The sequence below is a fragment of the Mycobacterium sp. 852013-50091_SCH5140682 genome (genome assembly GCF_001665685.1).
Taxonomy (GTDB): Bacteria; Actinomycetota; Actinomycetes; order Mycobacteriales; family Mycobacteriaceae; genus Mycobacterium.
This window is the reverse complement of the sequence record NZ_LZTB01000122.1, coordinates 112,783-170,235: the sequence shown is the minus strand read 5'-3', so window position 1 is coordinate 170,235 and position 57,453 is coordinate 112,783. Positions and strand designations below refer to the sequence as shown.

Annotated in this window: 51 protein-coding genes and 2 tRNA genes; 22 read left to right on the top strand and 31 right to left on the bottom strand. The window is 66.5% G+C overall.

Translation table 11 applies throughout. From position 1 onward, the window contains the following. Positions 1-96 precede the first annotated feature (96 nt). From A5784_RS32600 to A5784_RS32580, 5 genes are read right to left on the bottom strand one after another with little or no spacing between them, the layout of a single operon-like run. On the bottom strand, positions 97-903 hold the full coding sequence (locus A5784_RS32600) for an HpcH/HpaI aldolase/citrate lyase family protein (RefSeq protein WP_064948989.1): 807 nt from the start codon (positions 901-903) through the stop codon (positions 97-99). Between the two features lie 51 nt (positions 904-954). Then, positions 955-1,443: a MaoC family dehydratase gene (locus A5784_RS32595; RefSeq protein WP_064948988.1), complete on the bottom strand. Its 489-nt coding sequence runs from the start codon at positions 1,441-1,443 to the stop codon at positions 955-957. Continuing rightward, positions 1,440-2,603 carry an acyl-CoA dehydrogenase family protein gene (locus tag A5784_RS32590; protein WP_064948987.1) on the bottom strand — a complete coding sequence of 388 codons (1,164 nt, stop codon included), beginning with the start codon at positions 2,601-2,603 and terminating at the stop codon, positions 1,440-1,442. The genes A5784_RS32595 and A5784_RS32590 overlap by 4 nt, the downstream gene beginning before the upstream one ends. Next, complete coding sequence (locus A5784_RS32585) at positions 2,600-4,591, bottom strand: acetyl-CoA carboxylase biotin carboxylase subunit (RefSeq protein ID WP_064948986.1); 1,992 nt, start codon at positions 4,589-4,591, stop codon at positions 2,600-2,602. The genes A5784_RS32590 and A5784_RS32585 overlap by 4 nt, the downstream gene beginning before the upstream one ends. Positions 4,592-4,598: 7 nt before the next feature. Next, a complete protein-coding gene (locus tag A5784_RS32580; protein WP_197514961.1) occupies positions 4,599-6,161 on the bottom strand; it encodes a carboxyl transferase domain-containing protein in 1,563 nt (520 codons plus the stop codon). A 60-nt stretch (positions 6,162-6,221) separates the two neighbouring features. On the opposite strand from A5784_RS32580, the gene A5784_RS32575 reads away from it, so the two are divergent. Continuing rightward, positions 6,222-6,818 carry an SACE_7040 family transcriptional regulator gene (locus tag A5784_RS32575; protein ID WP_064948984.1) on the top strand — a complete coding sequence of 199 codons (597 nt, stop codon included), beginning with the start codon at positions 6,222-6,224 and terminating at the stop codon, positions 6,816-6,818. Here A5784_RS32575 and A5784_RS32570 read toward each other — a convergent pair. Next, complete coding sequence (locus tag A5784_RS32570; protein ID WP_197514958.1) at positions 6,815-8,671, bottom strand: alpha/beta hydrolase family protein; 1,857 nt, start codon at positions 8,669-8,671, stop codon at positions 6,815-6,817. The genes A5784_RS32575 and A5784_RS32570 overlap by 4 nt on opposite strands. 78 nt (positions 8,672-8,749) lie before the next feature. Here A5784_RS32570 and A5784_RS32565 point away from each other — a divergent pair, with 78 nt between their 5' ends. Beyond that, positions 8,750-9,526 carry an MmpS family transport accessory protein gene (locus A5784_RS32565; protein ID WP_064948983.1) on the top strand — a complete coding sequence of 259 codons (777 nt, stop codon included), beginning with the start codon at positions 8,750-8,752 and terminating at the stop codon, positions 9,524-9,526. A gap of 9 nt (positions 9,527-9,535) precedes the next feature. On the opposite strand, the gene A5784_RS32560 is transcribed toward A5784_RS32565, so the two are convergent. After that, positions 9,536-10,831 (bottom strand): MFS transporter, encoded by a 1,296-nt coding sequence (locus A5784_RS32560; protein WP_064948982.1) that lies wholly within the window; start codon positions 10,829-10,831, stop codon positions 9,536-9,538. 43 nt (positions 10,832-10,874) lie between these two features. On the opposite strand from A5784_RS32560, the gene cmrA reads away from it, so the two are divergent. After that, the gene (cmrA, locus tag A5784_RS32555) at positions 10,875-11,681 is read left to right on the top strand and encodes a mycolate reductase (protein WP_064949009.1); all 807 of its coding nucleotides are present in this window, start codon (positions 10,875-10,877) and stop codon (positions 11,679-11,681) included. 84 nt (positions 11,682-11,765) lie between these two features. Here the strand turns inward: cmrA and A5784_RS32550 are convergent, their stop codons facing one another. Next, positions 11,766-13,343 (bottom strand): helicase HerA-like domain-containing protein, encoded by a 1,578-nt coding sequence (locus A5784_RS32550; protein WP_064948981.1) that lies wholly within the window; start codon positions 13,341-13,343, stop codon positions 11,766-11,768. Between the two features lie 117 nt (positions 13,344-13,460). Here A5784_RS32550 and orn point away from each other — a divergent pair, with 117 nt between their 5' ends. From orn to A5784_RS32520, 6 genes are all read left to right on the top strand, one after another. Next, entirely contained in the window at positions 13,461-14,108 is a 648-nt protein-coding gene (orn, locus tag A5784_RS32545; RefSeq protein WP_064949008.1) for an oligoribonuclease, read from the top strand. A 42-nt stretch (positions 14,109-14,150) separates the two neighbouring features. Next, a tRNA-His gene (locus tag A5784_RS32540) sits at positions 14,151-14,223 on the top strand. Positions 14,224-14,441: 218 nt separating this feature from the next. Next, on the top strand, positions 14,442-14,738 hold the full coding sequence (locus tag A5784_RS32535) for a type VII secretion target (protein WP_064948980.1): 297 nt from the start codon (positions 14,442-14,444) through the stop codon (positions 14,736-14,738). Continuing rightward, positions 14,738-15,709: an amidase domain-containing protein gene (locus A5784_RS32530; protein WP_064948979.1), complete on the top strand. Its 972-nt coding sequence runs from the start codon at positions 14,738-14,740 to the stop codon at positions 15,707-15,709. Before A5784_RS32535 ends, A5784_RS32530 begins: the two co-directional genes overlap by 1 nt. A gap of 2 nt (positions 15,710-15,711) precedes the next feature. Then, the gene (locus A5784_RS32525) at positions 15,712-16,254 is read left to right on the top strand and encodes a hypothetical protein (protein ID WP_064948978.1); all 543 of its coding nucleotides are present in this window, start codon (positions 15,712-15,714) and stop codon (positions 16,252-16,254) included. 172 nt (positions 16,255-16,426) lie between these two features. After that, positions 16,427-17,023 carry a class I SAM-dependent methyltransferase gene (locus tag A5784_RS32520; RefSeq protein ID WP_064948977.1) on the top strand — a complete coding sequence of 199 codons (597 nt, stop codon included), beginning with the start codon at positions 16,427-16,429 and terminating at the stop codon, positions 17,021-17,023. Here the strand turns inward: A5784_RS32520 and A5784_RS32515 are convergent. Beyond that, complete coding sequence (locus A5784_RS32515; protein ID WP_064948976.1) at positions 17,020-17,796, bottom strand: SDR family oxidoreductase; 777 nt, start codon at positions 17,794-17,796, stop codon at positions 17,020-17,022. The two genes, A5784_RS32520 and A5784_RS32515, sit on opposite strands and share 4 nt — an antisense overlap. Before the next feature lie 133 nt (positions 17,797-17,929). Here A5784_RS32515 and A5784_RS32510 point away from each other — a divergent pair, with 133 nt between their 5' ends. Beyond that, the gene (locus tag A5784_RS32510; protein ID WP_064948975.1) at positions 17,930-18,616 is read left to right on the top strand and encodes a DUF899 domain-containing protein; all 687 of its coding nucleotides are present in this window, start codon (positions 17,930-17,932) and stop codon (positions 18,614-18,616) included. Further along, the gene (locus A5784_RS32505; RefSeq protein WP_064948974.1) at positions 18,613-19,080 is read left to right on the top strand and encodes an SRPBCC family protein; all 468 of its coding nucleotides are present in this window, start codon (positions 18,613-18,615) and stop codon (positions 19,078-19,080) included. The genes A5784_RS32510 and A5784_RS32505 overlap by 4 nt, the downstream gene beginning before the upstream one ends. Positions 19,081-19,084: 4 nt before the next feature. Here the strand turns inward: A5784_RS32505 and A5784_RS32500 are convergent, their stop codons facing one another. After that, the gene (locus A5784_RS32500) at positions 19,085-20,305 is read right to left on the bottom strand and encodes a L,D-transpeptidase (protein ID WP_064948973.1); all 1,221 of its coding nucleotides are present in this window, start codon (positions 20,303-20,305) and stop codon (positions 19,085-19,087) included. A gap of 153 nt (positions 20,306-20,458) precedes the next feature. On the opposite strand from A5784_RS32500, the gene A5784_RS32495 reads away from it, so the two are divergent. Then, positions 20,459-20,531, top strand: a tRNA-Lys gene (locus A5784_RS32495). A gap of 46 nt (positions 20,532-20,577) precedes the next feature. Here A5784_RS32495 and A5784_RS38645 read toward each other — a convergent pair. The 3 genes from A5784_RS38645 to A5784_RS32485 all read right to left on the bottom strand — a co-directional run bounded on the left by A5784_RS38645 (position 20,578) and on the right by A5784_RS32485 (position 22,682). Continuing rightward, a complete protein-coding gene (locus A5784_RS38645; RefSeq protein WP_109784518.1) occupies positions 20,578-20,739 on the bottom strand; it encodes a hypothetical protein in 162 nt (53 codons plus the stop codon). Positions 20,740-20,833: 94 nt separating this feature from the next. Continuing rightward, positions 20,834-21,544: an LGFP repeat-containing protein gene (locus A5784_RS32490; RefSeq protein WP_064948972.1), complete on the bottom strand. Its 711-nt coding sequence runs from the start codon at positions 21,542-21,544 to the stop codon at positions 20,834-20,836. Between the two features lie 910 nt (positions 21,545-22,454). Then, positions 22,455-22,682 carry a DUF3618 domain-containing protein gene (locus tag A5784_RS32485; RefSeq protein WP_029371977.1) on the bottom strand — a complete coding sequence of 76 codons (228 nt, stop codon included), beginning with the start codon at positions 22,680-22,682 and terminating at the stop codon, positions 22,455-22,457. A gap of 103 nt (positions 22,683-22,785) precedes the next feature. Between A5784_RS32485 and bcp the strand changes: the two genes are divergently transcribed. After that, the gene (bcp, locus tag A5784_RS32480) at positions 22,786-23,259 is read left to right on the top strand and encodes a thioredoxin-dependent thiol peroxidase (RefSeq protein ID WP_064948971.1); all 474 of its coding nucleotides are present in this window, start codon (positions 22,786-22,788) and stop codon (positions 23,257-23,259) included. Positions 23,260-23,265: 6 nt separating this feature from the next. Here the strand turns inward: bcp and A5784_RS32475 are convergent, their stop codons facing one another. The 5 genes from A5784_RS32475 to A5784_RS32455 form a co-directional block, all read right to left on the bottom strand. Further along, positions 23,266-24,255 carry a calcium/sodium antiporter gene (locus tag A5784_RS32475; protein WP_064948970.1) on the bottom strand — a complete coding sequence of 330 codons (990 nt, stop codon included), beginning with the start codon at positions 24,253-24,255 and terminating at the stop codon, positions 23,266-23,268. Between the two features lie 6 nt (positions 24,256-24,261). Beyond that, positions 24,262-25,590: a dipeptidase gene (locus A5784_RS32470; RefSeq protein ID WP_064949007.1), complete on the bottom strand. Its 1,329-nt coding sequence runs from the start codon at positions 25,588-25,590 to the stop codon at positions 24,262-24,264. Between the two features lie 117 nt (positions 25,591-25,707). Beyond that, positions 25,708-26,106, bottom strand: a complete 399-nt coding sequence (acpS, locus tag A5784_RS32465; RefSeq protein WP_064948969.1) for a holo-ACP synthase AcpS — start codon at positions 26,104-26,106, stop codon at positions 25,708-25,710. Positions 26,107-26,115: 9 nt separating this feature from the next. Next, positions 26,116-35,346 (bottom strand): type I polyketide synthase, encoded by a 9,231-nt coding sequence (locus A5784_RS32460; RefSeq protein ID WP_064948968.1) that lies wholly within the window; start codon positions 35,344-35,346, stop codon positions 26,116-26,118. 513 nt (positions 35,347-35,859) lie between these two features. Next, a complete protein-coding gene (locus tag A5784_RS32455) occupies positions 35,860-36,573 on the bottom strand; it encodes a DUF1906 domain-containing protein (protein ID WP_197514957.1) in 714 nt (237 codons plus the stop codon). A 172-nt stretch (positions 36,574-36,745) separates the two neighbouring features. On the opposite strand from A5784_RS32455, the gene A5784_RS32450 reads away from it, so the two are divergent. The 4 genes from A5784_RS32450 to A5784_RS32435 are packed head-to-tail and all read left to right on the top strand — an operon-like array spanning position 36,746 to position 40,675. Further along, the gene (locus A5784_RS32450; RefSeq protein WP_064948966.1) at positions 36,746-37,834 is read left to right on the top strand and encodes an ABC transporter ATP-binding protein; all 1,089 of its coding nucleotides are present in this window, start codon (positions 36,746-36,748) and stop codon (positions 37,832-37,834) included. A gap of 23 nt (positions 37,835-37,857) precedes the next feature. Then, complete coding sequence (locus tag A5784_RS32445) at positions 37,858-39,057, top strand: ABC transporter substrate-binding protein (protein ID WP_064948965.1); 1,200 nt, start codon at positions 37,858-37,860, stop codon at positions 39,055-39,057. After that, positions 39,036-39,875 carry an ABC transporter permease gene (locus tag A5784_RS32440; RefSeq protein WP_064948964.1) on the top strand — a complete coding sequence of 280 codons (840 nt, stop codon included), beginning with the start codon at positions 39,036-39,038 and terminating at the stop codon, positions 39,873-39,875. The genes A5784_RS32445 and A5784_RS32440 overlap by 22 nt, the downstream gene beginning before the upstream one ends. Next, positions 39,875-40,675, top strand: a complete 801-nt coding sequence (locus tag A5784_RS32435) for an ABC transporter permease (RefSeq protein ID WP_064948963.1) — start codon at positions 39,875-39,877, stop codon at positions 40,673-40,675. Before A5784_RS32440 ends, A5784_RS32435 begins: the two co-directional genes overlap by 1 nt. Before the next feature lie 3 nt (positions 40,676-40,678). Here the strand turns inward: A5784_RS32435 and A5784_RS32430 are convergent, their stop codons facing one another. Then, positions 40,679-41,287: a MerR family transcriptional regulator gene (locus tag A5784_RS32430; protein ID WP_232006336.1), complete on the bottom strand. Its 609-nt coding sequence runs from the start codon at positions 41,285-41,287 to the stop codon at positions 40,679-40,681. 308 nt (positions 41,288-41,595) lie between these two features. On the opposite strand from A5784_RS32430, the gene A5784_RS32425 reads away from it, so the two are divergent. Continuing rightward, positions 41,596-42,864, top strand: coding sequence for an MFS transporter (locus A5784_RS32425; RefSeq protein ID WP_064948961.1), 1,269 nt, complete (start codon positions 41,596-41,598; stop codon positions 42,862-42,864). Here the strand turns inward: A5784_RS32425 and A5784_RS32420 are convergent. The 6 genes from A5784_RS32420 to A5784_RS32395 all read right to left on the bottom strand — a co-directional run bounded on the left by A5784_RS32420 (position 42,849) and on the right by A5784_RS32395 (position 50,027). Then, complete coding sequence (locus tag A5784_RS32420; RefSeq protein WP_064948960.1) at positions 42,849-44,120, bottom strand: low temperature requirement protein A; 1,272 nt, start codon at positions 44,118-44,120, stop codon at positions 42,849-42,851. The two genes, A5784_RS32425 and A5784_RS32420, sit on opposite strands and share 16 nt — an antisense overlap. Positions 44,121-44,197: 77 nt before the next feature. After that, on the bottom strand, positions 44,198-44,800 hold the full coding sequence (locus A5784_RS32415; RefSeq protein WP_064948959.1) for a hypothetical protein: 603 nt from the start codon (positions 44,798-44,800) through the stop codon (positions 44,198-44,200). Then, positions 44,797-45,612: an Rv1363c family protein gene (locus A5784_RS32410; RefSeq protein ID WP_064948958.1), complete on the bottom strand. Its 816-nt coding sequence runs from the start codon at positions 45,610-45,612 to the stop codon at positions 44,797-44,799. Before A5784_RS32410 ends, A5784_RS32415 begins: the two co-directional genes overlap by 4 nt. 148 nt (positions 45,613-45,760) lie before the next feature. Further along, positions 45,761-47,227, bottom strand: a complete 1,467-nt coding sequence (locus tag A5784_RS32405) for a FadD3 family acyl-CoA ligase (RefSeq protein WP_082945223.1) — start codon at positions 47,225-47,227, stop codon at positions 45,761-45,763. Beyond that, positions 47,224-48,414, bottom strand: coding sequence for an amidohydrolase family protein (locus A5784_RS32400; protein ID WP_064948957.1), 1,191 nt, complete (start codon positions 48,412-48,414; stop codon positions 47,224-47,226). Before A5784_RS32400 ends, A5784_RS32405 begins: the two co-directional genes overlap by 4 nt. 35 nt (positions 48,415-48,449) lie before the next feature. Next, positions 48,450-50,027 carry an AMP-binding protein gene (locus tag A5784_RS32395; protein WP_064949005.1) on the bottom strand — a complete coding sequence of 526 codons (1,578 nt, stop codon included), beginning with the start codon at positions 50,025-50,027 and terminating at the stop codon, positions 48,450-48,452. Positions 50,028-50,083: 56 nt separating this feature from the next. On the opposite strand from A5784_RS32395, the gene A5784_RS32390 reads away from it, so the two are divergent. Then, positions 50,084-50,800 (top strand): enoyl-CoA hydratase/isomerase family protein, encoded by a 717-nt coding sequence (locus A5784_RS32390; protein ID WP_064948956.1) that lies wholly within the window; start codon positions 50,084-50,086, stop codon positions 50,798-50,800. Here the strand turns inward: A5784_RS32390 and A5784_RS38640 are convergent. Beyond that, positions 50,793-50,954, bottom strand: a complete 162-nt coding sequence (locus tag A5784_RS38640; protein WP_156750905.1) for a hypothetical protein — start codon at positions 50,952-50,954, stop codon at positions 50,793-50,795. The two genes, A5784_RS32390 and A5784_RS38640, sit on opposite strands and share 8 nt — an antisense overlap. 70 nt (positions 50,955-51,024) lie before the next feature. Between A5784_RS38640 and A5784_RS32385 the strand changes: the two genes are divergently transcribed. Together A5784_RS32385 and A5784_RS32380 are read left to right on the top strand one after the other, a co-directional pair. After that, positions 51,025-51,483 carry a Zn-ribbon domain-containing OB-fold protein gene (locus A5784_RS32385; protein WP_197514956.1) on the top strand — a complete coding sequence of 153 codons (459 nt, stop codon included), beginning with the start codon at positions 51,025-51,027 and terminating at the stop codon, positions 51,481-51,483. 8 nt (positions 51,484-51,491) lie between these two features. Beyond that, the gene (locus tag A5784_RS32380) at positions 51,492-52,634 is read left to right on the top strand and encodes a thiolase family protein (protein WP_064948955.1); all 1,143 of its coding nucleotides are present in this window, start codon (positions 51,492-51,494) and stop codon (positions 52,632-52,634) included. Between the two features lie 95 nt (positions 52,635-52,729). On the opposite strand, the gene A5784_RS32375 is transcribed toward A5784_RS32380, so the two are convergent. From A5784_RS32375 to A5784_RS32355, 5 genes are all read right to left on the bottom strand, one after another. After that, positions 52,730-53,029, bottom strand: coding sequence for a cytochrome C oxidase subunit IV family protein (locus A5784_RS32375; protein WP_064948954.1), 300 nt, complete (start codon positions 53,027-53,029; stop codon positions 52,730-52,732). A gap of 4 nt (positions 53,030-53,033) precedes the next feature. Further along, a complete protein-coding gene (locus tag A5784_RS32370) occupies positions 53,034-53,621 on the bottom strand; it encodes a cytochrome c oxidase subunit 3 (RefSeq protein WP_064948953.1) in 588 nt (195 codons plus the stop codon). Next, positions 53,621-54,376 (bottom strand): hypothetical protein, encoded by a 756-nt coding sequence (locus A5784_RS32365; RefSeq protein ID WP_064948952.1) that lies wholly within the window; start codon positions 54,374-54,376, stop codon positions 53,621-53,623. Before A5784_RS32365 ends, A5784_RS32370 begins: the two co-directional genes overlap by 1 nt. Next, on the bottom strand, positions 54,373-55,083 hold the full coding sequence (locus tag A5784_RS32360; protein ID WP_064948951.1) for a hypothetical protein: 711 nt from the start codon (positions 55,081-55,083) through the stop codon (positions 54,373-54,375). The genes A5784_RS32365 and A5784_RS32360 overlap by 4 nt, the downstream gene beginning before the upstream one ends. A 192-nt stretch (positions 55,084-55,275) precedes the next feature. After that, positions 55,276-55,881 (bottom strand): TetR/AcrR family transcriptional regulator, encoded by a 606-nt coding sequence (locus tag A5784_RS32355; RefSeq protein ID WP_064948950.1) that lies wholly within the window; start codon positions 55,879-55,881, stop codon positions 55,276-55,278. A gap of 185 nt (positions 55,882-56,066) precedes the next feature. Here A5784_RS32355 and A5784_RS32350 point away from each other — a divergent pair, with 185 nt between their 5' ends. Next, positions 56,067-57,359 carry a cytochrome P450 gene (locus A5784_RS32350; RefSeq protein WP_064948949.1) on the top strand — a complete coding sequence of 431 codons (1,293 nt, stop codon included), beginning with the start codon at positions 56,067-56,069 and terminating at the stop codon, positions 57,357-57,359. Positions 57,360-57,453 lie beyond the last annotated feature (94 nt).

The window sequence follows — 57,453 nt, the reverse complement described above, 5'->3', positions numbered from 1 at the left end:
GAACCCCACCCCCCCCCCCCCGCCCCCCACCCCCCTTTTTCCGGCCAAAAACTGGGTTGCGGGCGACTGCTCGCCAGGGGAACTAAGCCACGGGAACTAGGGGGCCAGGGCGACGATGCGTTCTGCGCGCCGCAGCACCGGCATGTCGACCATCAGGCCGTCGTGCTGGAACACACCACGCTCATTTGCCACGCGGTCGAGGACGGCCCGCGCCCACTGGATCTGCTCATCGGTCGGGGTGTAGCCGGCCCGGATCACCGCGACCTGGGACGGATGAATCGCCACCTTGGCGTCGAACCCGACCGCCACCGCGTCGTCGACCTCGGCCCGCAGCCCATCGAGGTCCTTGATATCCAGATACACCGAGTCGAGTGCCAGCTTGCCGAACGCCTTGGCCGCCAGCAGCGTCTGCGACCGGACATGCTGCGCCACGTCGCGATACCTGCCGTCGGGCCACCGGTTGGCGGTGCCGCCGGTGACCGCGAACAGATCCTCGGCGCCCCACATCACCGCCGACGCATTGTCGGCCTGCACGAGGTCGACGACGTTGAGCGCGCCCAGCGGCGTCTCGATGAGGACCACCACATCCAGCGGCGCCAGTGCGCGCACCTGGTCGCGGTGCTCGGATTTGGCCAGCATCACCGTGGTGTAGTCGGTCGCAGCCACGGCCTTGAGGTCGAGTGCATGATCGGCCGTGGCGGCCGGATTGACCCGCACCACGGTGCGGGCCGGGTCCAGTCGCGTGTCGATCAGTGCCTGCCGCGCCGCGGGGCGGTCCTTGGCCGCGACCCCGTCCTCGAGATCGAGGATCACGACGTCGGCTGCCGCCGCGGCCTTTTCGAATCGCTCGGGCCGGTCGGCCGGGCAGAACAGCCAGCCGGGGCCGTTGTTCGACAGTGTCATTTTGTTCCTCGCGTCCGCCCTGCCATCACTGCTCCTCGCGTCCGCCTGCCATTACTGCTCGCCTTCTGGGCGCATCCGCACCATCGTCTTGCGCGACGCGGTCGCGACGATGTCGCCGTGCTGGTTGCGTCCCGTGTGCGCGAACGTCACGATGCCCTCCCCCGGGCGGCTCTTGGACGCGCGTTTCTCGGTGATCTCGGTTTCGGCGTACAACGTGTCACCGTGGAAAAGCGGTTTGGGAAAAGCGATTTCGGAGAACCCGAGGTTCCCGACGATGGTGCCCTGAGTGAGCTGCGCGACCGAGAGACCGACCAGCGTCGACAACGTGAACATCGAGTTGACCAGCCGCGCGTGAAACGGCGGCAGCGCGTCGGAGAACGCCGCGTCGAGATGCAGCGCCTGGGTGTTCATGGTCAGCGTGGTGAACAGGACATTGTCAGCCTCGGTGATGGTGCGGCCCGGCCGGTGCAGGTAACGCACGCCGGTCTCGAACTCCTCGAACCACAGGCCGCGCTGCTCGATGACTTTCAGTTCGCTCACAGACCGGTCTCCCGCGCGATCAGCATCAGCTGCACTTCGGTTGTGCCCTCACCGATTTCGAGGATCTTGCTGTCGCGGTAGTGCCGCGCCACCGGATACTCGTTCATGAATCCGTAGCCGCCGAACACCTGCGTGGCATCGCGGGCGTTGTCCATCGCGGCCTCACTGGCGACCAGCTTGGCCACCGCGGCGGCCTTCTTGAACGGCTTGCCCGCGAGCATCAACGCCGCGGCGTCGTAGTAGGCGGCCCGGGCAGTGTGCGCGCGGGCCTCCATCCGAGCGATCTTGAAGGCGATGGCCTGGTAGGTGCCGATGGCCGCGCCGAACGCCTGACGTTCCTTGGCGTACTTGACGCATTCGTCGACGCATCCCTGTGCGACACCGACCGACAGCGCGGCGATCGCGATGCGGCCCTCGTCGAGGATGCGCAGGAAGTTGGCGTAGCCCCGGCCCCGCTCACCGAGCAGGTTCTCGGCAGGCACGCGGACGTCGTCGAAACTCAGCGGATGCGTGTCCGACGCGTTCCAGCCGACCTTGTTGTACGCCGGCTCGGCCGTGAAGCCCTTGGTCGGGACCGGCACCAGGATCGACGAGATCTCCTTCTTGCCACCAGGCTTCTCGCCGGTGACGGCCGTAACCGTGACGAGCTTGGTGATGTCGGTGCCCGAGTTGGTGATGAACTGCTTGGAGCCGTTGATCACCCAGCTGTCGCCGTCGAGCTTCGCGGTGGTCTTGGTGGCGCCTGCGTCGCTGCCGCCGCCTGCTTCGGTGAGCCCGAACGCGCCCAGCGCCTTGCCGCTGGCCAGCAGCGGCAGCCACTCCTGCTTCTGCGCGTCGTTGCCGAAGCGGTACACCGGCATCGCGCCCAGCGACACCCCGGCCTCAAGGGTGATCGCGACACTCTGATCGACCTTGCCTAGTTCCTCGAGCGCGAGGCACAACGCGAAATAGTCCCCGCCCATGCCGCCGTACTCCTCGGGGAACGGCAGGCCGAACAGGCCCATGTCCGCCATGCCGTCGATCACCTCGTACGGGAACGAGTGCTCCTCGTCGTGCTTGGCGCTCACCGGTGCGACCACGCTCTGGGCGAAGTCGCGCACGGTCTTGGCCAGCTGCTCGTAGTGGTCGGGCAGCGTTCCGGTGGAGAGAAAGTCGCTCATTGGTGGGTCTCCTTGATTGCAGCGGTGATTCGGGCCAGCGGCTGACCCACTTTGACCTGGTCGCCGACGGCGACGAGTAGTTCGACGGTGCCGTCGACCGGGGCGGTCAATGCGTGTTCCATCTTCATGGCCTCGACGGTGACGACCATGGCACCGGCGGCGACCGCATCGCTGTGGTTCACGCCAACGGCGACAACCGAACCCGGCATCGGGCTGATCAGCTCGGCGTCTCCGCTGTGCTCGTCATCGGGGCGTACCGGCGCCTCGCGCACCTCTTCGACCGTCCACACGCGCCCACCCCCGGTCAGCCACAACCGGCCGTCGGTGGCGGCGACGAGGTACTCGGTGCGCAGGCCGTCCAACGTGACGGCCAGCAGCCCGTCGTCGAAAGCTGCGCTGACGGTGTGGTTTCCGCCGTTCTCGACGACCGCCGTGGCCCGGTCCGGGGTTCCGGTGAGATAGACGTGATCGGTGCGGCCGGTGGCCTGCAGCCGAAACGCCGCGGGCGCGCGTCCGCCGACGCGCCAGCCGGACGGCACCTGCCACAGGCTGTCGCCCGCCTCCGACCAATGCCGCAGCCACAGATACGACGCGGCCGCGATCAGCTGTTCGTCTCCGACGGCGGCCGGGGTGAAATCGGGTGCGCGGCGGTCCAGCAGACCGGTGTCGAGCCGGCCTGCGGAGACGTCGGGATCGGCCAACAGGAAGCGGAGGAATTCGGTGTTGGTGGTGACGCCGAGGACCGCGGTGTCGGCCAGCGCCCGGTCCAGCGTGTGCAACGCGGCAGCGCGTTCATCGCCGTATGCGATGACCTTGGCGAGCATCGGGTCGTAGTCGCTGCCGACGACGGTTCCGGCCGCCAGACCCGAGTCGACACGGACGCCGGCTCCGGTGGGTTCGCTCAGTCCGAGCACCGGCCCCCCGGTGGGAAGGAAGCCGTTGGCGGGGTCCTCGGCGTAGACGCGGGCCTCGACGGCATGTCCGGTCATCACGATGTCGTCCTGGCTCAGTGCCAGCTTTTCGCCTGCGGCGATGCGGATCTGCTGCTCCACCAGATCGATACCGGTGACCATCTCGGTGACCGGGTGTTCAACCTGCAACCGCGTGTTCATCTCCATGAAGAAGAACTCGTCGGGTTTGTCTGCGGAGACGATGAATTCCACTGTGCCCGCGCCGGTGTAGTCGACACTGCGCGCGGTATCGCACGCGGCAGTACCGATCCGGGCCCGCGTGGCGGGGTCCAGCAGCGGAGACGGCGCTTCTTCGATGACCTTCTGGTGGCGGCGCTGCAGGCTGCATTCGCGCTCACCGAGGTGGATCACGTTGCCGTGGCCGTCGGCGAGGACCTGGACCTCGATGTGCCGGGGCCGCAACACGAACCGTTCAAGGAACAGCGTGTCGTCGCCGAACGCGGCAGCGGCCTCACGGCGCGCGGACGCCAGCGCACCCGGCAGTTCAGCCGCCTCGTGCACTACTCGCATGCCCTTGCCGCCGCCGCCGGCGGACGGCTTCACCAGCACCGGGAAGCCGACCTCGGGAGCACCGCCGATGAGATCGTCGTCAGTGAGGCCTGGACGCGAGATACCCGGCACGACAGGAACTCCGAAGGCCGACACCGCGGCCTTTGCCGCGATCTTGTCGCCCATGGTGGCGATCGCGGTGGCCGGCGGCCCGATGAACACGATGCCCGCGGCCTGTAGTGCAGCGGCGAATTCGGCGTTCTCGGAAAGGAATCCGTAACCCGGGTGTACAGCTTGGGCTCCGGTGCGGCGAGCGGCGTCGACGACGCCGGCGATATTGAGGTAGCTCTGCCGTGCCGCCGCCGGGCCGATGCACACCGCGACATCGGCTTCGAGGACATGCCGCGCGCCCGCGTCGGCCTCGCTGAACACGGCAACCGATCGGATGCCCATCTCGCGCAGGGTACGGATGACCCGCACCGCGATCTCGCCGCGGTTGGCGACCAGCACTGTGTCGAAAGTCGTCATCTCTGCCTCACATCCGGAAGACGCCGTAGGAGACCGGCTCAAGCGGTGCCTGGCCGACAACCGAAAGAGCAAGTCCGAGAACGGTTCTGGTGTCTGCGGGATCGATCACGCCGTCGTCCCAGAGCCGCGCCGTCGAATAGTAGGGATTGCCCTGGTGCTCGTACTGCGCGCGAATCGGCGCCTTGAACTCTTCGGCCTGCTCATCGGTCATCTCACCGCGCACCGTGGCCAGCACCGACGCGGCTTGCTCGCCGCCCATCACAGAGATACGGGCATTGGGCCACATCCACAGGAAGCGCGGCGAATACGCCCGGCCACACATGGAGTAGTTCCCAGCGCCGTACGAGCCGCCGATCACGACGGTCAGTTTCGGCACCCGCGCGCACGCCACCGCGGTCACCATCTTGGCGCCGTGCTTGGCGATGCCGCCCGCCTCGTAGTCGCGACCGACCATGAAGCCGGAGATGTTCTGCAGGAACAGCAGCGGGGTCTTGCGTTTGTCACACAGTTCGATGAAATGCGCACCCTTGAGCGCGGATTCGCCGAACAGCACACCGTTGTTGGCGATGATGCCGACGGGGTGGCCGTGGATCCTGGCGAAGCCGGTGACCAGCGTGGTGCCGTATTCGGCCTTGAACTCGTTGAACCGGCCGTCGTCGACGATCCGGGTGATCACCTCGTGCACGTCATAGGGCACCCGGGGGTCGACCGGGACGACGTCATAGAGCTCGGTTTGATCGGCGACCGCATCGACCGCGGGCGCCACCGCCCATGGTGGCGCCTGGGCGGGCCCGAGTGTCGAGACGATGTTGCGCACGATGCGCAGCGCGTCGCGATCATCGTGCGCCAGATGGTCTGTGACACCGGAAATCTTGGAATGCAGGTCGCCGCCACCGAGATCCTCGGCGGTCACGACCTCGCCGGTCGCGGCCTTCACCAACGGCGGACCACCCAAGAAGATGGTGCCCTGGTTGCGAACGATCACCGCCTCGTCACTCATGGCAGGCACGTATGCACCACCGGCCGTGCATGATCCGAGCACGGCAGCAATCTGGGCAATGCCCTTGGCGCTCATGGTGGCCTGGTTGTAGAAGATCCGGCCGAAGTGCTCGCGGTCCGGGAACACCTCGTCCTGGCGCGGAAGGAACGCGCCTCCTGAATCGACCAGGTAGATGCACGGCAGGTTGTTCTGCAGCGCGATCTCCTGTGCCCGCAGGTGCTTTTTGACCGTGATCGGGTAGTACGTACCGCCTTTGACCGTTGCGTCGTTGGCGACGATCACGCATTCGCGGCCGGACACCCGGCCGATGCCCGCGATCATTCCGGCGCCCGGGCACTCGTCGTCATACATGCCGTTGGCGGCCAGCGGGGCGATCTCCAGGAACGGGCTGCCCGCGTCGAGCAGGCCGTCGACCCGATCGCGCGGGAGCAGCTTGCCCCGGCTGACGTGTCGTTCCCGGGCCCGCTCCGGTCCACCGAGGGCCGCTGTGGCGAGTTTGGTGCGCAGCTGCGCGACCAACGCCAGATGGTCGTCTGTATGCGATGACAAGGCAGCTCCATTTGAGTTAATCGTGACTAACTCGTGGTATGTTAGTCACGATTAACCGAGTTGTCTACCCCCGGAGGCGCCATGACGAACAGCGCCGTCACCCGACGCAGCCAGGCCAAATCCGATCGCCGCAGCCAGCTGATCGCCGCCGCGGAACGCCTGGTGGCCGAACGCGGCTACCTTGCGGTCCGACTGGAGGACATCGGCGCAGCCGTCGGTGTCAGCGGGCCCGCGATCTACCGGCACTTCCCCAACAAGGAAGCGATGCTGGTGGAACTGCTGGTCGGCATCAGCACCCGACTGCTCGCCGGTGCGCGCGACGTCATCGCCAAAGACGACGACGCCCGCACGGCACTCGACGACCTCGTCGACTTCCACCTGGATTTCGTATTCGGCGAACCCGACCTCATCCGCATCCAGGACCGCGACCTGGCCCATCTCCCCGACACCGCGGCGCGCCAGGTCCGTCGCTCGCAGCGGCAGTACGTCGAGATCTGGGTTTCGGTGCTGACCCGGCTCGACCCGGAGTTGGCAGAAGACGACGCCCGGGTGATGGCGCACGCTGCGTTCGGGCTGCTCAACTCGACCCCGTACAGCGTGAAACCCGCTGCGCCGAAGGCGCGTTCACGTGAGGTGCTGCGCCGGATGACGCTCGCGGCGCTGCACGCCACCCGTTAGTCGGCGAACGCCGCGAGCAGCCACTTCGTCATCGCCTCGCCCAGCACCGCCCGGTTCTCCCGTTTGACGATCTCGTGGCCGTCGTCGTCGAACATCAGCAACTCCACCGTCCGGCCCAGCGCACGCAGCGCGTCGTACATCTGCTCGGACTCCCCGACCGGAACGTTGGTGTCGTGGGCACCGTGGACCAACAGCAGCGGCGCCGTCAGCGCGGATGCCCGCGACAACGGCGAGAGCTGCTCCAACAGTTCGCGATCGGCAACCGGATGCCCATACTTGGGATGCGCCGCGGCGGCGATCCACGGTTCGGTGTTGCGGTAGAAGGTGTTCAGATCGCTCATCCCGCAGATGCTGATGCCCGCGGCGAACAGATCGGGATGAAACGTCAACGCCGCCTGCGTGAGGTACCCGCCGTAGGACCAGCCGCTGCAGGCGATGCGATCGGCCCGGGCATGTCCGCGTTCGACCAGATACTTCACACAGTCGGCCACATCGTCGATGGCAGCGAAGCGCAGTTCCCGGTCGTCGGCGTGCATGAATGCCCTGCCGAATCCTCCGGAGCCCCGCACGTTCGGCGTCAGCACCGCGATACCTGCCTCCAGCAGCCGCGGATAGAACTCGTTGTAGTCAGGCCGGGCCTGTCCTTCCGGACCGCCGTGCAGAAAGATCATCGCGCCGATCGGCTCCCGGTCGGGCCGGTACAGCCAGGCGTTGAGCTCCAGCCCGTCGCGCGCGGTGATCCGCTCCAAAGTCGGTGTGCCGGTGAGCGGCCCGAGGCTGGGCCGGCGGTCGATCCGTTCCCATTCCCTCGTCCGCGGGTCGACCAGTTCCACGGTCGGCGGCAGGGATGGCCCCTGGACCGTCATCGCGACCATGGAACCACCTGCGCTGATACTCAATTCGCTGGCCACCATGCCGGGCAGCGGGATCGGTTCGGACAGGGTCTCGTCGGCGTACTCCAGGATCTGCAGTTCGCTGCAGCCGTCGATGTTCCACAACATCGCCACCGTCGACAGGTCGTCGCTGACCACGAACTCGTCGAGCTCATAGCCGGGCCGTTCGGCGACGACGTGATACGACACGCCTTCGGCGGTCACCGTGACCTCCATCAGCCGCGCGTGAGACGTGCCGTTCTCGCTGCGGATGAGCGCCCGCACATAGCCTTCCGAACTGCCCAGCGGGTAGTGCTTGGCGGGTTCGATCAGCGCGGTCTCCCCCTCCAGACCGCTGCGCATCCGGCGCGGCTGATGGTCGTCGAGAATCACGCCTGCATCGGTGGTGGACCCGGGGTCGAACGGCAGCAGCGCGATCTCCCGCTGACCCCACAGCATGATCAGTTCGCGATACCCGCGGGGTCCGACCCGCACCAGCGACGCACCCGCCCACGAGTCGACGAGACGGCCGGCCGACCGCCGGTCGAGCACGGTGGTCTCACCGGTCGCCGGGTCGATCAGGCACGAACTGCCGACGCCGTCGTCACCGGTGAGGATGGCCGCCACGTGCGTACCGTCCCAGCCGATCAGTTCGGCGGTGCCCTCTGGCGCGTCCGCCGGCCAGATGTCGACGCGGCGGGCGTCGCGGTCGTCAGGATCGGTTGTCACCACCCAGATCTGGGTGCGGGTTCCGCCTTCGGGGGCGACCTCGCAGGCCAGCCAGTGCCCGTCGGCCGAGTGGATGACCCGTGTGACCGGACCCACGACGGGCAGTTCCACGTCACGAGACGAGCTGGCCCGCCAGCCCCGGAGGAACCTCTGTACCGCGCGCGGGTAGCCACCGTCGTCGACCAGGTGGGCGAACGCCGTCGCATCCGGCGACAACGACGCGCCGTAGTTCACCCGAACGTGCCGCTCCACTCCCCGCACTCCTCTCCGTCACTGTCTGTGCAAGCACACTGAGCGCCCGCACAGGTACCCTGCTGCCATGAGGTGGGCATGACCGATTCACCACGCCGCGAGGGTTCTGATCCGACCCAACCGCTCGGCAGCGGATACCCGGTGGACTATCCGGAGCCGGCCTACGCCGACCAGCCTCCGTATCAGCCACCCGGTTATCCGGCCGGGCCGAACTCGACGTCGAATCCGACCCAGCAGCTGCCCCCCTACCCTTCCTATGGGTACGGCCCCAACGCAACCGGGCAGTACGGGACGGGCTACCCGCCGCCGGGTCAGCCTCCTGCCCCGGAGCCCGATGACGACAAGCCGAGGATGTGGCTGTGGATCCTGGCCGCGGTGGCCGTGCTGCTCGTCGTCGGCTTGGTCATCGCCCTGGTCATCATCAACAGCTCGCAGCAGGAAACCGTCGTCGCCCCGCCGGTGAGCCCGCAACCCAGCGCGACCACCACCCGCAACACTCCGACCACGACATCGCGCACCCCGAGCCCCACCGCGGCGCCGCCGGTCACCACACCCACCTCGCCCACGACGTCGTCGGCGCCGGGCGCCACCGACACCGTCACGTACTCGGTCACCGGGGAGGGCCGGGCGATCAACATCACCTACATCGACACCGGCAACATGCTGCAGACGGAGTTCAACGTGATGCTGCCGTGGAGCAAGCAGGTCGAGCTGCCGCAGCCAGCCTCCCAGAGCGCGAGCATCACGATCATCAACTTCGGCCCACAGATCAGCTGCTCGGTGACCGTCAACGGGGTGCAGACCGTGCAGCGCACGGGGACCGGCCTGACCGTGTGTGCCGGTGCGGCGCCCTGACCTGCGCGCTTACACCGGATCGTGCACGCGCTGGGGCACGCGAACGGCCAGCATGGCCGCCAAGCCCAGCGCCAGCACGAGGCACAGCCCACCCATGCCTGCCCGGTCGGCGCCGAACGCGTCGATAAAGGTGAAGAACAGCCACGGCGCCAGGAACGACACGGCCCGCCCTGTCGTGGTGTAGAGGCCGAACGCCACGCCTTCCTTGCCCTCTGCGGAGATCCGCAACATCATCGTGCGCGCCGATGACAGCGTCGGCCCGATGAACAGGCACAGCAGCAAGCCACACACCCAGAAGGCCACCGGCCCCGACAGCGACAACAGCGTCAATCCGACGGCGATCAGACAGGCCAGCGAGGCGACGATGACGGGCTTGGAACCGACCCGGTCGTCGAGCATCCCGCCGACGACCGACCCGAACGCCGCGATCACGCACGCGCTCATGCCGAACAACAACACGTCCGCCTCGGACACGCCGTAGGCGTTGACGCCGAGCACCGCGCCGAACGCGAACACGCCTGCCAGCCCGTCGCGGAACACCGCGCTCGCCAGCAGGTAGTAGACGACGTTGTGATCGCGACGCCATTCGCTGCGGATCTCGTCCCACAGCTTGCGATACGCACCGAAGAGGCCAACCCGTTCGATCGGCGGCCCGTCAGTCACCCTGGGCACGACCACGAACACCGGCAGGGCGAACAGGACGAACCACGCCGCGGTGAGCAGCATCACCGCCCGCACGTTCTGCCCGTCATGCGCCGGGATGTCGAGTAGCCCGCGGGTGTCGCCGGTACCGGCGATGAACCCGACATAGGCCAGCAGCAACAGCACCACGCTGCCGCCGTACCCCAGCGCCAAGCCCAGTCCCGAGATCCGCCCGGAGGTCTCCGGTGTGGACAGCTGCCGCAGCATGGCGTTGTAGGGCACCGTGGCGAGCTCGTTGCAGGCAGCCGTGCACGCCAACAACACCAAGCCCGGCAACAGGTAGCGGTTGTCGTCGCGGATCAGGCTCATCGCCGACGTCAACACCACGGCCGCACCGGTCATCACCGCCAGCACCCGGCGCCTGCGCTGTGGCGCGTCGACCCAGATTCCGGTGGCGGGCGCCAGCAGCGCCACCACCAGACCCGCGACCGTCATGGCCCGGCCCAGCCAGCTCGCCGGCGTCGTGTCGCCGGGAAGGCCCGCTCCGACGCTGCCCGTCAGGTACACCGAGAACACGAAGGTGACGACGATCGCGTTCAGGCCCGTCGCGCCGCAGTCCCACAAGGCCCACGCGACCACCCGCGCCCGCCTGGGGTTGATCATGACCGACACTTTATGGCTCCCGGCTACTTCTAGGATGAGCCCCATGCCAGTTCCCGCACCCAGTCCGGACGCCCGCGCCGTCGTCACCGGCGCCTCGCAGAACATCGGCGAGGCGTTGGCCACCGAGCTCGCTGCCCGCGGACACCACCTGATCATCACCGCACGGCGCGAGGACGTGCTGAACACGTTGGCGCAGCGGCTGACCGAGCGCTACGGCGTGACCGTCGAGGTGCGCGGTGTCGACCTCGCTGACCCGGCGGCCCGGGCGACGCTGTGCGACGAGCTGGCGTCCCGCGAGATCTCGATTTTGTGCGCCAACGCAGGCACCGCCACGTTCGGCCCGGTGGTCAACCTCGACCCCGCCGGTGAGAAAGCGCAGGTTCAACTCAATGTCCTCGGCGTGCACGACCTCGTCCTCGCAGTCCTGCCGGGCATGGTCAAACGCGGAGCCGGCGGAATCCTGATTTCCGGTTCGGTGGCGGGTAATTCACCGATTCCCAACAACGCTACCTACGCTGCCTCCAAGGCCTTCGCGAACACCTTCAGCGAGTCGTTGCGCGGCGAGGTCAAGGGCTCCGGGGTGCACGTCACCGTGCTGGCGCCGGGCCCGGTCCGCACCGACCTGCCCGATCCGTCGGAGCAGTCTCTGGTCGAGCGGCTGATCCCGGATTTCCTGTGGATCTCCACCGAATACACCGCGAAATTGTCGCTGGATGGCCTGGAGCACAACAAGATCCGCGTCGTGCCCGGCGTCACTTCCAAGGCCATGTCGGTGGCCACCGGCTACGCTCCCCGCGCCATCGTCACGCCGATCGTCGGTGCCGTGTACAAGAAGCTGGGCGGCGACTAGCTTTCGCCGTTCGTTGGCGCCGATTTCGACACCAGGGCTGTTGATCGACTCAGATCACGACCCTCATGTCGAAGTCGGCGCACATCAGCGCCTGCGGCCGACGCCGAAGATGCTGCGGGTGATCTCGCGGCCCGCGACGGTGGCCGCCGAACGCAACGCACTCTTGAACGCCGAACTCGCCAGCACCTGAGCAACGATGCCGGGCTCTTCCCGCCGAGCAGGTGCGGGCATCGGTTCCACCTCGCCGGACGCCTCGACGCCGGCGAACCCACCCGGGTCGCTCTCCGACGGCGCCGGTGCCGCGTTCAGCTTGGCGTTGAGGATCTCGTACGCCGACTCGCGGTCGATGGTCTGCCCGTAAGTGGCCTGCAGCGGGCTGGCCTGCGCGGCCGCCTTGATCGCGTCGTCGCCGATGGCACCCATCAACGAGCGCGGCGCCCGCATCCGGGTCCACGCCACCGGCGTCGGCGCCCCCTGCTCGGAGAGCACCGTCACGATCGCCTCACCGATCCCCAGCGAGGTCAACGCCTTCTCCAGGTCGTAGACGTCGGTCTTCGGATAGGTGCGCACCGTCTTGGCCAGTGCCTTCTGGTCGTCGGGGGTGAAGGCCCGCAGCGCATGCTGGACGCGGGCACCCAGCTGGCTCAGCACGTCGTTGGGCACATCGGTGGGCAACTGGGTGCAGAAGAAGACGCCGACGCCCTTCGAGCGGATCAGCTTGACGGTCTGCTCGACCTGCTCCAGGAACGCCTTCGACGCGTCGGCGAACAGCAGATGCGCCTCGTCGAAGAAGAACACCAGCTTGGGTTTGTCGACGTCACCGATCTCCGGCAGCGTCGTGAACAGATCAGCCAGCACCCACATCAAGAAGGTGGAGAACAGTGCCGGCCGCGCGGCCTGCGCGCCCAACTCCAGCAGCGTGATGACGCCGCGGCCCTGAGCGTCTACGCGCATCAGGTCCTTGGGTTCCAGCTCGGGCTCGCCGAAGAAGGTGTCACCGCCTTCGGCCTCCAGGTTCACCAAAGCCCGCAGGATCACCCCGGCGGTGGCGGGCGAGACCGCGCCCAGGGCCTTGAGCTCAGGCTTGCCCTCGTCGCTGGTGAGGTACTGGATGACCGCGCGCAGATCCTTCAGATCCAGCAGCGAGAGCCCCTTCTGATCGGCCCAGTGGAAGATCAGGCCGAGAGTCGACTCCTGGGTTGCGTTGAGGCCCAACACCTTTGACAGCAGGATCGGGCCGAAGCTGGTCATCGTGGCCCGCACCGGCACGCCGAGACCCGATGTGCCCAGCGACAGGAACTCCGTCGGGAAGGCGGTGGCGGTCCAGTCGTCACCGGTGTCCTTGGCGCGCTGCGCGGTCTTGTCGTTGGTCTCCCCCGGCTTCGACAGTCCGGATAGGTCGCCCTTCACGTCGGCCATCACCACCGGCACCCCGGCCGCCGACAGCTGCTCGGCGATCACCTGCAGGGTTTTGGTCTTGCCGGTGCCCGTGGCGCCCGCGATCAACCCGTGCCGGTTGATCGTGGCGAGCGGGATGCGGATCTGGGCGCCCGGGTCGACGGCCCCGTCGACAACCACGGCCCCGAGCTCCAACGCCTGTCCCCCGACGGCGTAGCCGGCGGCGATCTGCTGCGCGGGGGTTGCTGTCGATTCGGTGGTCATGCCGCGGTCCTCCCGTATGCGCGAACGAGCCAATCGGGACCTGACACTACTGGGCAAGACGCCCGCGCGGTGGGTGCGGGCGACCGCTTGTCGGGTTTGGGCATACTGTGGACCTTCGTGCGAGACGAACTTGTGTGGATCGACTGCGAGATGACCGGCCTCGACCTCAAGAATGACCGCCTCATCGAGATCGCGGTGCTGGTCACCGACGCGGACCTGAACATTCTGGGTGACGGCTTGGACGTGGTCATCCATACCGACGACGCCGCGCTGGACTCAATGGTCGACATCGTGACCCAGATGCACACCCGGTCGGGCCTCATAGAAGAGGTGCGCGCCTCCACCGTCGACGTGACGACCGCCGAAGAGATGGTGCTCGACTACATCCGTGGCCACGTCAAGCAGGCCAAGACCGCACCCCTGGCGGGCAACTCCATCGCGACCGACCGCGGTTTCATCGCCCGCGACATGCCCAAACTCGACGATTACCTGCACTACCGGATGATCGACGTCAGTTCCATCAAGGAGTTGTGCCGACGCTGGTACCCGCGGATCTACTTCGGCCAGCCCGAGAAAGGGCTCGCACACCGCGCGCTGGCCGACATCCACGAGTCGATCCGGGAATTGAAGTACTACCGCGCGACGGCCTTCGTCGCCCCGCCCGGGCCGTCTACCAGCGATATTGCGGCCGTGGCCAGCACGCTGGGGCCGGATTCGGACAACGCCGGGGATAACGATTCGGCACTCCAGCGTCCGAGCGGCTAGTATCTACGACGCCGCACCTGCCGAAAGGCGAAAGCGGCGATGGTGGCTGTAGTTCAGTTGGTAGAGCACCAGGTTGTGATCCTGGTTGTCGCGGGTTCGAGTCCCGTCAGCCACCCCGACAGAACGCCGTCTACGCAAGTAGGCGGCGTTTTTGGTGTTTGACGCACGCCCATTCGGCCCCCTCAGTTTCCCGACAGTCAGTTCTGAGTGGACAGGCGAAGCAGGGATGTTAGACGCCGCGCAGCAACTCGGCGTCGTGAGATTCGGTGCGCTGAGCCCTCGTTGCGGCGCGATATTCTGCTCACCAGACGTCGAGCGGGTCGGGGGACGGCGATGGCAAACAATCTTGAGGTCGACACAACGGACCTACAGCAGCTCGTCGGTGCCCACGACACCGCAGCTACCACCTTGGTCGGCAGCCCCGCGCCCTCGTTAACTGGGTCGCCGTTGTGGGCAACCACCAGTGCTGTCAAGACCGGGCACAGTCTGGTGACCGCTGCCGCGACCACCCTGGCCAACCGCTCCCGCGCGACCGGCGCAAAGGTCCGTACCGCGAGCGGCTCCTACGCCAGCGCCGATGAGGACTCGGCGGAACAGGTCGCAGAAGTCGGCCAGACCATGCAGGTCTGATGACTGCAGTCACCGCGGCCGCCACCCTGACTCGCGCTGATGTCGAAGCCTTTGACGTGGCCCACCTGGAGGCCCCCGTCACCCATTGGACGACCACCGCACGACGGTGGGAGTCGACCTTCGAGTCCCTGCACACCCAGACCGTCGGCACCACGTGGGAGGGCGCGGGAGCCGATGCCGCCGCCGCCCGCGCTTGGGACGACGTCGTCACAGTGCGCGGTGCGGCCGACTGCCTCCACGCCGCCGCCTCCGCCGCCCGCCACGGTGCCGGGGACCTGATATGGGCCAAACGCCAGGTTCTCGACACCATCGAAGAAGCCGAGGCGGCAGGTTTTACTGTCGGACAGGATTTTTCGGTCACCGACCAGTCCTGGAGCATGCTTCGCGCTGCACAGACTCGCCAGGCCCACGCCAAGGTGTTCGCCGCCGAAATCGCCGAACGGGTGCAAAACCTCGCCCGAATCGACGGAGAAACTGCGGCCAAGATCACCGCCGCACTGGCGCCACTTGACGCGTTGAACTTCCACGAAGCACCGGAGAACAGCACGGTGCACCGTGGCGACGCTGACGACTGGTATTACAACAATGGTCTCCACTTCCCGGGCAACGACCGGTCCAACACTTGGTCGGTCGCGCAAGCCAATCGCGACTTCATCGTCAACTCTGGTCGCGGCGAGGTCGTCGGCACGTCACCGATGCCCGCCCGCGCCGCACTCGACCCCCTGGCACCATCGAAAGCTGGGTTAGTGCCTGGAGACCTGATCTACTACCACGACGAAGCCACTGGAACGATCAACCACACCGCTGTCTACGTCGGCCAAGAAATGCAGAACGGCAGGCTGGTCGACGTTGTAGACCAACATGCGAACGGCGACAACAACTTCCATAACGACTGGATGCCGGACGGTCCCGGTTTCACTGGCGGATCAGCGAATGTTGAATTCGTCCACTTGCACTACCCCGGAGAGTGAACATGCCAGCCAACAAGAACATCCGAAGAACGGCGACCGTAGCCGGCGTTGTCGCTGTGATCGTGATCGGCGGGGCCGTCGCATGGTTCTGGTACTGGCACATCATCGATAGCAGAAACCCCTACGGAGGTCACAACTCATACGGGATGAGGGATTACACCCCTGCGATGCAGGAAAAAGCTGCCGGGGCCATCGTCTCAGCACTGAACACCAGGAATCCCGACAACGTTGACCTACTACGATTCCACGGCCACCCAGAAAACGATGTCACCAACAAGACAATCACCGAAAACATCACGGCAGTACTGCCACCACCTGGATGCCAGTACGCCCTCGTCAGTGTCGAAGACAAAGGGGACCAAGAACATCCCGCTACCCTCGTGCCCTGGTATGCCAAGGCAGTTGAGCATGCCCGGGCCTTCGACATGCAACTCCAACAACTCTGCCCCGGACAGCAATCGACGCCACGCACCATCCGCGTCATCGCCATACCGTCAGGAATGGGTGGCTACTGGGCCGAAGCTGCGCTTGAGAAGAGGGACTAGATTCCGCGTAAGCAAGCGCCAACGCCCCTCGGGTAGCTCGACCTCGGGTGGTGTTAGTTTCACGCGTCGACCCAAGAATGGGCCCCCTGCAGGAACGTCGTCTGCGCAGGTAGACCGCATTTTCCGCGTCAGCTCCCGATGAGGCCCGGCAGAACCTGGTATCCACGAAGTAGTGGACAACCAACCGTGGAACATCAACATTCACTACGACGGGCTGCTCGTTTCGAAGGTCCCGCAGGATGCCCACACCGTTCTCGACGTCGGGTGTGGCGACGGCTTCCTGGCGGCCCGGCTGGCTCAGCGGGTGCCGGACGTGATGGCCGTGGACATCGACGAGCCGGTGCTCGACCGGGCCCAGATCCGCTTCCCGACCGCACCGGTCAACTGGATCCACGGCGATGTCATGTCCACGGACCTGCCCGCGCACGCATTCGATGCGGTGGTCTCGAATGCCGCTCTCCATCATTTCGACGACACGCGCGCCGCGCTCACCCGGTTCGCCTCGCTGGTGCGTCCCGGTGGCACGGTCGCGGTGACGACGTTCGTGAAGCCGTCGCTGCGCGAAATCGCCTGGCATATCCCGGCGTGGACAGCGTGCGCCGTCGTCAACCACGCCAAGGGCAAGTGGGAGCACTCGGCACCCATCAAATGGCCTCCGCCGGAAACGTTCGGCGAGTTGCGCACCAAGGTCCGTCAAGCACTTCCCGGCGCGACCGTGCGGCGGCTGCTCTACGGTCGCGTCCTGATCACCTGGCAGGCACCGGTCTAGCCGCGCGCCTCAGTCTTCGTCGACCGCCGGATCCTCGGTGCCAGCTGCACGAATTCCGGTACCACGCTGGGGTTTTCGTGTGCAGTGCTGACGAGGGATACCAACGTGTTGGCGACGTCGCGCAGCGCCGACATCCGTTTGGGCAGCCGTCCGTGTTCGACCCACGAGTCGTACAGTTGGGCCAGCAGATCACGGTCTGCGCCGCGCAGGATCTCGGTGTCCTCGGTCGGGCCGATACCGACCCGAAGGATCGAGAGTTCGGGATGTTCACTGCGCCAGGAGTGCAGGATCTCGTCGAGCGCGGCCTTGCTGGCGCCGTACGCGGCCACCCCGGCGCGCGGCCTGCCGACGTCGTGGCTCGACGCGATCAGGATGACTCCGTTGTCGGACAGATGCGGCAACGCGGCGCGCAGCACGTTGTTGGCGCCGACAGTGTTGACGCTGAACGCGTGCAACCAGGTGGCGACGTCGGTGTCCTCGACGTACGCGAACGGCACCACGGTGCTGGTGAACACCACGCCGTCGAGTCCACCGAGGCTCTGCGCCGCGGCGTCGACCACGCGGGTGATGGCTCCGGATTCCTCGACGTCGAGCTCAAACGCCGAACCACCGATCGAATCGGCCAGCGAGGTCAACAGCTCGACGCGCCGGGCGGCCACCGCGACCTTCGCTCCACGCTCGGCTGCGCTGATGGCGACCGCGTGACCGATGCCCGAGGAAGCGCCGACGACGAGAAGTCGCAGCCCGGCAGTATCGGGTTGATGGCCGCTCATCCTGATTGCCCCGCTTTCCGGTGTTAGGTAACCCTTTGTCGTCGGACAGTACCGTGCGCGATGAGTTCCGGACGCGCCGCGGGTCAGTACGAGAGACCGGCGTCATGTAAAGCCTCTAGCGAAGGAGCATCCGATGACGACAGCCAAGCCACCGGTGGTTGACGAGCAGACCTGGCGCACGGCGCTGGGTGATCTGCGCCGCCGCGAGAAGGCCGCTACCCGCGAGCTGGATGCGATCGCCGCCGAGCGGCGCCGTCTACCCATGGTGGAACTGCCCGAGTACACGCTCATCGGTGCCGAGGGACCCGTCCGGCTGGCCGACGTGTTCGCCGGCCACTCGCAGCTCATCACCTACCACCACATGTGGGCCGACGGGGCCGAATGGCAGTGCGGTGGCTGCACGGGCTTCACGTCCCAGTTCACCCGACTGGAGTTCCTCGACAATTACGACGCCCGCTTCGTCATCGTCACCAACGGCCCGATCGAAGAGGCTTTGGCCTACCGCGACAAGGTCGGCAACAAGATGCAGTGGTACTCGTCGTCGCAGAGCTCGTTCGGCGCTGACATGGACGCCGCTCCCGGCGCCGGCTTCGCCGTGAATGTGTTTCTGCGCGACGGGGATACCGTCTACCGCACGTGGCACACCAACGGCCGCGGCACCGAACAGCTCAGCCACAGCTTCGCGCTCATCGACCTGCTGCCCTGGGGCAGACAGGAGCAGTGGCAGGACTCCCCCGAGGGCTGGCCGAAACGACCAACCTATTCGGGGTGGCTCGACAGCCCAGATATCGCCCGCATGTACGGAAAGGACTCCCAGTGACCGAACCCGAGCGCTACGTCGTCACCCGCACCATCGCCGCCGCGCCCAGCGCGGTCTTCGCCGTGCTGTCAGATCCAGCCCGGCACAAGGACACCGAACCCGGGGACTGGGTGCGCGACGCGATCGACCCGCAGCCCATCACCGGCACGGGGCAGATCTTCGCGATCAACATGTTCCTGCTGCAGGCCGGCGGGCACTACGTCATACACAACCTGGTCAGCGAATTCGACAGGGACCGCACCATCGCGTGGTTTCCCGGTCAACTCGACAATGCCGGCGAGCACAAACCGGGCGGCTGGTGGTGGCGCTACGACCTGACACCCAATGGCGACGCCACCGACGTCACCCTGACCTATGACTGGACCGGTACGCCGCAGAGCTTCCGCGACCAGGTCGGCATGCCTCCGTTCGGCAAGGACTTCCTCGCCGAATCGCTTGCCGCGCTGGACCGTTCGGTCAAGTAGTCGCTCAAGTCCCGGCGTTGCCTGCGCGCCACTGGTCCCAGGGGATGTTCCAGTCGCCCAGGCCCTCGGTCCCCGGCAACACCGGGCCCACGGTGTTGGCCACCTCGACGATGTCGCCCCGTTTGGTGTTCTCGAAGAACCAGCGGGCATTGGCGGTGCTCACGTTCAGGCACCCGTGGCTGGTGTTGCTATAGCCTTGGCTACCCACCGACCAGGGTGCCGCGTGTACATAGATGCCGCTGTAGGACATCTGGGTGGCGAAGTCGACCTCGGTGCGATATCCGTTGGGCGAGTTGACCGGAACGCCGTAGGTCGACGAGTCCATGATCAGGTGACTGAAGCGGTCGCCGATGATGTAGGTGCCGTTGTTGGTCGGAGTGCTGTTCTTGCCCATCGAGATCGGCATGGTCTTGACGATCTGGCCGTTGCGCCGGATGGTCAGGGTCTTGGTGTTGTCGTCCGCGGTCGCGATGACCTCGTCCCCGATGGTGAAGTGGCTGGCGACGTTCTTCTGCCCGAACAGCCCGTCGCCCAACCGCACACCGTAGGTGTTCACCGTCACGTCCACCGCCGTGCCGGGTTTCCAGTATGCGGCTGGGCGCCAACGCACTTCACGATTGCTCAGCCAGTAGAAGGCGCCTTCCACGGGTGGGTCGGTCTTGACCGTGATGGCGCGCTGTGCGGCCGGCCGGTCGGTGATGTTCTCGTCGAACCGCACCGCGATGGGTTGTCCGATGCCGACGACCTCGCCGTCGTTGGGCAGCACGTAGGGCATGGTCAGGTTCGCCGGGGAATGCGTCTGGAAGGTGATGCGCCGGTTGGCGACCCCGCCGAGACCCAGCGATTGGGCACTGAGGGTGTAGCGCTCGTTGAAGTCGAGCGGATCAGTGCTCGACCATGTCAGGCCGTCGGCGCTGAGCTTGCCGGCAACCGGGGTGCCGTTGGCGTCGGCCATGCTGACGCTGCCCAGCACACCGTTCTCCGCGCTGACGGTCACCGGGGCGTCGACCGCCACACCGACCGCTCCGTCGGCCACCGAGGCATTGACCCTCGGCACCAGCAGATCGCCGAATGGCGTGCCCTTGTCGGCGATCACAGGCGGTGGTGGCGCCGAGACGGCACCCGTGCATGCCGATATGCCGAAGATCACAGCCGGAGCCAGGGCAACGGCCGCGCGGCGGAGCCGTTTCCGCCCCGGCCGGGTCAACGCCTGCACCTGCCACATTTCTCGCTCCACCTCGCATGACGTCAGCAAACCGACGAATTCTGGCAATAGTCTAAGGGAATGTCTGATGGCGGGGTTACGCACGGTCTCGCACCGGCAACACGGGCCAGCGGATTTCATCTTGAGCGCATGGCCTGTTATCGTTCCATGCGCGCGCCGTTAGCTCAGTTGGTAGAGCAGCTGACTCTTAATCAGCGGGTCCGGGGTTCGAAACCCTGACGGCGCACAACGAAAAGCCCCAGTAACCCTGGGGCTTTTTCCGTTTGCCGACATCAGCCCGCCTGATAGCGCTCGCCGATACTCTGCTCGGCTTCCTCCAGCAGCATTTCCACAGCGCCGGCGAGATGGGCTGCGGCATAGCCACGGTCGCGGTACTGCTCGCTTTTGAAGCGGTTGAGCTCTCGGCGTAGCTCGTTGAGGGTTTCGTCACTCACGTGCGCCATGTGATCTCCAGATGGGTGGTTGAACGGCGACTCGCACCGGGCCACTCGGCACCGATGCGAGTCGTCGGAAGGTGTCAGAAGACGGTCAGCGAGCCTCGACCTTGGCCTGACCGTCGGTGTAGGTGATGGTTCCGTGTTGGAACTGCGACTGCCATCCGCCGGGGATCGTCTCCTCGTCCGACGTGGGGTACCCAAGCCGGCCCCCTGCGCCGCCGTCGCGCTCCCACGCGTCTCGGATCCCGCCCCACACGATGTGAGCCCCGGTCTGCGGCGTCCAGTAGATCGCGCCGCCGTTGAACGTGCTGAACTGACCGCCGTTGGGCGCGGGCGCCTCACTCGCGGTCGGCAGGCCGAGCGGGCTGCTCGCGCCGCCGGTCGCGTTGTACTTCTGCAGGATGATGCCCTGAACGACGAATGAGCCGTTGGGCGTGACGATCGTGGTGCTGTCCGCCGGGCCGGTGTTCGGCGCACCGGGCGCAGGGCCGCCCGGGGCGCCTGGTTCGCCGGGGGCACCGGGAGCGCCAGGGGAACCGGGGGCACCGGGAGCGCCCGGGGCTCCTGCGTTGCCAGGCGCGCCGGGTTCGGCGGGCGCACCGGGGGCGGCCGTTCCGCCAGCGCCCGGAGCAACCGACTCGCCCGGAGTTGCAGTACCGGACTCCGCTCCGGTCGTGGCTTCGCTGGCAGGTCGGCTGGTCTCACTGCCCGACCCCGTGGAATTGTTCGAACACCCGACGCCAAGAGCGCCGGTAGCGGCAACTGCGATGATGCCGGCAAATCTCAAATATGTTTGCTGCATTGCAGGTCTCCCCTTGTCACACGGCTCGTACGTGTTGCGCTTCCGCTCGAATCCCGGCACGTCTCCCCCGGCCAAGATCCGCTTTTGACCTTAGCTGGCGACCCATGCGGTAGCAACCACTTGGACAATAAGAGCCGTTCACGGCCCACCCGCGGTTCGGTTCGAGCGCTCCACGCCATTCGCCGGAGTGTCAGCGGAATTACCTTGTGCAACAGCAGAAATGCAAATTAACGTCGGCGGTTCACGTAGCTGACGGACGAATTCTGAACTCAAGCATCAAACCCAGAGCAATCTCACAGCAAAATCGATCACGATGAGCGAAACGGTGGCCTCATCAGTCGCGATACCCGCGTAGTCGCTATCAGCAATCAGCTGACGATTGCGAATCGCGGCGCGCACCGAACCTCAATCCGACGCGCTGCGCGGCATGGCAAATGTGCTAACGGATAGCGAACATCACCTTGCGACGGCTCATACCATGAAGTGTTGACGCTGGCGATAGTTACTGTTTGGTAATCGTCAATGCATTGATCTGCTGGTCAGAGGGTGGGAATGCTGCTAGTCTGCAATTAGCTGAACTGCCGAGATCACAGGATTCCGGCGCTGGTTGCGAGAAAGCGAGGTGTTAGCTATGTCCCCGAGTGTCGGTGCAGACAACGCGCACCCCTCGCGTCGCGTCGATGTTGCTGCGCAACGTCCACTCATGGTGCACAGCTGCAGCCGCCTCGGCCGCACCGCCAATCCGCCGGGTTTCTCGTTGACAGGCTGGCTCCTGCCGGGCCGCCGCCGCTGAGCGGCGAGTTAGCTTGAGCCGCTGAGCGGCGAATTTGTCTGAGCCGCCCAGGGTGAATTAGTCTGCGCCGCCGGGCGGCGAGACGGCATACCTCAGATGGGCCGCGAGGCGGCCCCGTCAGCGGTTTTTGACTCGGCGGATGACGACGAACACCACCAGCAGGCCCGCCCCGGCCAGCGAAGCCGTCACGGCCGGCTTGCGCAGGAAGCCGATCACCGCGGCCTTGGCGTCGTCGGCGAGCCGTTGCGGATTGGCACGCTCGGCCAGGGAGTCGACAGTCAGCGCCAACTGATCGCGAGCCTGATCGATCTCGCGCTTGATGCTCTCCGGGTCCCGGTTCGCCACTGTGCTCCTCCAAGCCGCTCCGTGTCGTGCTGCCCTGCCGAACTACCCTAGATCAGCCTGCTCTGTATGAACGGCACCGGTCGACCAGAAGGGAATTTCGCGCATGCCGCCAACCCCGCGTCTCGAGGTGGGTGCCACCGCCCCCGCGTTCAGCTTGCCCGACGCCGATGGCAACATCGTCAAGCTTTCCGACTACAAGGGCCGCAAGGTCATCGTGTACTTCTACCCTGCCGCGTCCACTCCGGGCTGCACCAAGCAGGCCTGCGATTTCCGGGACAGCCTCGCCGAGCTCAACGGCGCAGGCCTCGACGTCATCGGGATCTCGCCGGACAAACCGGAGAAGCTCGCCAAGTTCCGCGACAACGAGGGCCTCACGTTCCCGCTGCTGTCGGATCCGGACCGCAAGGTGTTGACGGCCTGGGGCGCGTACGGCGAAAAGACCATGTACGGCAAGACCGTTCAGGGCGTGATCCGCTCGACGTTCGTCGTCGACGAAAAGGGCAAGATCGCCGTCGCGCAGTACAACGTGCGGGCCACCGGCCACGTCGCCAAGCTGCGCCGCGACTTGTCGGTCTGACGGTCCTCAGGTCTGCGTCATCAGCAGAACTGTCAGGTACGCCAGATAGGCGGCGACCATCGCGGCACCTTCACCGCGGTGGAGCCGCCGGCCCGTGATGAGAATCGGGATGCACACCAGGGTCGCGGCCACCATGATCGGGATGTCGATCCACACCAGGCTTGACGACAGCCTGAGGCCGTGTGCGGGCACCAGGCACGTCACTCCCAAGATCAACAGAATGTTGTAGACGCTGCTGCCCATCAGGTTGCCGATCGCGACATCGCGTTGCCCGCGCACCGTGGACACGATGGTGGTGACCAGTTCGGGAGCCGACGTTCCGATGGCGACGACCGTCAGGCCGATGAGGGCGTCGGACACCCCGAAACCGCGGGCCATCCCGACCGCGCCGGTGACGAGCCATTCGGCACCGACAACGATGACGACGATGCCGCCCACCATCATGACGGGGTCCAACACTGCGCGTCGGCCTCGCGGTATTCGGTCCCCTTCGGTGCCCCCACCGCTCGGGTAGGCGAGCGCGTATTCGGTGACGACCTCGCTACGCTCGCTGCGCGACGAGCGGATCAGCGCCGCGCTGTAAGCGATTGCGCCACAGACGAGTACGGCACCATCGGGGCGGGACAGCACGCCGTCAACCGCTAGCACCCACAGCAGCACGGCGGCTCCGGCCATCACCGGCAGGTCGAAGCGAAGCGTCCGCGTCTCGATCGCCAACGGCCGCAGAAGCGCACTCAGGCCGAGGATGAACAGGATGTTGACGACGTTGGTGCCTGCGATGTTTCCCACCGCCAGCTCGCCGCTGCCCTCCGCCGCCGCGGTGATGCCGATGGCGAGTTCAGGCAGGCTGGTCCCGATCGACACGACGGTCAGGCCGATCAGGATGGGGCTGATGCCCAGTCGCGCAGCGATATTCGTGCTGCCGCGGACCATCAGTTCGGCGCCGACGGTCAGCGCGATCAGGCCCGCCATGAACCAGGCGGCGTCTCCCGCCATCACCGGCTAGTCTGCGAGCCGCTCCAGCAGCAGCGCCTCGGCGGTAGCCGCCTTCTCGAACACGCCGAGGTGCAGGCTCTCGTTGATGCTGTGGGCTTGAGTGCCGGGATCTTCGACACCGGTGACCAGGATCGTCGCGGCGGGGAACGCCGCGGCGAACTCGGCGATGAACGGGATCGAACCACCCATGCCCATATCGACCGGATCGGTGCCCCAGGCCTGGCGGAAGGCGGCGCGGGTCGCGTCGTACACCGGACCGGTGGCGTCGATGGCATACGGCTGCCCGACGTCACCGGCCGTGACGGTGACCTGCGCACCCCACGGCGTGTGCTTCTCCAGATGACGCGTCAGCGCGTCAAGGTGCGCACGAGCGTCACCGCCAGGTGCCACCCGCATGCTGATCTTGGCGCGGGCGCGCGGGATGAGGGTGTTGGAGGACTTGTCGATCGGTGTGGTGTCGATACCGATCACCGTGATGGCGGGTTTGGCCCACATGCGTTGGACCACTGAGCCGGAACCGATTTCGGACACTCCGTCGAGCAGTCCGGATTCTTGGCGTACCCAGCCCTCGCCGCGGTCGACGTCCGCGGCGGACGCCTCGTGCAGGCCGGCTACGGCGACGTTGCCCGCGTCGTCGTGCAGGCTGGCCAGCAGCCGCACCAGCACGCTCAGCGCGTCGGGCACCACTCCGCCCCACAGGCCCGAATGCAATCCGTGGTCGAGGGTGGCGACCTCGACGACGCAATCCGCGAGCCCTCGCAGCGACACCGTCAGTGCCGGGGTTTCGGCGCTCCAGTTGTCCGAGTCTGCGATGACGATGACGTCGGCGGCCAAGGCGTCACGATGCGCGGCCAACAGAGCGGCCAGTGACGGGGAGCCCGATTCTTCTTCCCCTTCGACGAACACGGTGACACCGACCGGAGGCTTACCGTCGAACGCCCGGATCGCGGCCAGATGCGTTGCGATACCTGCCTTGTCGTCGGCGGTGCCGCGACCGTAGAGCCTGCCGTCGCGCTCCTGCGGTTCGAACGGCGCGGAGTTCCATTGGGCGGGGTCGCCTTCGGGTTGCACGTCATGGTGGGCGTACAGCAGGACCGTTGGCGCTCCCGGCGGGGCCGGGTAGTGCGCGATGACGGCGGGCGCGCCGCCTTCGCTGACGATCTTGACGTCGGGTAAACCCGCATCGGACAACAGCTTTGCGACGGCTTCGGCGCTGCGGGCCACCTCGCCGCGGCGGGCCGGGTCGGCCCACACCGAGGGGATGCGGACCAGATCCTCCAGATCGGCCCGCACCGACGGCAACACCTGTCGTACCCGCTGCACCACGTCACTCATGGTGATGACATTAGCGTCACCGTCGAGCCCAGCGAGTGTGCGCGAAATGCTGACCAGACACGGCGTGTCGAGCAACAGACACGCACACTCGCGGAGCTGGGCCGGAGCTGGGACGGGCTAGGGCTCGAGCTCCTCGATGATCGCGACGGCGGCGGCGGTGTCCGCCTCATGCGTGAGCGACACATGGATGGTCGTGTTCTCCAGGTGCCGGGCGATCTCACCCGACAGCCGGACCTTCGGACGGCCCCACATGTCGGTGACCACCTCGATGTCGCGGTGGATGTCCTCCGGCAGCACGGGCCGCTTGGAGAACCGCGAACCCGACCAGGCCTTGATCACCGCCTCCTTGGCGGCCCAGCGGGCCGCCAAGTGCCGGGCCGCCGACGAACTCTTGTCCGCGGCGTCCCGGCGCTCACCTGGCGTGAACGTCTCGGCGAAAACCGTGCCTGGCCGATCAACCTGCTCGGCGAAATCCGGTATGGAAACCAGATCGATGCCTACTCCGACTATCGCCACGCAGCGACCTTAGCGGACATACAGGTCGCCATCGCCAAGCCGGGCTTCCGCATCGAGCAGCATGGCCGCTTCCTGAGGCTTCTCCGGCCCGTCGTGGTCGAACCGGCGGTCGGCGGGCTTCTCGTACATCGGACGCCCACCGGCGATGGCCGAAGCCAACCGGCGCTGACCGGCCAGCGTGCGCTGCTCGGCACGCTTGCGGTAGCTGTCCCGTTCGGCCGGGTCGATCGACGCGATGAACGCCTCCGGGTGAACCAGCGCGACCAGGCCCGACACGTGACCGAACCCGAGGCTGGTCACCAGACCGGCCTTGATCGGGAACTTGCCGCGCAGATCCAGGGGCTCGCGCACCCAGACGAAGTGGCCGGAGGTGGCCAGCTCGTCGTCGACGCAGTCCAGGCTGCGGTTCGGCGGGATGACGCCGTCGCGCAGGATCTGGCACAGACCCATCATCTGGAACACGGCAGCGCCGCCCTTGGCGTGCCCGGTCAGCGACTTCTGGCTGACGATGAACAGCGGGTTGCCCGCCGAGCGTCCCATCGAGTCGGCGAGCCGCTCGTGCAGTTCAGTCTCGTTGGGATCGTTGGCCAGCGTCGAGGTGTCGTGCTTGGAGATCACCGCGATGTCGTCGGCACCCACACCCAGCTTGGCCAGCGAGCGGACCAGCGCCGAGTCCTTGCCGCCACGGCCCGCACCCAGGGCGCCCAGGCCCGGGGCCGGGATCGAGGTGTGCACACCGTCGGCGAAGCTCTGCGCGTAGCCGACCACGGCCAGCACCGGCAGACCCATCTTGACGGCCAGGTCACCGCGAGCCAGCAGGATGGTGCCACCACCCTGCGCCTCGAGGAACCCGAGCCGGCGCCGGTCGTTGGCGCGGGAGAACTTCGAGTCGCTGATGCCCTTGGCCCGCATCATCTCGGTGTCGGCGGTGGCCGCCATGTCACCGAAGCCGATGATGGCTTCCAGGGTCAGATCGTCGAAGCCGCCGGCCACGACCAGGTCGGCCTTGCCGAGGCGGATCTTGTCCACGCCTTCCTCGACCGAGACGGCCGCGGTGGCGCAGGCGCCGACCGGGTGGACCATCGCGCCGTAGCCGCCGACGTAGGACTGCATGACGTGCGCCGCAACAACGTTCGGCAGCACCTCCTGCAGGATGTCGTTCGGCTTGGCCCGGCCCAGCAGGTTGCCGTGGTACATGGTCTGCATCGAGGTCATGCCGCCCATGCCGGTGCCCTGTGTGCTGGCCACCAGGCTCGGGTGCACCCAGCGCATCAGCTCGGTCGGCGTGAAGCCCGACGACAGGAACGCGTCGACGGTCGCCACGATGTTCCACAGCGCCACCCGGTCGATGGAGCTCGCCATGTCCGGGGTGATGCCCCACACCGTCGGGTCGAACCCGGTGGGGATCTGTGCGCCGACGGTCCGCGACAGCTTGGTCTTGCGCGGCACCCGAATCTCGGTGCCCGCCTTGCGGATCACCTGCCAGTCACCGGAGTCCGGCACCGGCCGGGCCACGGTGTGCTCGGGGTCGAAGGACACGAACGCCCGGGCATCGGCCTCGCTGGACACGACGAACGAGAAGTCCTTGTCCAGGAAGACGCTGACCAGCAGCGGCGAGGCGTGATCGGGGTCGATCGCACCATCGTCGACGAACTCACGGATGCCGCAGCGCTCGACGACGGTGTCGTGGTAACGCTCCACGATCTCCGATTCGTCGACCAGCTCACCGGTTTGGGTGTCGTACCAGCCGGCCTTGGGATCGTCCTCCCACTTGACCAGTCCGGTCGTCCACGCCAGCTCCAGGACGCCGGCCGCCGACAGCTCGCCGGAGACCTCCATCTCGTAGCGGGTACGCGATGAGCCGTACGGGCCGAGCTCGGCACCACCGACGATGACCACCAGATCCGCCGGATCCACGTCGAGGTCCTCGAAGACCGGCGCGGGCGCCGGGGCGTATCCGCGCGGCGGCGACGGCAGTGCGGCGATGACGCCGTCTGCCGTCTCGTCGTCAGAATCTGATGCGGCAGAGGACATTTCCTCGCGAGCCTTGGCGGCCAGCTCGGCCATATCGAGCTTGATGTCGCCGAGGCCACCGGTCAGGTCGACCTTGATCGGCGAATTCGCCGCGGCCACCTTGGATTCCACCGTGCACAGGTCCAGCAGCATGGCCGCCATCTCCGCAGTGGTGTAGGTGGTCACGCCTGCCTCTTCGACAGCGCTGACGATGGCGTCGTTGTGACCCATCAGGCCCGTGCCCTTGGTCCAGCCGATCAGCGCGTGCGCCAGGGTGACCCGCTCGGCCCACGACGTCTCGGCGCTCCAACGGCTGACCAGCGCGTCGAGTGCCGCCTTGGACTCGCCGTAGGCACCGTCACCGCCGAACATGCCGCGGTTGGGCGAGCCCGGCAGCACCACGTGCAGACGCGAGGCGATGTCCCGCTCGGCACCGATCGTCGACAGCCCGCCGATGAGCCGCTGCACGGCCCACAGCAACACCTTCATCTCCATCTCGGACCGCGAACCGGCCTCCGACAGATCGCCTGCCACGCGGGGCGCGGCGAACGGGAACAGCAGCGTCGGGGTCTGCGCGTCCTTGAGGTGGATGGATTGCGGCCCAAGGTTTTCGGCCTGATCGCTACCGACCCACTCCACCAGCTTGTCGATGTCGGAGTAGGACGCCATGTTGGCCGGGACGACCCACAGCGTGGCACCGAAGCGGGCGTTGTCGCGGTAGAGCTTCTTGTAGAAGGCCAACCGGTCGTCGTCCAGGCGCGAGGTGGTGGCGATGACCGTGGCACCGCCGTCGAGCAGCTGCCCGACCACCGCGGAGGCGATCGAACCCTTCGATGCACCGGTCACGACCGCGATCTCGTCGCGGTAGCGGCCCAGACCGGGGTTCTCGGCGCCGGCCGCGATGCGACCGAACAGCGACGCGTGCACGTTGCGGCCCGCGGCAAGAGCCTTGCCCTGCCACCAATTCGCCTGCGTACCAACCACATGCCCGGCACCTTCGAAGCGCTCGGACAGTCGCGGCCAGTCCGCGTCGATCTCGCCCTCGTCCGCCAGCCACAGCTTGACCAGGTCCTCACGGGCGCTGGCCCAGCGGTCGTCGAACACGACGGCCTTCTTGGCGTCGAACGCCGGGGCCACCAATCGCGGCCAATCCGAACCGAGTTCGGTGGTCACCAGGTCGATCAGCTCGGCGTCGGTGGCCGCCTCCGGGGTGGTGACGGCATTGTCGAGCCCGAGCTGACCCAGGATGGTGCGGGCCGTCGCGGCCAGCACGCCGTCACGTCCCGTGACCTTCTCGGCGAACTCGGTGAGCGCGGCCGAATCCACCACGCCGCCACCGGCACCGCCTGCCGACGGCAGGGACACCGGCACACCGCGTCGGGCACCGACCGCGGTCACGGCCGCGTCGATCACCTTGTCGACACTGGCGGCGTCGGCGAGCGCACCCGGGTGCAGACCACCCAGATCGCCACCACGCACGCTGCTGCCCTCACGGGTTCCCAGCGCGACCTCGACGGTGACGTGCTTGGCCCAGCCGGCACCCAGCTCCCAGGTCTTGGTGACCCGCTCGGTGATGTACGCCGGACGCTTGCCGGACGGGCCGAGGACGGTCCGCAGCTGGTCGTTGATGGCATCCGAGAGCACGGGGCCGAACGGCTTGTAGGTACGGGCGAGCTTGCTCACCTGTCCCTTCAGCGCACCCAGATCGGCTTCGGCTGCACCGTCGATGGCGCCGAGGTTCAGCTCGGAGCCCAGGTCGACCAGCAGCTGGTTGCGGCGCGACGACGCGCCGTCGGTGATGTGCTCGATGGAGTCCAGCGCCTCGATCTGGTCGATGCGCATCTTGGCCGAGAGCGCGATGAGCGCCACGGTCGCGTCGGCGGCGTCGAACGTGATGTCGTCGGGACGCGGGCCACCGGATGCGGCGACCGGAGCTGCCACAGCAACCGGGGCTGCTTCGGCAGGAGCGGATGCGGCGGCCGGAGCCGCGGGGGCATCGTCCACCTCGGGCTCGGGTTCCGGATCGGTGTCGGTGGCGAACAGCACGGCCGCGTCACGCTCGCTGTTGAGCACCTCGACGGTGCTGTGCGAGTACTCCGGCAGCTTGAGCGTGTTGGTGGCCAGGCCGGCGACCGTCGGGGCCGACTTCACACCGATCTCGACGAACCGCTCGACACCGAGACCGCCTGCGGCCTCCTCGATGAACAGCAGGTCCTGCGTCTCGATCCAGCGCACCGGGCTGGCGAACTGCCAGGCCAGGAGCTCGATGACGATCTTGCGGCACAGCTCCTTCGGCTTCTCGTTCCGCCAGGTGTCGTAGTCGGCGAGGATCTCGTCGAGCGGCTCGGCCGGAACCAGGTCGCGGATCTCTTGGATGAAGTCCTTGTCCAGGGTGAACGGCCGGGGCACCAGGTTCGGGATGTACTTGCCGACGATCAGCGCCGGGTCCTTGTCGCTCGGCATCACGCGCTCGAGGCTGCGACGGAAGTCGTCGACGCCCACCCGCAGCACGCTGGAGTGGAACGGCACGTCGATGCCGGGCACCAGGATGAACGACCGGCGACCGCCGGAGAGCTCGCGACGCCGCTCGACCTCTTCCTCCAGCGCTTCCAGACCGCGCACCGTACCGGCGATCGCGTACTGCGAACCACGCAGGTTGAAGTTCACGATCTGCAGGAATTCGCCTGTGCGTTCGGCGATCTCGGCGACGAAGTCCTTGACGTCAGCGTCGTCGAGGTCGATCTGCGACGGCCGGATCGCGGCCAGCCGGTAGTCCGACCGCCCCTGCGCATCCCGCTCGACGATGTCGTGCATCTTGCCGCCGCGCGCGAACACCACCTCGAGCAGCGCTTCGAGTTCGTATACGCCGGACACGCAGGCCAGCGCGGTGTACTCACCGACGGAGTGACCGCAAGCGATCGCACCTTCGACGAAGGCGCCCTGCTCACGCATCTCGGCGACCTGAGCCGCCGCCACCGTGGCCATGGCGACCTGGGTGAACTGCGTCAGGAACAGCACACCGTCCGGGTGGTGGTAGTGCACGCCGGAGGCGATCAGGCTGGTCGGGTTGTCCCGCACGACGTGCAGCACCGAGAAGCCGAGGGTCTGGCGGGTGAACTTGTCCGCCGAGTCCCACACCTTGCGGGCTGCCTTGGACCGGGCTCGGACCTCCATGCCCATGCCCTTGTGCTGAATGCCCTGGCCGGGGAACGCGTAGACGGTCTTGGGTGCAGCCAGCCGTGCCGTCGCCGACATCACCAGATCGGAGCCGATGCGCGCCTGAACTTCGAGAACCTCTGCGCCGACGTCGATTCCGACTCGGTCGACGCGGAAGTCGACCTGGTCGCCTGGCTTGACCATGCCCAGGAAGCGGGCGGTCCAGCCGACCAGCTTGGCCGGCGGAGCCGGCTTGCCGTCGGTGGCGGTGGCCACGTGCTGAGCCGCGGCCGAGAGCCACATGCCGTGCACGATGGGCGATTCCAGCCCGGCGAGCAGCGCGGCGGCCCGATCGGTGTGGATCGGGTTGTGGTCACCGGAGACCACGGCGAACGGCCGCATGTCGACCGGTGCGCCGATGGTGATGTCGCGGCGACGACGACGCGGGGTGTCGGTGGCGTTGTCGGAGATGGCGCCGCCGGCCTTGATCGGGTCGGACAGCTCGGCATCGCCGGTGCGACCGCGGATGGCGAAGCGCTCCTCGAGCGTGGCGAGAACTGTTCCGTCGGCGGACTTCACCGTGACCGAAACCGGGACAACCCGGCCGACCTCGGTGTCGTAGGCAGCCGAAGCCGTTGCGGAGACGGTCAATTCGGCGTTCTCGGTCGGCAGCGGGGCGAGCAGCTGCGCGGCGTGGTCCAGATGCACCAGGCTCAGCAGCCCCTCGACGACCGGGAATCCGTCTTCGGTGACGGCCGATCCGATGGCGGCGAACACCGCGGGCCAGCAGCGGCCGACCAGCGCGTCGGGCACCACGGTCAGGGTCGGGGCCAGCGGGGCGCCGAAGGTCGCGGTCACACCGGTGTGGTCGGCGACTGTCTCGGGATCCCAGGTGACCGTCACGGTGGCGGTCGAGTCGACCACCGGCGGCAGCGCGTCGGGGCCACTGACGCCGGCAGCGATGGCCAGCACCGCCCGCATCGCGGTCGAGGCGTCCTCGACCGACACGATCGGGGCGCCGCCGCTGCGCACGGCGTCGGTCAGGCTGAACTTGATCTCGATCCAGGTACCCGAAAGCGGCACCGAGAGCACGACGTGCGTATCGTCGATGACCTCGAGCCGGGCCCCGGTCGAAGCGTTTGTCGCCGAACGGTTTTCGTTGACCTGCCAGTCGGCGGGCGGGGCGATGCGGTGCACCGGGTTGGTGGCGGTGCGCCCGGCCCACAGCACGTCGGGGGCGTCGAGCAGCACGGCCAGCGGGCCGCTGACGCCGGCCCGACGGGCGCGGCGGGACAGCACCGGCACCGGCTGGGCGCCGGCGGTCAGCGCCTCGTCGACGGCGGCCTGCTCGAAGCGGTCGAGCAGTTCGCCGACGGGCTCGTCGACGCGGGTGATGCCGGCGACGGCGGCCGTGCCGGGGATGACGCAGACCTGATCGGCCGCGTAGCGGGCGTCATGCGCCTGCCACAGCGAGTCGCTGCGCCACCAGCGGCGCACGTCCTTGTCGATGACCGGCACGAAGTTGACCGGCTTGCCCAGTGTCTTGCACAGCTCGGTGAAGAACGGGACGTCGGCCGGGTGCAGCTGCACCGAAGCGGCATCCGGGTAGGCGCCGACGAGCGCGGCCAGCGCACCCTTCGGATCCTCCAGCAGCTCCTCGTTGTCGAACAATGTGTCGATCGGACCGAAATCCTGTGCGTGCAAACGGGCCTCGGCACGCTTGAGCATCTGCTCGAAGCGGTCCCGCCAGGTGATGTCGAGCCACGGCGAGTGCTCGCGCTTGGTGTCGGCGGTGCTGTTGCCGTCACCGATCGCGAGCTCCACGTAGCGGCGCAGCCACTGCAGGTAGGTCATCTCGGCGACATCGCCGAAGTACGGCTTGGCGGTGTCGGCCATGGCCGCGATGATCTCGTCGCGACGGGCCGCGACGGCGTCGGCGTCACCGGCGACCTCGTCGAGCAGCCGGCCGCACCGCGACGCGGTGTTGTCGATCTCGTGGATGTCGGCACCGAGCTGGCTGCGCCCGGAGGCCATGCCGCCCTGGGCCTTTCCGGCACCCACCCATTGGTCGGTGCCCTGCGTGGCGACCAGCAGCTCCTTGACCTGCGGGCTGGTGGTGGCCTCCAGGGCGGCCATCGCGGCGGTGCCGACGAGGATGCCGTCGACCGGCATCAGCGGGTAGCCGTGGCCGGCCGACCACCGGCCGGACAGGTAGTTGGCGGCCTGCTCAGGCGTGCCGATGCCGCCGCCGACGCAGATCGTGATGTTGGACCGGCTGCGCAGCTCGGAGTAGGTGGTCAGCAGGAGGTCGTCGAGGTCCTCCCACGAGTGGTGGCCACCGGCGCGGCCGCCCTCGATGTGCACGATCACCGGCTTGGTGGGGGCCTCGGCGGCGATGCGGATCACCGAGCGGATTTGCTCGACGGTGCCGGGCTTGAACACCACGTGGCTGATGCCTGCGTCGTTGAGCTCGTCGATCAGCTCGACGGCCTCTTCCAGATCGGGGATGCCCGCGCTGACGACCACGCCGTCGATCGGGGCGCCGGACTGCCGGGCCTTCTGCACCAGGCGCTTGCCGCCGACCTGGAGCTTCCACAGGTAGGGGTCGAGGAACAGGGTGTTGAACTGGATCGCCCGGCCGGGCTCCAGCAGCGTGGTGAGCTCGGTCATGCGGTCGTTGAAGATGCCTTCGGTCACCTGACCACCACCGGCCAGCTCGGCCCAGTGGCCCGCGTTGGCGGCGGCCGCGACGATCTTGGCGTCGACGGTCGTCGGGGTCATACCGGCGAGCAGGATCGGCGAGCGCCCGGTGAGCCGGGTGAACTTGGTCTCGAGCTTGACCGAGCCGTCGGGCAGCGACACCAGGGTCGGGGTGTAGCTCGACCACGGGCGGGCCACCTCGGGCACCGCGCCGATGGTGAACAGGTTGCGCTGGCCACCGCGGGTGGCGGCAGGCACGATGCCCACTCCGAGGCCGCGGATGACGGGGGCGGTGAGGCGGGTGAGGATGTCGCCGGGGCCCAGGTCGAGGATCCAGCGGGCTCCTGCCTCATGCACCTCGGTGATCTCGTCGACCCAGTCCACCTGGTCGACCAGGATCGCCTCGGTCATCTGCTTGGCGAGCGTGACGTCGAGGCCGACGGCCTCGGCCCAGCGACCGACGATCTCGATGCCGTCGGACAGGCGCGGGGTGTGGAAGCCGACCTCGACCTGTACCGGATCGAAGACCGGGGCGAAGACCGCGCCGCCGCGGAGTTTGCTCTTGCGCTCGGCTTCTTCCTTCTCGGCGATCTGGCTGCAGTACAGCTCGAACCGCGAGAGCTGCTCGGGCGTGCCGGTGATGACGACCGAACGACGACCGTTGCGGATGGAGAGCACCGGCGGCAGCACGGTGCGGACGTCCTGAGAGAACTCTTCGAGCAGTTCGTAGATGCGCTCGGGCTCGGCATTGGTGACCGAGACCATCGGCGGACGGTCACCCAGCACGGTGATGCCGCGCCGACGCGCCACGAGCGTGCCCGCGGCACCGATCAGCTGGGCCAGCGCCAGCAGTTCGACGTCTTTGGCGCCGGCGGCCTTGAGGGCCTCGACAGCCAGCACGCCCTGGGAGTGCCCCACAACCGCCACAGGCGGCGTGGCGGTCAGGTCCATACCCTGACGGGCCAGGGCCCGGATGGCGGCCATCTGGGTCAGCAGGACGCCCGGCACGGATACCGCGGCCGACGTCAGCTGCTTGGTCGACGGCACCGGCTCCTCGGAAGCCAGCGCGCGGACCCACTGCAACGGCTCGAAGCCGATGGGGCGGACCACGACCAGTTCGGCGGCGATGGGCTCGAGCAGCAGCTCGGCCTCACCGGCGAGGGTCGCCAACTCGGCCTCGATACCGGCAGCGGACACCAGTTCTTCAAGAGTCTCCAGCCAGGCGCTGCCCTGGCCACCGAAGGCGACCGCGTAGGGCTCGCCAGCGTTGAGGCGGTCGACGAGTGCCTGAGCGGAGTCGGCCGCACGTCCTTCGGATCCAGACTCGTCGTTCCGGTCGGCGGACACTCGGTCGTGTTCGTAGATCGTCACTGGCGCTCTCCTCGGTGCTGCTGGGGTGTTGTCGCGTGCGGGTGGCCGTATGCCTGCCATGTCTGTCGGGGTCCCAGAGGGTGCCCCCGGGCGTCAGGCCATCGGCGATTCAGCGTCGAATCCGGCCAAGGATGGCCTCCCCTCCGGTTCGGACCCGGACGGTGGGCGTGCATCCCTGCCGTACTAAGACTGTCATAAGAACCAGCGGGCATTTCCTCCGCGGATCGGTTACTGGCGAGTTCTACGCGCGGGTAACCGTCGGCAACGTAACACCGCGTTCGACAGTGACAGAACGTATTCGGTACAAACATCCTGCTGGCAGGTGGTTACGGCCGAGTAGGGCCAACAGTGCAGATCAAAGCAGTATTGTTACCAAATCGTTATCTAAATTTTGGGACCCGCGAAACGCCGTCGAGCAGCACATTGCCAGTCGACAATGGCACCAAAACTGTCAAGCGCAGCGTACGGCTGAGGATAAAAAGTTTGCTGGAAAACCTTACCAGTCAGTAATGTTTAGTCCCACTGGCCGTACTGCGGCTTGAGAATGTTGTTGATGTCGACACCAACTCCCCCGACGTTGCGCGTGTCGATCTCGACCTGATGCAGATGCGCCGCCGGATGCGCGACGCCTCCCGGCGATCCCCAGTTGTGCTGCCAGAAGTACGAGCCGAGGCCATCCTGCAACGCCCACTCGATGGTCTTGGAGTTGGCGTACACCCCGGTGCGCTGGTGCCCGACCACCGATTCCCAGCCCCGCAGATACGGCGCGACCTGCTGTTTGTACTGCTGCGGTGTCGGATCGTCGTCGATGGACGCGTAGATCGGCGCGCCGTAGGAACCACCCGCAGCAACGTGCAGCTCCCAACCGCGCTTGGCATGCTGCACGCCCGCGGCCTGTCCGCCCAACCAGTCGGCGCTGTCCTGCTTGCCGTACTGATAGCAGGACACGATCTTCAGACCACTCTGATAGAGGTCCCGGGCCTCGGGCAGCTGGATCGGCTTGCCGAGCATCCAGGCCCCGCCGGGGCGGCGATCGGACACGTAGCGGATGGCACCGAGCGCGCCTGCCGATCGGATGTCGGAAGCCTTGATGACGCCGGCGGCGTAGTCGAGCAGGACACCCAACGGCGCGGCGGCAGCAGGTGGCGCGGCAGCCAGCTCCCCCAGCCCGAGCAGCGCGGGTGCAGCGGCGGCGCATCTGAGCAGCTCGCGCCGGGACATCGACACGCATCTCAGATTACGACAGCTGTCCCAATACTCACATCAACGCCACTGGCCACATAGCTATCAATATTCACACCCGTCCTGAGCGCACTGAATCCGTCGTGACACGGGCTCGGCGGCACGAAATCGGCAATGGCGCCCCGCCGCGACCGACGAATCCCTACGATGACCCACCATGTCCTCGGGGATGATCAGCTCACCGCCCGACACCCCCGGCGCCCCCTCCGGCACCGACCCGCGCATCGAACTCGTCAGCGTGCGCAAGGTGTTCGGCGATGCCCGGCACCCCGTGGTCGCCGTCGAGTCGGCCGACCTGTCCATCGCCGACGGAGAACTGTTCGCGATCCTCGGCCCGTCCGGTTCGGGTAAGTCCACCGTGCTGAGGATGATCGCGGGGTTCGAGGAACCCACCGCGGGCAGCATCCGGCTCGGCGGCGTCGACGTCACATCGGTGCCCGCGCGAAAGCGCGACGTCAACACCGTTTTCCAGGAATACGCCCTGTTCCCCCACCTGACCGTCGCCCAGAACGTCGAATACGGCCTGCGGGTCAAGGGCGTACCCAAGGCCGAACGGCGCAGGCGCACTGCCGACGCGCTGGACATGGTGCGGCTCACCGACCAGGCGCCGCGCAGACCCGCCCAGTTGTCCGGCGGTCAGCGCCAGCGGGTGGCGCTGGCCCGGGCCCTGGTCGGCCGGCCGCGCGTGTTGCTGCTCGACGAGCCGCTCGGTGCGCTGGATCTCAAGCTGCGTGAACAGATGCAGGTCGAGCTGAAGGCGATCCAGCGCGAAGTCGGCATCACCTTCGTCATCGTCACCCACGATCAGGACGAGGCCCTCACACTCTGCGACAGGCTCGCGGTGTTCAACGCCGGCCGCATCGAACAGGTGGGCGCCGCGCGCGAGGTCTACGAGCGGCCTGTCAACCGGTTCGTCGCCGATTTCGTCGGCACCTCAAACGTCCTCGAGGGCGCCGACGCCGAGACCGTGTTCGGCAGGTCCGGGACGCTCGCGGTGCGGCCCGAACGAATCTCGGTGCAGCACAACAACACAGCCGCGGCACAGGGGTACCGAGCGGTCGATGCCACGGTGACCGAGATCATCTATGCCGGTCCCCTGACCCGCGTCGCGGCACGAACGGCCACCGGAGTCTCGTTGGCGGCCAACGTCCTCACGGCCAGCGCCGGCCTGCCCAGCGATCTGGCGCACGGTTCGGCCATCACCCTGACCTGGCCGGAATCCGCAGTCCACCACCTCGACGGTTGAGTCACGAGATCAAGGAGCCGACGATGAGAACTCACAGAATCCGAGCTCTGCGCGCGGGATTGGCGATCGCCGCGTGCGTGACACTGATCGCCGCGTGCTCGGGGTCCAAGACCCCGGGAACCACCGGAACCGCGCCACCGAAGCTCGAACCGCTGAGTTCGGTCGGCAACGGCGAGGGGCAGCTGAACCTCATCGCGTGGGCTGGCTACGCCGAAAACGGCTCCAACGACAAGAAAGTCGACTGGGTCACGCCGTTCCAGCAGCAGACTGGCTGCCAGGTCAACGTCAAGATCGGCAACACCTCCGACGAGATGGTGCAGCTGATGCGCAGCGGCCAGTACGACGGCGTCTCGGCGTCCGGAGACGCCACGCTGCGGCTCATCTACGCCGGTGACGTGTCGCCGGTGAACACCGACCTGGTGCCCAACTACGCGACGATCTCCCCGTTCCTCAAGGACAAGCCGTGGAACTCCGTGAACAATCAGATGTACGGGATCCCGCACGGCTGGGGCGCAAACCTGTTGATGTACAACATCGATGCCGTGCGCGACGCCCCGAACTCCTGGGCTGCGGTGTTCACCGACTCGGGCAAGTACAAGGGCAAGGTGACCGCCTACGACAATCCGATCTACATCGCCGACGCCGCGCTGTACCTGTCCAAGACGAAACCGGAGCTGGGCATCAAGGACCCGTACTCGTTGACCTCCGAACAGCTCGACGCCGCAACGGATCTGCTCAAGGCCCAGCACGAGAACATCGGCGAATACTGGTCGGACTACACCAAGGAAGTACAGGCCTTCGAATCCGGCACCACGGTCATCGGCACCACCTGGCAGGTGATCGCCAACACCATCGGCGGTGACAACAAGGTTCAGGTCAACACCGTGCTGCCCAAGGAAGGGTCCACGGGCTGGTCGGACACCTGGATGATCTCGTCGAAAGCCGCCCACCCCAACTGCATGTACAAGTGGATGAACTGGATCACCTCGCCGGAGGTCAACGCCCAGGTGGCGGAGTACTTCGGTGAAGCGCCTGCGCAGACCAAGGCCTGCGAGCACACCACCCAGAAGGATTTCTGCGACGTCTACCACGCCACCGACGCCGACTACGCCGCACAGATTCACTACTGGACCACACCGCAGACCCAGTGCGTCGACGGCAGCGGCAACAACTGCACGGCCTACAGCCAGTGGGTCGACAAGTGGCAGCAGATCAAGGGCTGACCCGGCGGGTGCGGCTGGCGTTCCTGCTGGCGCCGCCGCTCACCTGGCTGGTGGTGGCCTACCTGGGTTCGCTTGCCGTCCTTCTGGTTTCGGCGTTCTGGAGCACCGACGAGTTCACCGGCGCAGTAGTTCGCACCTTTACCGGCGACAACATCGTGCGGGTGCTGACCGACGAGGTGTTCCGCATCGCGACGTTGCGGACCCTGGCCGTGGCCGCAACGGTCACGGTTCTGTGTGCGGTGCTTGCCGTTCCGCTGGCGCTCTACATGGCCAAGGTCGCTTCCCGCGCAGTGCGGCTGGCCCTTGTGGTCGCCGTGACCACGCCGCTGTGGGCGAGCTATCTGGTGAAGGCCTACGCCTGGCGCATGCTGCTGTCGCCGGCAGGCCCGTTGTCGTGGGCGACGGGTTTCACCCCGGGCTACGGGTTGGTGGCCACGGTCATCACATTGACCTACCTGTGGTTGCCGTACATGGTGATGCCGGTCTACGCGGCGTTCGAACGCGTCCCGGACTCCCTCATCGACGCCAGCTCCGATCTCGGCTCCTCCGATCTGACCACGATGCGACTGATATTGGCGCCCTTGGTGTTCCCCGGCATCGCGGCAGGTTCCATCTTCACCTTCTCGCTGTCGCTGGGCGACTACATCGCGGTGACCATCGTCGGCGGCAAGACCCAGATGCTCGGCAACATCATCTACGGGCAACTCGTCACCGCCAACAACCAGCCGCTGGCGGCGGCGCTGTCGGCCATCCCGCTGATCGCGATCGTCGCCTACCTGCTGGCGATGCGGCGCACGGGCGCGCTGGAGAACGTGTGATGTTTTCCAGCGGAGGGCGACGCGGGCTTCGCATCTGGACCGTCGCAGTCATGGTGTTCCTCTACACCCCACTGGTTCTGGTGGTGCTCAACGCGTTCAACTCCTCACGCACGTTCGCGTTTCCTCCCACCGGTTTCACGTTGGCCTGGTGGTCGGCCACCGCACACAGCACGGGCATGTGGCAGGCGCTCGCCAACTCCGTGGTGGTGGGCCTGGCCGCGACGGTCATCGCGCTGGTGCTCGGCACCATGGTGGCCTTCGCGGTCCAGCGGTACCGCTTCTTCGGCCGCAACACCGTGAGTTTCCTTGTGGTACTGCCGATCACGCTGCCCGGCATCGTCACAGGCATCGCGTTGAACGCGACGTTCACCTCGACCTTGGCGATGACGCTCGGGCTGGCGACGGTCATCATCGGCCACGCCACGTTCTGTATCGTCATCGTGTTCAACAACGTTCAGGCCAGGCTGCGCCAGATGGGCACCAATCTCGAAGACGCGTCCGCGGACCTCGGTGCCTCGGACTGGCAGACGTTCCGGCTCGTCACCTTCCCGTTGATGCGCGGGGCGCTACTGGCCGGGGCGATCCTGGCTTTCGCGCTGTCGTTCGACGAGATCGTCGTCACCACGTTCACTGCGGGCCCGACGGTACAAACCCTGCCGATCTGGATCTTCGCCAACTTGTTCCGGCCGAATCAGGCTCCGGTCATCAATGTGGTCGCCGCGGCCCTGACCGTGCTGGCCATCATCCCTGTGTGGCTGGCCGGGCGCTTCGGCGGTGATCCCGCCACGTCGCGGGTTTGACGGTCAGGCGATCGCGGCGGCCTGTTTGACGGCTTGGTCGAGCAGGCTCGACAGCACGGCACGCGCCAGTTCGCGGCTGTCCGCTTCAGGCTGGGCGGTCAAGTTTTCGGCGACCGTCGCGACTGCCGATTCGGCGAGCGCATCGATCGCCGCGTCGGTCGCCGTGGTCACCTGCGCGATGGTGTGGACCCAGAGCTGTTGATCGGCTACCTGGTCGACAACCTCGGCGAGCACCGGGTCGGTCAACGCCACGGCGCCGTCGACGATGCGCGCCAAACCGTGCGAGACGAGGGTTCCGACATCGGGATTGGCTGGGGCGATCCGCAGCCGACGGACCTGTTGGCCCACCGCTGTCGGTGGGATACCCAGCACGTCGACCAGGCTGCGGCCGCCGCGCAGCCCGTCGAAGAACTCGGCGATGTGTGCCGAGCTGAAACCTTTGCCGAGAAGCTGGCTGATGGCCGCCAGTTGCGCCAGGTGGGCCTCGCCGTAGTACGCCGAACGACCGACACGACGAGGCGGATCAAGCAGCCCGCGCTCACGGTAGGCGCGGATGTTCCGGGCGCTGATGCCCGAAATGCGCGCCAGATCGTCCAACCGATACTCAGTCAATCTGACCGTCCCCGCACCGGACCGGACAGCGATACATTGCACCACCCTACCCCGGGCGAACAGCACCGAGCGAAGTTTTCGCATCACCGCAGATGCATTTGTCGAATGAGCTATCAAACCTTTCATCTGCATATATGTCAGTCGCGCGACAAAGATTCACACCCGCACCTGCAATCACAGCCAACTACCACTATGCCGCCGCCTGGGTGCGGTGAGTCAATTCACCCGACCAGGATTGGAAAGCGGCAGCCCAGGTGCGCGACCATGGTGCAAGACATTAAGACAATCCGTTCGACGAAAGGCCGCGAGTGCGTCCCTGGATCGTCTGGGCCACCGGACTGCTCGCGTACATCGTCGCGGTACTCGACCGCACCACCCTCGGTGTTTCCGGTTTGCAGGCCGCCGACCGGTTTGCCGCCAATCCGAGTGTGCTGTCGAGCTTCGTCGTGCTGCAGGTGATCGTCTACGCCGGCGCGCAGGTGCCCGCCGGGCTGCTGCTCGACCGGTTCGGCTCGCGCATACTCATCGTCTCCGGCGCGGGGCTGATGGCCACCGGACAATTGGTACTGGCGCTGAGCGAGTCCCTGCCCGCCGCCTTCGCCGCACGCGCGGTCGTCGGGCTCGGCGACGCGGTGACGTTCATATCGGTGCTGCGGCTGGTGCCGCACTGGTTCAAGCCCTCGCAGGTCCCGCTGGTCACCCAGTTGACCGGCATCTGCGGCCAGCTCGGCCAGGTGTTGTCCGCGGTGCCCTTCCTGGCCCTGCTGACGGGCTCCGGCTGGACACCGGCGTATGTGTCCGTTGCCGTCTTCGGCGTCGTTGCGATGGCGCTCGCCCTGGCGCTCGTCCGCAACAATCCGCACGGGCGGGTCGCCGCAGACGAGACCACCTCCGTCCACGACATCCTGGTGAGCGTCAAAACGGTGTGGTTGCGCCCCGGCACCAGGCTGGGCTTCTTCACCCACATGGGCACGCAGTTCTCGGTGACGGTGTTCGCGCTCATGTGGGGTGTGCCGTATCTGACCGTCGCCCAGGGACTGTCCACCACCGTCGCCGGCTCGCTGCTGACGGTCTCGGTGGTCGTCGCGATCACCGCGGGCATCGCGATCGGGATCTTCACGGGCCGCCACCCGCACCGGCGATCACGTCTGGTGCTCGCCATCATCGCCAGCAATGCCCTGATCTGGACGGTCGTTCTCGCCCTGCCCGGCCGTGCCCCGCTGTGGTTGCTGGTGACGCTCATCGTGATCATCTCGGTCGGTGGGCCCGGTTCGATGGTCGGCTTCGACTTCGCCCGCACCTTCAATCCGAGCGCCACCCTCGGGACCGCTCAGGGCATGGTGAACATGGGCGGCTTCCTGGCCGCGCTGCTCGTCATGCAGTCCATGGGACTCATCCTGGCCCACGCCGGCGACTATTCCGCCGCCTCGTTCCGGGTGGCCTGGGCCGTTCAGTACGCAGTCTGGGTGCTGGCCACCATCGGCATTCTCATCACGCGCAGTAAAGCCAGAAAGCTGATGCGAGTCGAGCAGGAGCGAATGCTGCTGGAGGGCTTCGAAGCTCACCCGCCGCGCTGATCGGCAAGCCGTCTGGCGACGATCTCCCTGGCGTGCCGGTGGCCCACGAGTTCGAAGCCCGCCACGATCACCATCGGAGCCGCCGTCACCACCAGCAAGCACGGTGCCAACGAGATCTCTGCGGCGGCCATCGCCACGGCCGCGGCCAGTACCGCGCCGGCACCCACCAGCAGTCCGGTGTGGAAGACGTCGACCGTGCCGACAAGCATCGAGTAGATGACGAACATCGCGGTGATGTAGAGGGCGACCGGGATCGCGACGGACAGCACCGTCGCCACGGTGCTCAATTGGGACTGTTCTTCGACGTAGTACGCGGCGACGTGCAGCCCGGCGCCGGTCGCCACGATCGCGCCGAACACGAACAGGTGCAGATAGCCGTACAGGAACGAGACCTCACGGTGGGCGTGCAGCAACTCTGCTGCGGGCACCAGGAAGTAGACCCACCACATACCGAAGGTGAGGCCCGTGCCCGCCACGGCGAGCACGACCGCATCTGCAGACCAGCCGTGCTCACCGACGGCAGCCGACAGCGATGCCACCGTCCCGACCACCCCCTCGCCGAGCGCGATGATGGCCAGCAGGCCGTACCGCTCGGCGATGTGGTGGGCATGCCAGGGCGTGCCACCCATGCGACGCTCGGCGAGGAACGGCCCGGATATCTCGAGGGCCATCAGCACCAGTGCGCCCGCGGCGAAGACCCACACCGACGTGCTCACCAGGATCTGCGCGATCCAGCCGATTTGCGCGACGACGATGACGGTCGCGTACGTCAGGCAGGCGGCCCGGCGGTCCGGATCCTGACGTGCGGCCCGTAACCACTGCGCCACCATGGCAATTCGCATCACCACGTACCCGGCAACCATGACGGTGTTGTTCACGTGGCCGCCGTGCTCGATGGAGGCGAAGGTCTGCGGGAGCCCGAGAGCCAGGATGATGACTCCGACCATCTGCACCATGGTCATCAGCCGGTAGATCCAGTCGTCGGTGTCGTACGCCGACGCGAACCAGCTGAAGTTCATCCATGCCCACCAGATGGCGAACACCGCGAACCCGAACCCCAGCAGGCCGTCGCCCACGTGTCCCTCGGCCAGCAGATGCGCGAACTGTGAGGCGGCCACCCCGAACGCGATGGCAAACGTCAGGTCGAACAACAACTCCAGCGGCGAGGACACCCGGTGCCGTTCATGGGGATCGCGTCCCGACATCCGGCGGATCCGGTGGGTCTGCACCGGCGAATTCGAATCGCCCTCGGTCACGTCTGCGCGTCCTCCCGGTCGGTGGTCGACGCTGACGGTACCGGGACGGGCGGTGTTGCACTGGTTGGCGGCGCCGGTCAGACCGGGTCGAAGGATGAGATCAGCCAGCTACCGTCGACCTTGGTCAGTCCGACCTTGACCGTGCTGGCCGCGAAGCTGCCGTCCGGATTCTGGTTACTCGTGGTCGCTTGATTGACGAAAACCATCACCACCGCCGAATCGGGATGCATCTCCATGACCGCACTGCGGACCACGGCCGCTGAGGTGGACACCGCTTTCTGTTTTGCCGCGGGTGTGACGATCTCCTGGGTGAACTTGTTGTAATACGACAGGAAGTCACCGGTCAGATGGGATTTGGCGGTGGTGAAGTCGTGATCGAGGCTGTCCGGCTTGTACGACAGCAACGCCACGGTGCCGTCCGTCGCAGCCTTGAGGACGGTCTGCTGCGCGGCCTGATCGGTGGCGCGGTCCGGCCGGTATTGCGCGAAGTACAGCCAGCCGGCCAACGCAGCCGACACCACCAGTGCGAATGCCAGGGTCAGCGGAAACCAGTGATGTAGCAGGGGCGTCCACCACCGGCGCTTACCGGTGCCGGCCTGCACGTCTGCGACGTCGTCGAGGTCGGCTATCTCGACGAGGTCGAACACGTCCGGTTCTTCGGTGTCAGTCTTCACGGTCACGGTACGAACTCGACTTTCGCCAACTTGATCTGGCCGCCCTCCCTGGTCAGGCTCACCGCAACCCGCCAGGACCGGGGCTGCTGCTGGGCGCCGGCGGTGTTGGTGACCCGGGTGGTGGCTGCGACCAGGACCACGGCATTGTCATCGGTCATGGTGTCGACCGCCGCCGCGTTCACGGTCGACTCGGTCACGACCTTGGATTGCTGAGCAAGTTTGATGAAGTCGTTCTGCTGGGCCTCGAAGTCCTTTTTGAAATCGCCCGTGGAATTGCTCAGGATGTTCTTCACGTCGTCCTGAACGTGGTTGAAGTCCAACGACATCAGCGTCACGACACTCTGCCGGGCGGCCGCGGTGAACTCCGCCGTGAGCGCGCGACGATGATCGGCCTGGCCGTGCTTCCAGATCATGAACCCGCTGGCCCCCAGCAGCGCACAGATGGCGATGATCGCCAAGCAGCTCGCCAAGACTTTCCAGAACAGTCGCGGGATGTGCAGACGGCGCAGACGCCTCGGGGATTCTTCGGTATCTGTCGCGGCGCCTACCGCTACATCATCCTCGGTGTGCTCAGCCGGCTCCGTCGCGGTCGATTCGACCTGAGGGACCTCGACCTCGACGTCGTCGAGCAGCAGTTCCCGCGCGGCAGCCTGGTTGCGGAGCCGGATCGCACGCGCTCTGGCGCGCGCCGCTGCGGCGACTGCCTCGGCTTCTTCGGCTTCGGCCTCGGCCTGTTCGGCCAGAGCCAATGCGTCCTCCGGAGCCGGGTCATCCGGTCCACCATCGAGTAGCGACGATGAAGGCTTGCGGGACGGCATATCGACCTCCTGTCCGTTCAGCAGCCTGCTTAACGAGAATCACGTTATCAGTTTTGGGTAGTGCTCCGACACTACCTCATCCGACGAGGCTAGATAAATGCCTATTTATCTGCGGAAACGGTATTTACGAGCTATGTCACCACAGTGCTTAAACTGCGCCAAGCCGCGTTTCGAGCCGATCCTTCATGACCTTGCCTGTCGCATTGAGAGGCAGCTCGTCGAGAAATTCCAGATAGCGCGGCACCTTGTAGCCGGCCATGCGCTCACGGCTCCAAGCGAGCAACTCATCGGCGGAAATGACTGAGGCACCGGGATTTTCGCCGCGCACGACGAACGCCTTGCCGACCTGCCCCAGCCTCTCGTCGTCGACGCCGATGACGGCCACCTGCGCGACGGCGGGATGCTGCAACAGATATCCCTCGATCTCCGCCGGGTAGGCGTTGAAGCCGCCGACGATGAACATGTCCTTCTTACGTCCGACGATCCTCAACCGCCCGGACTCGGTGAACTCACCGAGGTCCCCGGTGTGCAGCCAGCCGTCGACGTCGATCGCCTCGGCCGTCGCGACGGGATCATCGAGGTATCCCTGCATCACGCCATATCCCCGGACCATTACCTCACCGTCGTCGGCGACCCGCACCTCGACGCCGTCACACGGCAGCCCCGCCGTCGTCGCGACATCGACCGACGAGTCTCCTGGCCGCGACAGCGTGACATTGCCCGCCTCGGTCAGCCCGTATCCCGTCATCAGCGTCTGGAACGGCAACTCGTCATGGATCCGGCGGACGAGTTCGACCGGGATGTCGGCGGCGCCGGTGACCCCTGCTCGCAACGTCGCCAGCCTGCCCTTGTCAGCGACCGTCAGCAGCGAGTGGTACAGCGTGGGCGGCCCGGGAAGCATCGTGATGCGTTCGGCGGCAATGAGATCCACCACGCGGTCGATGTCGAACACCGCGACCGGCAGCATCGTCGCACCCCGCAGGAACGATGCGATCAGACCGGCCTTCAGCCCGAAGGTGTGGAAGTACGGGTTGATCATCAGGTAGCGATCACCCTCGCGCAGGTCCGCGAGTGTTGCCCACTCCCCGTACATCCGAAGCGTCTGGCGGTGATTCATCATGGCGCCCTTGGGGCGCCCGGTCGTGCCGCTGGTGTAGATGACGTCGGCGATGTCACCGCCGTCGATCGCACCCTCGAATGGCTCACCGCCACTGAGGAAGTCCGACTTCAGATCGATCGACGGAACGCCAGGGATATCGAAACCCTGGCCGAGGAAGCCTTTTTGGACCAGAACGGCCTTGGCACCGCTGCGGGCAACCACGTCGGCGGCCTCATCGGCCTTGAACCGGGTGTTGACCGGGACGAGCACCCCGCCCGCGGTCATCAGGCCGAACGCCGCGATGATCCATTCCGCGGAGTTCGGCGCCCACAGCGCAACCCGGTCCCCCTTGCCGACCCCGAATCGGGCGAATGCGCCCGCGGCGGTGCGGATGCGTTCGGCGACTTCGGCGAAGGACAGGCGCAGCGGACCGTCGACGACAGCCTCGGCGTCGCCGAACCGGTCCGCTGCACTCAGGACCATCTCGGGGATGGTCCGCCAGTTGCGTTGTGTCACACCGTGACGAGCCGACCGAGGTTGCCGCCCATGATCTTGGCCTGGTCCTCCATCGACAGGTGCTCAAGTGCGGTCACGTAGTGCGTCGGCTCCGCGAGACCCTCGGGATGCGGCCAGTCCGAACCGTAGAGCACCTGGTCCACACCGATGAGGTTGATCAGGTCGTCGATGCCCTCTTCGTAGAACGGGCTGACGAAGATGCGGTTCTTGATCTCCTCCATCGGGTTGCCCAGGAACGCCTCGGGGGCTTTCTTGTACACCTCGGTCATCGAATCAAGCAGCGGGAACATCCATTTCGAACCGGCCTCGACGATGCCGACCTTCAGCTTCGGGAACCGGAAGAGCGCGCCGTGGATCACCCAGGAGGCCACCGCATCCTGGATCGGACGCCATTCGTTGAGGATCGACATGGCGTTGGTCTGGAACGGCAGCATCTCCTGTGCGGCACCGTCCCACTCCGAGGTGTACCGCGAGTAACCGCTGTCGGACGAGTGCATGCCGACGAAGACGTCGTATTCGACGCACTTCTGCCAGAACGGGTCGAACTCGGGCAGCGCGAAGGACCGCGGCCCACGGAAGCCGGGCACCGGAGCCGGCCGGACCAGGATGGCGCGCGCGCCGCGCTTGACCGCCCATTCGAGCTCCTCGATGGCCTTCTCGACGATCGGCAGCGTGATGACCGGTGTGGTGAAGATGCGGTTCTGGTAGTTGAAGCCCCAGACCTCGTCGAGCCATTGGTTGAGCGAATGGATCAGGACGTGGATCGCGATCGGATCGTCGCGCAGCCGCTCCTCGATGAGGCTGGCCAGGGTCGGGAACATCAGCGAGCGATCGACCCCCAGCTGGTCCATCAGCTCCAGGCGGGGAGCCGGCTCGAAGAACGCGGGAATGGACTTCATGGGTTCGCCGAACAGCTCGCGCTTGCTCTTGCCGTCGGGGTTACCGAACTTGAAGTACTCCTCCCAGGCACCCGGCTTGGCGACCACCGAGAACGTCGGGTTGGGGATGTAGTTGCTGATCTGCCCCTTGATCGCAATCTTGGTGCGGCCCTTGACCTCGACGTACTGGACGACGTCTTGGTACTCCTCGGGCAGGTAGGTCAGCAGCGCCTCGGGCGGCTCATAGAGGTGGTTGTCCGCATCGAACAGCGGAAACGGAATGTCGACGCGGTGCGACAGTTGCCCCATGGAATGCTCCTTTTCGATTCATGAGAATATTATTCTCACTTTGTGGATGTCGCAATGCCGCCCCCGGCGACATCGCGCGCGAGGTCACGCCGGATGACGAACTTCTGCACTTTGCCGCTCGCCGTTCGCGGATAGTCCTGCCCGTCGGGCACCTCGTGCAGTTCCTCCGGCCATTTCTGGCGCGCCACCCCGGCCTGTTCGAAGTGCGTGCGGACCCGCTCCAGGGTCGGCATGGCATGCCCGGCGCGGACCCGCAGCACGGCGGCGACGCGTTCGCCGAGCCGCGCGTCGGGCACCGCCACGACCACGGCCTCGACCACTTCGGGCAGCGTCAGCAGCACGTCCTCGACCTCGATGGCGCTGATGTTCTCTCCGCCGCGGATGATCAGGTCGGCCGCCCGGTCGGTGATGGTCAAGTAGCCGTCGTCGTCGAGCACGCCGATATCGCCGGTCCGGTACCAGCCATCGGCATCGAAGCACTTGGCTGTCAGCTCGTCATCGGTGTAGCCCAGGCACAGATCCGGTCCGCGGCTGAAGATCTCGCCGTCCGGGCCGAGCCGGATCTCGACGCCGGGCCGCGGGTTGCCGTCGGTGAACAACCGCTTGGCTTCCGGCGCCGACGGCCCCGACCCGGTGATCGACGGATGCTCGGTGCTGCCGTACGCGCGGAAGACGAACATGCCGAGGTCGGCCAGCCGGCGGGTGACCGCGGCGGGCACGGTGGATCCACCCAGCCCCACGGTCGTGAACCGCGACCGGTGCGCCTCGGTGCAGTCGGGATGGTCGAGCAGGCTGCTGACGAAGTAGGGCGGTCCCCCGCCGATCGACATACCCTCGGAGTCAAGGAGTTTCAGCACCTTTGCCGGATCCCACACATCACAGAGGTCGATCGGGGCGCCCTCGAGTACCGGGATGAGAAAGGCGCCGACCATCCCGATGAAGTGCCCGACCGGGGTGGCGGTGAGCTGGCGCCCGCGGTTGGGCGGATAGTTCTCCAGCAGCTGGCGCGTCTCGAATGCCAGCGTCTGGTGACTGTGAATGACGCCCTTGGGCGCTCGGGTGGTGCCCGAGGTGAAGGCGATGAGCGCGGGCCCGGCCGGGTCGGCCGGCAGCGTGGCGGCCATCGGTTCGTCGGCCAGCAGATCGTCGAAACTCGGTGTGCCCACGAGGCCGACGGTCGGCACCTCGGCGCACAGATCGGGATGAAACGTCATGCGGCCGAAGTGTTCTGTGGTGATGAAGACTTTCGGCTGCGCGGTCGCCATGATGTGCGCGAGTTCCTTGCGGCCGTAGAAGTGCACGATCGGCACGGTGACTGCGCCGAGAAACGCCGACGCCCAGAACGCGGCCGCGGCCTCCATCCAGTTGGGTAACTGCAATGCCACCACGTCCCCGGGCCCGACGCCCCGTGCGGCCAGGCCGGCGGCCAGCCGCCGCGCGATCCGTTCGACATCAGCGAACGTGCCCGCGTAGGGCCGCATCTCGGAGTGTGCGTGAAAGCCGGCGTCCGGGCTGGCCGCCAAGCAGTCGGCCAGCATCTGCCCCAGCGTCTCGGGACGCCACCATCCTTCCTCGACGTACCGTTTGGTCAGCTCAACGGGGATGTCGCGCACAACGGCGATGTTATTCTCCATGAGCGAGAATGCCAATATCGGAGCGGAGAGCGGTTATGGTCGAGCTGGACATCGTCGACGGCCTGGCCGTCATCACCATCGACCGGCCGCACGCCCGCAACGCCATATCGCTGGACACCATGGACGAGCTGGACAAGGCGCTCGACGGGGCTGCCGAGGCACGCGCGCTGGTTCTCACCGGCGGCGGGGACCGGGCGTTCGTCTCCGGCGGGGACCTCAAGGAGCTTGCCGCACTGCGCACCGAACTCGAAGCGTCACAGATGGCCTGGCGGATGCGGACGATCTGCGATCGCATCGCCGGCTTCCCGGGCCCGGTGATCGCGGCGCTCAACGGCCACGCCCTCGGCGGTGGTGCCGAAGTCGCGGTCGCCGCCGACATCCGGATCGCGGCCGACGACATCAGGATCGGCTTCAATCAGGTGACGCTGGCGATCATGCCGGCCTGGGGCGGCGCCGAACGCCTTGGCGCACTGGTCGGCCGGAGCCGGGCACTACTGCTGGCGGGGACCGGACAGGTCCTCGACGCCGATGCGGCACTGCAGATCGGCCTGGTCGATCAGGTGGTGCCACGCGCCGAGTTCGCCGAGAGTTGGCGCACGACGGCGGCCCTGCTGGCCCGTCGACCGGCCGGCGAGATCAAGCGGGTGCTGAGCGGCGTGCCGGCGACCGAAGCCGTCAGCGCATTCGCCCGCCTCTGGGTGTCCGACGAGCACTGGACCGCCGCCGAAGCCGTCATGAAGAAGGTCAAGTAGTCCGGCTCAGTTCACGAATCGGATCGTCGCCGTCCCATTCCAGCGCCGCGCGGCGCACGACATCGGCCATGCCTGCCATGCCGTCGGCGAGTTCGGCGATCTCCACGACCGTTGCGCCCGTCGGCGGCTCGAAGTACGCGAACCTGACCACCACGGCCCCACTCCGGGCAGGCCGGGATTCATGGTCAGACAGCCCATCGCCATTTGATTCTCACTGGACGAGAATGACATTTCCGATTATCGTCAGCGACGTGTCAACACAGATCGCTCTCGCGCCGGAGATCTCGACATGGCCGGCTGCCGAACCACAGTTGATCGGCAGCCGTTGCGCAGGCTGCCAGGCCACCACCTTCCCCGCCCAGGCCCGTTGTCCCAAGTGCAGCGGCGCCGACACCTGCGAGCAGCTGCTGCCCCGCCGCGGCACCCTGGTCGCCTGGACCACCCAGGGCTTCCCGCCCGGCGCCCCATACAAGGGACCCATCGGAAAAGACTTCGTGCCCTTCGGCGTCGGGCTGGTCCAACTCGGCGACGTCGTCCGCGTCGAGGGCCGACTCACCGAAAACGATCCGGCGAAACTGCAATTCGGGCAGGACGTCGAGCTCACGATGACCCCGTTCACCACGGTCACAGATGACAGCGGGGATTCTGTGGAATTGGTGACCTTCGCCTTCCAGCCCATCTGAGGAGCCATATGAACGACGTAGCCATCATCGGCGTGGGTCTGCACCCGTTCGGCCGCTTCGACAAGACGGCCATGCAGATGGGCGCCGAGGCGATCCAGCTCGCTCTCGACGACGCCGGAATCGCTTGGAAAGACATCCAATTCGGGTTCGGCGGCAGCTATGAGGTGTCCAACCCGGACGCCGTCACCCGGCTCGTGGGCCTGACCGGCATCACGTTCACCAACGTCTTCAATGCCTGTGCCACCGCGGCCAGCGCTATCCAGCAGACGGCCGACACCATCCGGCTGGGCAAGTACGACATCGGTATCGCGATCGGCCTCGACAAGCATCCGCGGGGCGCCTTTACCGACGACCCGGCCAAGCTCGCCCTGCCCCAGTGGTACGCGGAGAACGGCCAGTTCGTCACCACCAAGTTCTTCGGCATGAAAGCCAATCACTACATCCACAAGCACAACATCTCGCGGGAGACGCTCGCACGGGTGGCCAACAAGAACTTCCGCAACGGTGCGCTCAACCCGAATGCCTTCCGCCGCAAGGAGATTTCCGTCGAGGAAATTCTCAACTCGCCGGTGCTCAACTACCCGCTGACCCAGTACATGTTCTGCGCCCCGGACGAAGGCGCCGCCGCCGTCATCATGTGTCGCGCCGACATCGCCCACCGCTATACGGACAAGCCGGTCTACGTGCGGGCCAGTGAGATCCGGACTCGGACGTTCGGGGCCTACGAGGTGCACGCCACCTCGGCACCGCTCGACGAGGATCCGTCGCCGACGGTGTACGCGGCCAGGGCGGCCTACGAGGCGGCCGGTATCGGACCCGAGGATGTCGACATCGCCCAGCTGCAGGACACCGACGCGGGCGCCGAGGTCATCCACATGGCCGAGACTGGGCTGTGTGCCGACGGCGAGCAGGAAAAGCTGCTGGCCGACGGGGCCACGGAGATCCACGGTTCCATCCCGGTCAACACCGACGGCGGCTTGATCGCCAACGGTGAGCCGATCGGCGCGTCGGGTCTACGTCAGATGCACGAGCTGGTGCGGCAATTGCGCGGTGAGGCCGGCGACCGCCAAGTGCCGGGCAATCCCCGCGTCGGCCTGGCACAGGTGTACGGCGCACCCGGCACCGCGTCGGCAACCATCCTCTCGCTTTAGCTTTCTCCCGCGAGCAGACGCTGCGGTACGCGACACGCCCGGCTTCGCGAACCTACATGTCTGCTCGCCGGAGGGACTGGTCGTCAGAGGAACGGTCACCACGCATAGATGGCGAGCACGGCACCCCAGAGCAGCACCAGCCACGCGTCGGTCACGACACGCAACCACATCGGCGCAGACCGCACGTCCATGAAGTAGCGAATCACCATGCGGCACTTGACCGCTCCCAGTGCCAGCACCACAACAGTGATGGGCACACTGGGCTGCGGGATGCCCGGCGACCGGACCGGGCCGATCCACCACGACGTCACCGTCAGCATGCTCAGGATCAGCCACACACACGTGAGCACCCTGCTGTGGCGTCGCACGTCGGACGCGGTACCGGTCGACGTCACAGCCTCACCTCAGCACGTAGAGCAGCGTGAATATGACAATCCACAGCATGTCGACCAGGTGCCAGTACATGGCTCCGGTCTCCACCATCGAGATGCGTCGATACTGCGGGTTGCGCAGCTCAAAGTAGTTGACGCCCAAGAAGACCAGTCCGAGTGCGACGTGAAACAGATGCACGCCGGTGAGCAGGTAGTAGAACATGAAGAAGTCGTTGCTGGAAAAGGTCAGCCCCTGGCTGATCTTCGCCGCCCACTCGAAGGCCTTGATCACGATGAACACCACGCCGCACAGGCCGCCACCGACGGTCAGTTTCATGGCGCGATCACTGTCACCCGCCCTGGCGGCGAGCACACTGCGGGCGATGAACCACGAACTGGTGAGCAACGCCAGGGTGTTGACCACGCCGAAATTGATGCTCAGATGCTGCTGTGAGGCGAGGAACAACTCGGGCCGCTGTGCCCGGTAGATCATGAAAATGACGAAATAGCTGGAAAAGATGACGAGGTCGCCGAGCACGAAGACCCACATGCCACCGTCGGCGGGTAGATGCGGTGCGGCCGCGGCGGGCTTGCGGAGCCGCTCGACGAGCGTCATCAGTCCTGCACCCGCTCATCCGGTGCTTGCTCTTTGATCGTCCGGTACAGCAGGTAGATGATGCAGATCTCCCACACCACGAAAACCACCGTGCCGACGTAGAAGCTGATCGACCCGTTCCAGGCCAGTGGGCCGGATTTGAACACGAACACCGGGCCGGCGAGCAGTTCGGTGACGATCATCCAGATCGACATGTACGCAAGCCATTTCGGGAGTACATCGTTGCGGTCCAGGAAGATCGCCAGGGCCAGCACCATGTTTTGCGTGGCGAAACAGCCCAGCGAACCGACGAAGGACAACAGCCCCAGGTCGTAGAGCAGTGCGGTGAGGTCCGGATCGCGGTCGGGGCGGTACGCCGCGGCGACGAAGGCGAACGCAGCGAACAGGCAGCCCGGGACGGCTCCGACCGCCAGCGACGCAATGTAGGAGTAGGCGAACACCGGCGCGACGGACATGCGCTTGATCTGAAAAGCGATGAGCCCGTTGGCGAATCCGGTGAAGCCGATGAAGATCATCAACAGACCGAAGCCGATGCGGATGCTCAGCGAGTGTTCGGTGAAGAACGCCACGACCTGATCCGGTCCGACGTCGGGCCGCGGCGGTGGCATCACCCGGGTAAGCACCACGAAGATCAGCCCGAAGATGTTGTAGAACACCGGGATGGTCCACCAGCAGATCCACTGGTCGACCTTGGGGCGCCGCGTCCAGGCCGGCGCGGCCGACCGGGTGTCCAATACCGTTGTCGTCGTGGTCATATCGCCGGCCCGGTGTTCGACTCCGCGGCCTGCCGGGCGATGGCGGATCGCAATACGACGAACATCACCGCGATGTAGACCACGAAGGCGGTGTTGCGCAGCCAGAACGAGATGGCGCCGTCCCACGCCAGCGGCCCGGTCCGGAAGACGACGGCGCATGCCGCGGGCGCCATGGCGGCAGCGGTCACCAGACTGAAGGGCGCCACCCACCGGGGGAACACGGGCTGGGCCCGCGCATCGAGCCACACCGCCAGTGCCAGGCAGAGATTCGCGACGACGACCATGCCCACCGGCGCGACGAAGATCAGCCACGCCAGATCGTTGAGTAGTTGGGTCAGTTGCGGATTGCGCTCGGGACGGAACGCAGCGACCAGCCAGAAGATGTCGGCGATGGCCAGCAGCGTCGCGCCGTTGGCCGCCGCGGCCAGGTAGCAGTACGCCAATACGTGACTCGGTGTGGCCATCCGTTTCATCTGCACCACGACGACCATGAAGAACGGGATCAGCATGATCGCGCACAGGTTGACCGTGATCATGCTGAACCGGATCATCGCTTCGTTGTGCCGGTAGAACTCAGCGACCTGCTCGGCGCTCAGGTTCGGTGACATCGGCGGCCAGAACCCGGGGAACGCGATAAGCGCGGCGAGCAGCACACCGGCGAAGAACGGGGTGATCCAGAGGCTGATCCATTGCGCCCTGGTGTTCATCGGATCGCACGCCCTTCCGCCCAAGGGACCGAACTAGCCGATCGGCTATCCAGGCGACGGTAGCCGGACGGCTAGCCGACGTCAACGGTCTGAGCGCACGCCAGCGCTAAACACATCCTCAGAGACGGAAATGACGTTCTATGATTTGAAAGTGATGTTTCCAGGCCGGCGAGCGCCGATCGGGTGAAGGCCTCAGGCGGATGCCTCGACCGGCTGCGGCTCACCCTCGAGGCGCCGCAGCCAGCCCTCACAGAACTCGATCACCTCGTCGTGGCCCGAGGACATCCCGAGCGCCTGCTCCATGACCATCACCCGCGAGACACTGGTCGCAAAGATCGTCCAGACGATGGGCGGGACCTCGGAGACGTCGACACCGTACCGGTGCAGCGCCGCCGTCATCGCCTTGGTCTGCTCCTCGCGGAACCGCTCGGCATAGTGCGCGATCTCCGCCCGCAACGCCTTGCGATGGTTGGCCAGCCCCATGATCTCCATCGTGAGACGGGTGGCGGCGGGGTCCGTGCCGAACCGCCACAGCGCCCACAACGGCTGAGCGGAATCCAGCGCGCGCGCCTGCGCGACCAGGCCCTCCTCGGCGCGTCTCCGGAACACCGCAAGGAAAAGATCGTCCATCGTCCGGAAGTAGTAGTGCACCAGCTGCGGTTTGAGGCCGGCCTTGTCGGCCACCCGGCGCGAGGTCACCGCGGCGTAGCCCTCCTCGACCATCAGCTGTTCGGCGGCCTCCAGCAGCACGATGCGGTTCTTCGCGTCCGGCGCCCCGATCCTCCGCGCCGATGCCATGCCAGGCTCCTTTCCCACCACACAAAACGGCACGCAAATCGTAACCGCGCCGCGCCGAGTGATCTTGACCACGACTCTACCGCCATGCTAAGCAAGTGCTCAGCACTTTGGCCCATCTCGTCGCGCGGCCCAACCTGCCGCGAAACCGTCACCGCGCACATTGATTTCGGGAGGTAGCGCACACCATGGCCGATTCACCGACGACCGACTTCGACACCGTCGACTACTTCACCGACCAATCCCTGGTTCCCGACCCGCATCCATACTTCGACCATCTGCGCAGCAAATGTCCCGTCGTCCGGGAGCCCCACTACGGCGTCCTGGCCATCACGAGCTTCGACGAAGCGACCACGGTCCTCAAGGACACCGACACCTTCTCGTCGTGCATCGCGGTCGGTGGACCTTTCCCGCCACTGCCGTTCACGCCCGAGGGCGAAGACATCACCGCCCAGATCGAGGCTCACCGCTCTGCCCTGCCGATGTTCGAGCACATGGTCACCATGGATCCGCCGCAGCACACCGACGCCCGCTCGCTGCTCAACCGGCTGCTGACGCCGCGTCGGCTCAAGGAGAACGAGGACTTCATGTGGCGGCTCGCCGACGAGTGCCTCGATGACTTCCTGGCCGACGGACGCTGTGAGTTCCTGTCCGCGTACGCCAAGCCGTTCTCCCTGCTGGTGATCGCCGACCTGCTCGGAGTGCCGGAGGCCGACCACGACGAGTTCCGTCATGTGCTCGGTGCGCCGCGGCCGGGCGCCATCGTCGGTTCGCTGGACGGCGATGAGCTCGCGATGAACCCTCTGGCCTGGCTCGACGAGAAGTTCGTCGGATACCTGCAGGATCGGCGGGAGAACCCGCGCGACGACGTGCTGACGGCGCTGGCGACCGCGAAGTATCCGGACGGGTCGACACCCGAGGTCATCGACGTCGTCCGCTCGGCAACCTTCTTGTTCGCGGCCGGCCAGGAGACCACCACCAAGCTGCTGTCAGCGTCGCTGCGCGTGCTGGGTGACCGCCCGGATGTGCAGGCCACGCTGCGCCAAGACCGCAGCCGCATCCCGACGTTCGTCGAGGAGGCGTTGCGCATGGATGCACCTGTCAAGAGCCAGTTCCGGCTCGCCAAGAAGCACACCGAGCTGGGCGGGGTCGACGTGCCGGCCGGCACCACGCTGATGGTGTGCCCGGGCGCGGTCAACCGCGATCCGGTGCGGTTCGAGGATCCGCACACATTCAGCCTCGACCGCAAGAACGTCCGGGAGCACATCGCCTTCGGCCGCGGGGTTCACAGCTGCCCGGGTGGTCCACTGGCGCGTGTGGAGGCACGCGTGTCCATCGAGCGGATCCTCGACCGGATGAGTGAGATCACCATCGACGAGGAGCACCACGGTCCCGCCGGCGATCGTCGCTACACGTACGAGCCGACCTTCATCCTGCGCGGGCTCACCGCGCTGAACATCGGGTTCACTCCGGTTCACTGACGGTCAGGGTGGCGCTGTCGTAGTACTATTCTCGGTTGTGAGAATGCCAATCTCGATATTTGAAGACGAGATTGCCGATTTCCGGACGACGAAG

Coding starts and splice junctions, on each gene's coding strand:
- A5784_RS32390 (WP_064948956.1), top strand. CDS start 50,084: ATGGTCGAGCTGGACATCGTCGACGGCCTGGCCGTCATCACCATCGAC.
- A5784_RS32550 (WP_064948981.1), bottom strand. CDS start 13,343: ATGACCACCGAATCGACAGCAACCCCCGCGCAGCAGATCGCCGCCGGC.
- A5784_RS32490 (WP_064948972.1), bottom strand. CDS start 21,544: ATGCAGCAAACATATTTGAGATTTGCCGGCATCATCGCAGTTGCCGCT.
- A5784_RS32350 (WP_064948949.1), top strand. CDS start 56,067: ATGGCCGATTCACCGACGACCGACTTCGACACCGTCGACTACTTCACC.
- A5784_RS32365 (WP_064948952.1), bottom strand. CDS start 54,376: ATGACCACGACGACAACGGTATTGGACACCCGGTCGGCCGCGCCGGCC.
- A5784_RS32470 (WP_064949007.1), bottom strand. CDS start 25,590: ATGAGTGACGTGGTGCAGCGGGTACGACAGGTGTTGCCGTCGGTGCGG.
- A5784_RS32565 (WP_064948983.1), top strand. CDS start 8,750: ATGACCGATTCACCACGCCGCGAGGGTTCTGATCCGACCCAACCGCTC.
- A5784_RS32525 (WP_064948978.1), top strand. CDS start 15,712: ATGCCAGCCAACAAGAACATCCGAAGAACGGCGACCGTAGCCGGCGTT.
- A5784_RS32400 (WP_064948957.1), bottom strand. CDS start 48,414: ATGGGGCAACTGTCGCACCGCGTCGACATTCCGTTTCCGCTGTTCGAT.
- A5784_RS32445 (WP_064948965.1), top strand. CDS start 37,858: ATGAGAACTCACAGAATCCGAGCTCTGCGCGCGGGATTGGCGATCGCC.
- bcp (WP_064948971.1), top strand. CDS start 22,786: ATGCCGCCAACCCCGCGTCTCGAGGTGGGTGCCACCGCCCCCGCGTTC.
- A5784_RS32530 (WP_064948979.1), top strand. CDS start 14,738: ATGACTGCAGTCACCGCGGCCGCCACCCTGACTCGCGCTGATGTCGAA.
- A5784_RS32450 (WP_064948966.1), top strand. CDS start 36,746: ATGTCCTCGGGGATGATCAGCTCACCGCCCGACACCCCCGGCGCCCCC.
- A5784_RS32575 (WP_064948984.1), top strand. CDS start 6,222: ATGACGAACAGCGCCGTCACCCGACGCAGCCAGGCCAAATCCGATCGC.
- A5784_RS32535 (WP_064948980.1), top strand. CDS start 14,442: ATGGCAAACAATCTTGAGGTCGACACAACGGACCTACAGCAGCTCGTC.
- A5784_RS32590 (WP_064948987.1), bottom strand. CDS start 2,603: ATGAGCGACTTTCTCTCCACCGGAACGCTGCCCGACCACTACGAGCAG.
- A5784_RS32360 (WP_064948951.1), bottom strand. CDS start 55,083: ATGAACACCAGGGCGCAATGGATCAGCCTCTGGATCACCCCGTTCTTC.
- A5784_RS32380 (WP_064948955.1), top strand. CDS start 51,492: ATGAACGACGTAGCCATCATCGGCGTGGGTCTGCACCCGTTCGGCCGC.
- A5784_RS32475 (WP_064948970.1), bottom strand. CDS start 24,255: ATGGCGGGAGACGCCGCCTGGTTCATGGCGGGCCTGATCGCGCTGACC.
- A5784_RS32355 (WP_064948950.1), bottom strand. CDS start 55,881: ATGGCATCGGCGCGGAGGATCGGGGCGCCGGACGCGAAGAACCGCATC.
- cmrA (WP_064949009.1), top strand. CDS start 10,875: ATGCCAGTTCCCGCACCCAGTCCGGACGCCCGCGCCGTCGTCACCGGC.
- A5784_RS32585 (WP_064948986.1), bottom strand. CDS start 4,591: ATGACGACTTTCGACACAGTGCTGGTCGCCAACCGCGGCGAGATCGCG.
- A5784_RS32410 (WP_064948958.1), bottom strand. CDS start 45,612: ATGCCGTCCCGCAAGCCTTCATCGTCGCTACTCGATGGTGGACCGGAT.
- A5784_RS32515 (WP_064948976.1), bottom strand. CDS start 17,796: ATGAGCGGCCATCAACCCGATACTGCCGGGCTGCGACTTCTCGTCGTC.
- A5784_RS32600 (WP_064948989.1), bottom strand. CDS start 903: ATGACACTGTCGAACAACGGCCCCGGCTGGCTGTTCTGCCCGGCCGAC.
- A5784_RS32560 (WP_064948982.1), bottom strand. CDS start 10,831: ATGATCAACCCCAGGCGGGCGCGGGTGGTCGCGTGGGCCTTGTGGGAC.
- A5784_RS32385 (WP_197514956.1), top strand. CDS start 51,025: ATGACATTTCCGATTATCGTCAGCGACGTGTCAACACAGATCGCTCTC.
- A5784_RS32435 (WP_064948963.1), top strand. CDS start 39,875: ATGTTTTCCAGCGGAGGGCGACGCGGGCTTCGCATCTGGACCGTCGCA.
- A5784_RS32370 (WP_064948953.1), bottom strand. CDS start 53,621: ATGACGCTCGTCGAGCGGCTCCGCAAGCCCGCCGCGGCCGCACCGCAT.
- A5784_RS32510 (WP_064948975.1), top strand. CDS start 17,930: ATGACGACAGCCAAGCCACCGGTGGTTGACGAGCAGACCTGGCGCACG.
- A5784_RS32500 (WP_064948973.1), bottom strand. CDS start 20,305: ATGTGGCAGGTGCAGGCGTTGACCCGGCCGGGGCGGAAACGGCTCCGC.